Below are 57,671 nucleotides of genomic sequence, written 5' to 3'. Positions count from 1 at the left end.
GCCACCCACCGAGCAGTCCGCCAAGCCGCCTACATCGGCCCCGCCTCCCTCACACCCGGCCCCCCGACCTCCGCCCGCCGCGCCCCCTGGACCCGCGACGCCCGCCAGGCAGCAGCCCTGTGGGAGGCATCGGAACGCCTGACGGGCGTGACGGCCGCGATCTGAGAGGGCGTTCGAACCCGGGCCGCCTCTGCCAATTCAGGCATTCGATCTTCATCCTCCCGGGTGACGTGCGGAGGATGGGGCCGGTTCTTGTCTGAGCGTGGATGTGGAAGGCCGAGATCGACAGGGGATCGTCGCCTGAGCCCTGCAGCGTCGGCTTGTTTGGTGCGGCGGAAGGTCAGGGTCAGATCGATGCCCTCGATCTCGCCGAGCCACTGCTCTTCCCCGCGCGCTTGCGGCGGAGGAGGAGGTCCTTCACTAGATCGGCGAGCCGGGGCAGCATCTTGGGGTTGACAAAGGGCTGCGCACACTGCGCAAGAGCGGGATTCACGATCACCTGACCGACCGAGATCACCAACAGGGTCGCGGCATTGGGCCTAGGCCGGACATGAACCTCAGCTGACCCGCTTCACCCTCTGTACGGGAGGGCCTGCACGGCAAGCTGTGCGGGCCCTCCCGTGTCATCCCTTGCTTTGCGGACGCACTCGCCCTAGGGGGGTGTATCCCGCCTCCCAGGTGGGAGCCAAGTGGGAGATGATCATGGCGTGGTCGTGCCCGGCCGGGCGCCGGCGTCGATCTGGTCCTGCCGCACCCACTTGCGCAGCGTTTCGGTCGTGCCGATGCCCAGCTTCTGGGCGACCGCTTTCATCGCGGTCCACTCGGTGTGGAACTCCGGCCGCACCTCGGCGACCATGCGCACCGCACGACGGCGCAACTCAAGCGGGTACTGGGAAGGACGCGCCATAACTCGATCCTCTCAAACGATCGAATCCCTACCGAACCCGGAACGGTTCACCGCAGCCGCTCCGCCCGTCTTGCACTGTGCAGGAGCGAGACACTCGACAGGGTCCGGGGCGCAATGCGGGCAGGACTGAGGCGGGGCGGGCTGGTTTGACCCGTGGCGCCCGTCGCCACGGTGGTGGGCGCCACCCTGCTGGGGAGCATGGGTGGTACCAGAATGAGCAACAGGACGGCCCTCAACGAATGGTGGAGGTGCCAAGCCTCTGCGAGTCAACTTAACGTGTACTGCGGAAATCCATCAGTGGATGGATGACAAGAGTCAAGGCGACTGAAAAAATCAAGCCAGAGTTTGCACGGATCAAACACTCCTGTCGCCGGGGAACCACAGTGCTCTGGTGGGGGTGAGTCACTGGTCCTTTCGAATGGTTCGTTCCTGCTGAATCGCAGGGTCGATGCCATTTTGCAACAGACCCGGGGGAGTGACTTGCGAATCAACATATTGGGCCCAGTTTCCGTCGTCATGGATGGGCAGATACAGACCATTCGAGCCAACAAGGTGCGAGCCATGCTCGCCACCCTTGCGCTGGAAGCCGGCCGGGCCGTATCCAATGAAGATCTCGTGGACGAACTGTGGTCCGAGCATGCGATCGGCAATACCCGAAACGCACTACAGGCGAACGCGACCCGACTACGTAGGGCGATCGACCCAGCTGCGCGCCGTGGTGGCACCTCTGTACTGCGTGCCGTGAACAACGGCTACCTCCTCGAGGTGCCACGGGAATACCTCGATGGCAATAGGTTCCTCGAACTGGCCGCGCAGGGAGCTGCTCACCTGCAGTCGAGGCCAGAACACTCTTTGGAACTCCTGCAATCGGCCCTGGATCTCTGGCACGGTCCCGCGCTGCTCGACGCCGGCGACGGCCTACGCGTTCGGGGCGCGGCGGCGCTGTTCGACGAACGCCGACTGACCGCCTGTGAGGACCTGGTCAGCGCCCTGCTGTCGGTAGGTGACGAGGCACGTGCGATCGCGGAACTGCGTCAACTCGTCGCTCTCTACCCTTTGCGGGAACGATTCTGCGAACTGCTCATGGTCGCCCTCTACCGAACCGGACGACAGGGGGAGGCGCTTGACCTCTTCCGGTGGGCCAGGCGGCGGCTCGATGAAGAACTGGGGATTCAGCCAGGGGTGCTACTGCAGCGCCTGCACGCCGAGATCCTGGCGCAGGACCCGGCTTTGAGGCTGCCCGCTGCAGTCCTGCCAGGCCAGCGCGAACCTGCAGTCGTCACCAGGTAGCGAACGGCTCAGAACATTCATTCCGAGTCTGTGCCGAGTTGCTCGTCAGATCTCCGAGTTCTCTATGTCCCCCTCCTTTCGGCCTGGGCGAGGCTTCGCCCGGGTACCGGGCCGGATAAACATCTAGGAGTGGCCACATCATGACGTCCGATTCGGAATTCCGTCGTGACGAGCGCGTCTTCCTGAAGGAACCCGTGGCCATCGTGGGCCTCGCTGCGCTTTATCCCGGTGCCTGCGACCCCGGCCAGTACTGGGAGTTGCTGAATCAGGAATGCCCGGACGGAATGACCGAGTCCCGCACCCTGGACGAGCTTGACATCGACGTGGCTCGATTCGGAATTCCGCCGGCCCAGGCCGGAGCAATGGCCAGGATGCAGATCCTCATGCTCGAAGCAGCACGTCAGTGCCTGTCGGACGCGGGACATCCTCGGCGCGCACTGCCCATGGACCGTACCGATGTCATCACCGGCACCTGCTTCGGGCTGGATCGTCAGCATGCCAACGCGCTGCGGATCGAGGCCAGTCGCTACGCCCACGAGGTTGAGCTGGCAGCTGTGGCAGGTGGCGTCGACGAGGCGGCGGCGGGAGCGGCGGCCCAGGAACTGCGGTCGTTGGCGGCCCGTCACGCAGGAGCCTCACCGCATGACCGAGTGGGCGAGATGGCGAGCACCATCCCCGCCCGGATCGCCACCGCGTTCAGGTTTCACGGTCGGACCCTCGCGGTCGAGTCGGCGGACGCGACGTCGTTCGTGGCCATCGACCACGCCGTGCACAACCTCCGTCGCAAGGTGTCCGACGCGGTCATCGTCGTGGCGGGACAGCGGTGGGAGAGCCCGTTCGCCACCAGGGCCCTGAACGCCAAAGGATTCGTGGATGGGCTGCATCCCGGCACCCGTGGGCACGAGGCCGACAGGGTCGGCGAGGGAGTGGGTGCCCTGTTGCTCAAGCGAGTCTCCTCCGCCGTCCGGGACGGTGACCGGATCTACGCTGTGATCCTCGACTCCTCCGTGTGCCACGACTCGCGTCCGGGCGCCTTCCGCTACTCGCGGTCCGTCGAGTTGCGCCGCTCGCTCGCGCAGGCGTCCCTGCGCGCGGCCGGGGTGAGCGCCGAGTCGGTGACGTATGCAGAATGCGTGGGCTCGGCCGTCACCGCGGAGGGCGAGGCGGAACTCGAGGCGCTTGCGGGGCTCCACGGGGGCGCCGCTCCCGCGTCCGTGGCGGTCGGCAGTGTGCGGGACCGGCTCGGGAACACGTTTGCCAACGCGGGCGTTGCCGCCGTCACCAAAGTCGCCCTCGCCCTGCACCATCGACGGATCCCTCCCCAGCATCAGCTGGGCGTCGCAGCTGCGAACGACCTCGTCGGGACGCCGCTCCGGCTGCCGCTCAGGAATGAGGAGTGGTGGGGGAGCAATGACTCAGTGCCGCGTAGGGCTGTGGTGCACGGAGCCTCATTCACCGGGACCGTCTGCCATCTCGTCGTCCAGGAGCACGGAGCGCTCGCGGCCGACGGCGAGCCGAATGGGCGGGCCAGCTGTTTCGACTCGTCCGCGGCGGGCCGTGCCAGGGGAACTGTGCGTCGGACCGCGGTCGCGCCGGTCCCTCTGCCGCATCCCGAACCGATCGCGGTGGTGGGTCTCGCCGGTCGTTTCGCCGGTGCGCCCGACGCCGACAGCTTCTGGCAGGTCGTCAGGTCGGGCGAGACCCGAATTGGCCCAGTTCCGGAGTCCGTGCTCGACCGGGATCTGTACTACGCACCGGGCGCGCTCAGTCTCACCCACAGCTACACCGACCAGGGTGGTCATGTCCCGGTGCCGGAGGAAGCGCCTGACGACGTGCGGATCATCCCGTTGCGCTACGCAACCATGGATGGCACGCAGCGCCTTGCGCTGGCCGTAGCAGCCGAGTTGTTCCAGGACCGGGTGGCCCGCCCGGGCGCACGGGGTGCGGTGGGGCGGCTCACAGGTAGAGGACTGGTCGCGATCGGTACCAACCTGGGCCTTTCGCGGGAGCGCCGTACCAATGTGGAGCTTTCCCTGCAGGCTTGGGACGAGGTGGTCGGACGCCTCGCCGCCCTGGAGGGACTGTCATCCCTGCAGAAGAAGGCTCTGCTGGCATCAGTGAGTGAAAGGACGCCGGGGCCGCTGGACGACGGCATGTCACCGCCCTTGCTCGATGGTTGCCTCGCGAGTGGGGCGGCGGCACTCCTCGCCCATGAATACGGGCTGGACGCCGTCCCACTCGGCGTTGAGGCCGCATGTGCCTCGTCTCTCGCGGCCCTCGACATCTGTGTCGGTTCTCTGCGCGAGGGGACGGCGGACTTCGCTGTGACGGGGGGTGTCGAGTTGGCCTGCAACACCCGGGACATGGTGCTCTGTTCGGCGCTCGGGCTGCTGTCGCACAGCAAGAATGCACCCTTCGACCAGGCTGCTGACGGCTTCAGCCCGGGCGACGGCTGCGGCCTCTTCCTGCTCAAGCGATACAGCGACGCCCTCCGTGACAATGACGAAATCGTCGGCCTCATACGCGGCATCGGCGCGTCCAATGATGCGAAGTCGCTCATAGCCCCGGACGTCGAGGGGCAGCTGCTGGCCATGCAGCGAGCCTTCGCCGAGGTGGACTTCGGGCCGTCTGCAGTCGACTACCTGGAAGCCCACGGCACAGGAACCAAGGTCGGGGACCGTGTTGAGATCGCTGCTGCCGCACGGATGTACGGCAGCGAGCGGCGCGCCCGACCTCTGGAGATCGGGTCGGCGAAGTCGTTCTTCGGCCACACGTTCGCAGCCGCCGGCAGCGCCGGGCTGTTGCGCACACTGCTCGCCATGCGGACCGGGACGATGCCCCCCAACGCCAACCTTCGGACACTGAATCCGGCCCTGGACCTCGCCGCCATACCGGCCGCCGTTTCGACCGTGCCGTCGCCGTGGAGCCGCCTGCCAGGGCAGCCGAGGCGCGCTGCCGTGAGTTCCTTCGGCACCGGAGGCATCAATTACCACGTACTCATCGAAGAGCACATGGACGGAGCACGATGAACTTCGAATTCGACGCGGACACCGAGGAGATGCGTGCCATGGTCGTCGCGTTCGCCCAGCGCGAGCTCGCCGGCCCACCCGACGCGGCGCACGCCGCGTTTGATGCCGGTGGCTTCCGGCGGCGCTGGCGGCTCGCGGGTGAACAGGGGCTGGTGGGCGGTGCCGTGCCTGCCGAATACGGCGGCAGCGGCCTCGACGCGATCACGTCGTCAGCCGTCATGGAGGCACTGGGCTACGGCAGCGAGGACGCCGGTTTCGCATTCTCCGTCGCCGCCCATCTGTTCGCCGCGCTGATGCCTATCGTCGAGTTCGGCACGGAGGAGCAGAAGCGGGAGTGGCTGCCCGCACTGTCCTCGGGGGAGCGGATCGCGGCGCACTGCATCACGGAGCCGGAAGCCGGATCCGACGCACTCAACCTTCGGACCCGTGCAGAGCGCAAAGGCGACGAGTACGTGCTCCAGGGCAGCAAGTGCTTCACGACGAACGCGCCCGTTGCCGACGTCTTCGTCGTTCAGGCGGCGACCAGGGCGGACGCCGGCTTCTTCGGCCTCACGGCGTTCGTCGTCGAGGCCGGCACCCCGGGACTCAGCGTCGGACCGATCTATGGCAAGGTCGGCCTGCGCGGCTCGCCCACAGCCGACGTCCACTTCGACGGATGCGTCGTTCCGGCCCGCCAGGTGCTCGGTTCCGAGGGCGCCGGGGCCAGCGTGTTCTCCGCGTCCATGAAGTGGGAACGTGTCTGTCTGTTCGGCATCTATCTGGGCGCGATGCAGCGCGTTCTGGAGTCCACGATCGGATACGCCGGAGAGCGTGAACAGTTCGGTTCTCCCATCGGGGGTTTCCAGGCGGTCAGTCACCGGCTCGTCGACATGACTTTGCGCCTGGAGTCCGCCCGGCTTCTGCTGTACAAGGCTGCCTGGGGCCTGGCTCGGGGCAGCCAGGACGAGATCGCACCGGCCCTCGCGAAACTTGCGGTGAGCGAGGCCGCGGTGCAACTGGGCCTCGATGCCGTCCAGGTGCGTGGCGGCCTCGGGGTCGTCGAAGGCGAGGCCGAGACGTTCCTGCGCGATGCCCTGCCCTCACGCATCTTCTCCGGCACCAGCGAGATTCAGAAGAACAACGTCGCCCGAGCGCTGGGCCTGGGGCACAACCGCGGCCCGCACCGTCGCCGTTGAGGGCAAGCAGCCCGTCATCGGTGCCCGACTGCCCAACCCCTCCGGAGGTTGATCTTGACAATCATTGTTCACCGTATACAACTGCACGATGGCGTCGAACCGGAGCGCTTCGAGAACTGGGTGCGGGACGTCGACTATGCGACTTGTCCCGAGCTACCCAGCCTTCTGGCCTTCGGCGTTCAGCGGGTGGTGGCGACACCGCTCGAACCGTCGGCATCCGGAGCCGGGCCGGTCGGCGTCGACGGACCCCTTCACTACTTCGAGATCATCGAGGTGACCAGCGTTCAGGAGTTCGAGGGGGATATGGAAAGCCCACAGTTCCAGCGACTTGTCGCGGAGTTCGAGCAAATGGCGAAGGTCGTCGACGAAGTGACGGGAGAGCGGATCGGGGACGGGTACCAGACGTAAAGGTTCATGCGGCAGTAAGGTCGAAGTATGTACTGAATCCCTTTCAGTCTGCCCGTTCCGTGGCGCCTGAACTTTGTCCAATGGCGGAGATGAGCCCCGACTCGTAGGCGACAGCCACTGCCTGAGCGCGCGTGCCAACTCCGAGCTTCCGCAGCAAATGGTGCACGTGGGACCTTACCGTCGCTGTGGAGACGGAGAGTTTCTCCGCTATCTCGGCATTGGACTTCCCTTGGGCAAGCAGCATAATCACCTCGGACTCCCGTGGCGTCAGACTGGACACCAGGCTCGCGGAAGGCACTGAGACGACTTGGTCCGGCAGGTGGTGGAGGCTCGGCCTGGCCTCCTCGGGTATGACCATAGCCCCGCCGGCGCTGACCGTCCGTACTACATGGACCAGTTCATCAGCGGAGGTACCCGGAGCCAAGACGGCCTGTACGCCGACGCGAAGGGCCTCGATGGAACGTACCGCGTTCTCCGCCTTCGCGATGAGGATCACTTTGGTGTCGGCGGACAGGGCGGCAAGCTCCCGCTTGTGCTCCAAGGTCAGCGCAGGCGACACGATCACCAGGACGTCTGGCGCCTCCTTCGCGGCGGCTGCGGCGGACTCGGCGCCCGTCGTGTTGCCGACCACGGTGATGTCTGGTTGCTGGTCGAGCAGTGCCCGCACCCCGGCGCCCTGGATCGCATCCTCGCAGCAAACGAGTACGCGAATGCTCACCGACTGCCTCCCCGTAAAGTGGGACCGAGCGGGCGTGTGGGTCGTTCACCGGTGAAGGGTCGGGGTGGGACGTGGACCATCCGTACCCTCATCGAGCGATGACAGGACAGGTCCGTCCGGGTGGATCGGCTGGTGGCTTTCGCATGCGATCGCTTGTGGCGGTGCAAATTTCGTGCCTCCCCCGAGAGGTCGCCTAAGCGCTCTTCTGACACTCGTTGCTGCGTACGGTCACTGAATTATGTCGATCGATTTTCGACCATGCAATATTTTGTATGAGCAACGTAGTGAGGCTAGCACGTGTTGACGCTGTGTTGCCGGACTTGCGGCGACTCCTCCCACCCGGTGGTTGCCTGGTGTGGATGCCTGTCTGAATACGAAGGCCGGAACCGTGCTGAATGGTTGGCGGGTGCGTCGTCGCTCTCTGCCGAAGCCAGCGGTGAGCCGTCACGCTTTGGGTGGCGGCAGCTTCACCGCACTTCGTCTCGGGTGCCGACAATCAGGCCCCCGGAGAGCGTCATACGAGCCGCAGCGTGCGGGACGCGGCGAGCCGGTGAGACGGTGGGAACTCTGCCGACGCACATCCGAGTCGACTCACGAAGAACGCCCGCCCGGGCAGGCCGAGTCGCTTCTCCAACTCGTCCCGGACGTCGTCGTGCTGGAGGATGACGCTCACGGGATGCAGGACCAGCCCGGCGCGGGTGGCCGCAAGCCAGTAGTCGGCCATTGCGGCTCCGCCGCAGACGATGGACGCGGTGCTCGGCGCCTCGTCCGCGAAGCACAGGGCGACGGCGGCAGGAGAACGTCGCACCATGGCGGCGAGCTGCCGGGCGAGGACCCGGTGGTAGCCCACGTGCCGTAGTAACCGCATGGTCGCGGGTGCCAGCGCGATCCGCATGCCGTACTGACGCGGCGGCGCCAGAGGCCCGAAGAGCTGGGGGAGGGTGAATCCGTCCCCGCGTGCCTCGGCGTCGGCCTCGCTGCGGCGTATGAACGAGTGCGTCTCCTGCCAGGCGAGGCGGTGACTGAAGTCGCGCCCGCCGTGCCGAGAGACGAGGTCCGCGACCTCGGCGCGCTCGGCATCCGCGACCACATGACGGACGGTGACCTTCGGGTCGTGTTCCGGTGCCGCCTCGAACAACGACAGATCCGATCGGGGTGTCAACAGTTCCGCGAGCACGGCAGGGTCGATGCTCTCGGGGCGGTAGGGCCCTCTGTTGGTGTGGCGGGCGCGCACGGTTTCGCGCAGCTCGACGAGGCTCCCCATAGGGGTGTGCGCGTGCCGCAGGCGGACCACGCACAGGGGTGCCCACGCATCCGGCCACCTGTCGCCGAAGATCCGGTTGGCGCTCTCGTCCTCCAGGGCCAGGCCTGCTGGAGGCGGGTTGACGAAGCGAACTCGGTCGGCGCGCCAGCCCTGGGTGGCCAGGGCCCGCAGCAGGATCTCTCCAAACGCGCCGCAGCTGATCAGCATTTCGAGTGCGTGCGAGGGAAGCGAGGTGAGCTGCCGTTCGCGGTCCAGGGCCAGGACCAGGTATTCGTCCTCGTCGGGAGCGGCGTGGCCGTACTCGGTGGGGGGCTGCTCGCCATTCTCCCCGAGGAGTGCCGCCGCGGCGTGTCGGGCAACTGCGCCGATCGCCCAACCAACTGCCCAGGGCTGGCAGTTGTGGGACGACGGACTGTATACAGCGATCCGAGCCGCCACCTGGAGCGCGTCCTCGAAGTCCGCCCCACTGTTCGCAGAAGCAGACTGAAACGGGGATGTCGATGTCACTGCCGCTGAGCTCCTATCGCCACACCAACGCCAGGGAGTAGCCGTCGACTTCGCGCGCCCAGCTGTCGAACCGCGTCCCGTCGCTCTCGGGCGCATGCAGCCTGAGGCCCGGTCCCGCACGCCACGAGAAGCGGCCGTCGGGACGCCAGTCGGTCAACTCGACCTCCTGCGGGTCGACGCGCAGACCGAAACCGAAGTGCTTCAGCACTGCCTCCTTGCACGCCCAGCGCAGTGACAGCGGCATGGCGTCCACGCCGACGGACTCCGCGGTCTTCGCCGTACCTGGTGTTTTGGACAACAGTTCGGAGAGCATCGGGGGTATCTGGCGAACGCGTTCGACGTCGATTCCGACTGCGCGCGGTCCGCAGGCGGCAACAGCGAAATCCTCCGAGTGCGACAGGCCGACCTCGACCGGGAAGTCGACCTGCGGCTTGCCGGCGCGCAGGCCGTCGGTGACGGCGCCGACGAGGACGTCGCGCGTGCTTGCTCGCGTGCCGAAATGACGCTGTTGGTAGGCACACACCCCGTGCTTGAGCGCCAGTCGTCCCGCCAGCCACTCCAAGCGTCGTTTGGGCAGAGGCAGTTGTCGCATCTGCTTCGATTCGACATCGTTGAGGTGCCGGGACTCGAGGGTCGCATGAGCTCGGTCGCCGATCCCTCGAAGCCAGGCGATCGACACAACGGCGAGTGTCAGCGGCCCGCGAACGTGGGTGACGTACAAGGGGCGTGCTGGATCGAGAGCCAGGCATTCGTCGAGCTCGGGCACCGCGACGCGGGGCGGCGTGGTCATGTGGCTCACGTCAGCGGTCCACGGGCGGTGGCAGCAGGAACGGATAGGGGCGGCGCAGTACCTTGAAATGCCAGAAACGGTCGGCCTTGCGCAGCCGCTGGATCAGCTCCCACATCCGGGCGTCACTGCGGTAGTAGGCGGCGACTTCCTCGGCCGTGATCGGTTCGGTCAGCCGCCCGTTGGCCTGGTCCAGGAAGGCCGGGATCAGTGAATCGAGCCGCTCCTTGTGGAGATTGCCGAGGAAGTCCAGGAGGACGCCGCGTGTCCTGTAGAACTTGTCGAAGATCGACTTGCTCGTCGTGAGACGGACAGCGTCGCGCAGCACCCAGGGGAGCGAGGTGAAGAAGAGCCGGACGTCGAGCTGCTCACGCCCCCGGTCGTCGCGTATGAGCGGGGTGGTCACATCTAGGTACACCAACTTCCCCCCGATATCGACCCAGTTGGACGCCTGGGCATCGAGTCCGAGCGATGGGGACACTGTTTGGTCCAGATGGTCGAGGAAGCGGGAGAAGAACTCCTTGGCCCATGTCTCGTCCTCGCTGTGCAGGAGCCGGGAGCACAGCCGCCGCTCGGGCAGCTCGCGCTGTACGCAGTACGCCACGATTCGCCCGGCCGGTTGGTGGGTGTGCCACAGCTCGGTGTCCGCGACGTTCAGCCCGCTGTCGGTGAGGCGCCGTAGGTACTTGTCGAGGCCGTGCCGGTAGCCGTCGAACCGCGCGCGGTCGGGGAACACCGGCAGCCGTTTGCAGGCGTAGGCGCCATGAGCGGTCTGCAGCCGGAGGACGAGGGTGACCTCGCCATGGCCCAGAATGTCCAGGCCGCAGTCGTCGGCGCTGCGCAGCGCGCCTTGAACCTGTTTCTCAAGGCGATCGAGTTCGTCGTGGGGAACAGTGAAGGACATGGGCATGGGGCCTTTACGTTTCGGTGTCTGTCCTGGCGCCGATGGTGACTTGGGAGGACCTGGCCGGTGCACGGCGGTGCATCACGATCAGATAGATGGCGGCGGCGAAAAACGCGGCATCGAGAACGAGGATCTGAGGCACGCTGCTGACTAGGATGATCACGAAACAGATCAGCATCACGAGCTGCCCGTAGAGCGCGGCGAGGACCAGTTCGCGGTTCCGGATCAGCACCAGGCCGCTCACGATCATCGCCGCCGCAACGAAGATCGTGACGCCCGTGGGGTACTTGGCGAGCCAGTCGGTGAAGCCTCCGATCACGGCGATGTCGTGGTTCGCGTCGGCGGCGTCGTTCAGACGCTGCTCCACCGACTCGATCTCCGGGAAGAACTTGCCGACGCCCGCGATGATGTAGAGGACGCCGACGATGCGCTGCAGAATCAGGATTCGTTTGGTCATCTGTCGGATTCTTCCGATGTCGCGGCCAGACGGCCGGGGGTGTTTCCGGACAAGATCTGTCGCCACCGCAGGGGGGGGCGGCTCACGCGGCTGTGAGAACCAGAACAGCGTTCTGGCCGCCGAAACCGAACGAGTTGCTCACCGCCACCTCCACACTGCGTCGGCGGGGGGACCCGGCGACCACGTCCAACTCGATGCCGGGGTCCAGGCGTTGGAGATTGGCCGTGGGAGGAACAGTCCCGCGCTCTATGGCGAGCACCGTCAGCGCGGCCTCGATCGCACCGGCCGCCCCCAGCGTGTGGCCGATGACGCCCTTGGCCGACGTAACGGCGGCACCCTCGCCGAGCACCTTGCGCAACGCCCGTGCCTCCGCCGCGTCATTCAGTGGAGTGGACGTACCGTGGGCGTTGACGTGGTCGACCTCGTCGGGCATGACGTCCGCCGCGGCCAGCGCTGTGCGCAGGGCCTGCACGACGCCGGCGCCCTCGGGGTCCGGGGCGGTCATGTGGTGGGCGTCGGCCGACGCCCCATATCCGGCCATCTTCGCGCGGATACGTGCCCCGCGAGCCCGTGCGTCCGCCTCCCGCTCGAGGACCAGCATGCCGCTGCCCTCGGCGATGACGAACCCGTCGCGATCCGCGTCGAACGGGCGCGAAGCGGCGGAGGGTTCGTCGAGCCGTGTCGACAGTGCCCCCATCTGGGCGAAGCCGGTCACCATGAGAGGGCTCACGCCGGCTTCGCCGCCGCCCGCGATCACTACATCGCAACTGCCGTGGCGCAGAAGTTGCAGTGCCGTACCGATCGCGGTAGCCCCGGAGGCGCAGGCCGTCGCGGTGACGAGGTTGGGGCCTGTGGCACGCAGGTCCATGGCCAGGTGGCCGGCGACCATGTTGGGCACCAGCATCGGAATCAGCAGCGCGGACACTGCTTGGGGCCCCTGGTCCAGCATGCGCCGATGCTGCGTCTCCCACGTCGTCACACCGCCTAGCCCGCAGCCCACGACGACACCGACCCGTGCGCCGTCCCACGTCTTCGGGTCCAGGCCGGAGTCGGCGACTGCCTCGCGTGCCGCGGTGATGGACAGCTGAATGAATCGGTCGTGGGTCAGAGAGCTGCGTCGTCCTACGTGTTCACGCGCGGAGAAGCCCGGCACCGTGCAGGAGATGTCCACGGGGGTGCCGGCCAGCTGCGGGTTCCTGGCGGCGGCCGACCTACCGGTGCAAATGCCCTGCCAGGTGGCGTCGGCACCAATGCCGGCGGGCGTGACAAGACCGATGCCGGTGACGGCTGTGGCGGGTGGTGTGTGTGCGGTCATGACGAGGCCGTGGGGGCGGCATGCCGTTCCAGCAGCTCGGCGACCTTGGTGATCGTGTCGCCGGGTGAGGCGGCGTCGTCGTCGATGTGGACGCCGAACTCCGACTGGATCACCAGGAGCAGTTCCACCAGGAACAGCGAGTCCATGTCGAGGTCCTCGAACGCGGTGTCCGGGCCGATCTCGGCGCGGTCCACCTCGAAACGGTCGACGAGAAGGCCGACCAGCCTGCCGTACATCGCACTCATGGGATGCGCCCTACCTTTCGGGTGGCCCGCCTCACGCTTTGCGGGAGCAGGGGCGAACGCGCATTCGCGTGCCGGGTGTTCGTGGTAGCGAGTCTGGGCTTCGGGGCTGACCGCCCGCTGACGGATGGCTGACGGCTCGCTGACCGCGGCGCGCGCACCGAGACGACGCACCGCGTCAGTCATCGGTCAGTGCGCCGTCAGTCATCGGTAAGGGGCCCGGACAAGACTCGGCTCGGACAGCAGTTCTGGATCCGGATTACGGGGGGCTCACGTGGTGGCACGTCATACGGACAGGCCGAAGCCAGCCACCGTCGAAGACCGTGTCCCTCAGGGTGGCTTCCGGTGAACCGGGCCGCGGTCGTGGCAGGCGTCGGCAGTTGTCTGCCGACTCGGGCCGTGTCCAACGACGAGCTGGCCACGCGGCTGGACACCTCCGATGCGTGGATACGATCGCGAACCGGCATCGGGCGGCGCTATTTTGCGGCTCCGGGCACGGCGACGTCGGACCTCGCCGTCGGTGCCGGCGCCAAGGCCCTGAAGTGCTCGGGCCTGGCCAACGTCGATGCCGTGATCGTGGCCACGACCACGCCGGACCGCCCCTGTCCGGCGACCGCTCCGGTCGTGGCCGCACGCCTGGGAATGACGGGGACGGCCGCCTATGACGTGTCCGCCGTCTGTACGGGCTTCGTGTACGGGTTGGCGACCGCGGCCGGCCTGATCCTCGCGGACGTGGCCGACCGAGTTCTGGTGATCGGCGCGGAGACCTTCTCGACTTTGCTCGATCCGGACGACCGGTCCACGTCCGTGATCTTCGGAGACGGAGCCGGTGCAGTGGTCCTGCGCTCCGGCAGCCGCACCGAACCCGGCGCACTCGGGCCGTTCGACCTGGGGAGCGACGGCGAGGGAGAGGCCCTCATCACGGTGCCCGCGGGCGGTTCGCGTCAGCGGCTTTCCGGGGCGGGGCCGCGTCCCGGTGATGAGTACTTCGCCATGTCGGGCAAGGAGGTGTTCCGGCATGCGGTACTTCGCATGACCGGGTCAGCGAAGGCGGTGCTTGCCCGAGCGGGCTGGCAGGCCGGGGATGTCGACCATCTGGTCAGCCACCAGGCCAACCTCCGGATCACCCACCACGTCGCGGAGGGGATCGGGCTTCCCAGGGAGCGCTGCTTCAACAACATCGCCGAGGTGGGAAACACGGCGGCCGCGTCGATACCCCTTGCGCTGGACCAGGCGCACACCGTTGGGGTGATCCAACCGTCGCAGCGGGTGCTGCTCACAGCGTTCGGCGGCGGGCTGACATGGGGGTCAACCGTGTTGACCTGGCCGCAGCTGGATCGGCCATGACCGGCTGAATCCGCCGCGCGACCGAGAACGAGAGAGCAGGAGCTCAGTCAATGAGTGCGATGTACGGCAGGCTGGTCGGCCTTCTCGTCGACCGTTTCGAGGTGGACCGCGCCGAGATCGGCCCGGACACCACGTTCGAGGACCTCGACATGGACTCGCTGTTCCTGGTGGAACTGCTCCTGGTGATCCAGTCGGAGTTCGGCGTCCACATCGACGACGACGCCGCCTCACCCGGCGACACGATCACCAAGGTCGCCGAGCTGCTGGAACGGCATGCCGCCTCCACGGCCTCGTCATGACCGCACACACACCACCCGCCACACCCACGGCCGTCGACCCGTAGCAACCCGGGAAAGCGCCGCTGGACACACAGCCGAGGACGACCATGAGCACCCAGCAGTCAATCATCGACCACATCGCCGAGGTCTGGCTCGACGGGGACGCCGACGGGCTCGACGCGCACGTCCCCCTCGCCGAACTCAACATCATCGACTCCGCGGAGATCTTCGCCCTCGTGCACTACCTGCAGGACCGCTTCCGGATCACCGTTCCGCTGCAGGAGGTCTCCCCAGCGAACTTCCGGACCGTCGACACGATTACGTCACTCGTCGAACGGCTCCAATCGGAAAGGGAGAGTGTCCGATGACGAACGCCACGGGGGACCGGCAGCGTGGGGGAGACGTCCACGGACAGATCGTGGACATCATCGCCTCGCGCACGCTGTACGACGAGTCCTACCTCCTGCCCGACAGCCACTTCGAGGCGGATCTCGGGATCGACTCGGTGATCCTCGAATCCATCCTGGTGTCGGTCAACGAGCACTTCGCCCTGCGTACACCACTGGCCCCCGGACCCGCGACGATCCGTGAGCTCGTCGACGCGGTCGACGAGGCAATGGCCGGCGGGAGCCGTCCGGCGGAGTTCCACGCCGACGGACCCGAGTACGGGGACACGGTGCTGGAGACGGTCATCTCAGCGGCCCAGCGGCACACCCAGTACCAGCGACATCAGCTGGCCCTCGACGCCGATTTCGAGAGCGAGCTCGGCATCGACTCCGTCGTCCTGGCGTCGATCGTCGCCGATGCCGCGCGCGAACTCGGCCTCAGTGACGGCTTGTCGGATTCGGTCGCCGCGACGTCCCTGCGGGTTCTGGCCGCCGAGCTGAGCTCCGCCCGGACGGGCACGGGGTCTGCCGACCGGGTTCTGCCCGTTGCCTCGTCCTCGTCCTTCAGGCCGGAGGTTGGCGCCGGGCTCGGCGAGGACGACGCGGAGTGGGACGACCGTTCCATGAAGGACTTCGTGGAGGAGCGCAGCGGCGACCTGTTCGCCAAGGCTCGCAGCTTCGGAAAATACCTGCGGCGGCGCGAGGCCGAACAGCTCTACTGGTACGGAATGCCCCTGCAGTCCCAGTGCGGCAACCGGGCCGTCATCTTCGACGAACTGGTCGGCCGCGAACGGGAATTCCTCATGTTCGCCTCCAACAACTACCTCGGTCTGGCCAACCACCCCAAGGTGATCGACGCGGTCTGCGACGCCACCCGCACATACGGAGCGACCCACACCGGCTCCCGCTTCATCGGTGGCACCAACGTTCTCCACAAAGAGCTTGAACGCCGGCTCGCGGCCTTCAAGCAGCGCCCGGCCTGCATCGTCTATCCCGGTGGCTACGCCGCGAACCTGGGTGCGATCTCCGCGCTCGTCAAGGGCTACGACACCCTCGTGGTCGACCGGCTCAACCACATGAGCATTGTCGACGGTGCCCGCCTCTCGGGAGGCATCCGCAAGATCTACCAGCACAACGACATGGCGGACCTGGAGCGGATCCTCAAGCGCGCCGACGACCGGTCGTCCGGGGGGCGGCTGATCGTAGCCGACGGCGTGTTCAGCATGCACGGCGACATCTGTGACCTGCCCGAGATCGTCCGTCTGGCCAAGGAGTACGACGCCAGGATCATGATCGACGACGCCCACGCCACCGGCGTCCTGGGTGAGCGAGGCTCCGGCACGACCGAGCACTTCGGCCTCAAGGGCGAGGTCGATCTCGAACTCGGCACGATGAGCAAGGCACTGGCGGGTATGGGCGGCTTCGTCGTCGGCGAGGAGGAGGTCGTCGAGTACCTCCGCTTCTACTCGAACTCGTATGTGTTCGCCGCAAACATCCCGGCCGGGGTGGCCGCAGGGCTGATCGCGTCGATCGACGTCATCGAGTCGGAGCCCGAGCGGATCACGCGTCTGTGGTCCAACATCCGTTTGCTGCATGGCCAGTTGGCAGACGCGGGATTCGAGCTGGAGAACACGCAGAGCGCCATCCTGCCCATCGTCATAGGCGATGAGCGCAAGGCCATGGAGATGGGACGCGCGGTGCGCGCCCGCGGGCTCTACTGCCAGACCGTGGTCTTCCCCGGAGTACCGCTCGGCGACGCCCGGCTACGCGTCAGCGTCACCTCGGAGCACACGCGGGAGGACCTGGAGAACGCGGCGGGGATCTTCGTGGAGGCGGCCCGCGAAGTCGGTGTGCTGCCCTCGGCGGCGTGAGGCAACGGTGACGGGAGCAGGCATGACGCAGACGATGAGCGAATCCGACGTGGCACTGATCCGGTTGCCGCAGTCCCTCACCGCGGAGCAGGCGGCCCGTCCGGCCCTCGTGGGACTGCGGACCGTGACCTACGGCGAGCTGGAGGCGAGCGTCGCCTCCGTGGCCTCCGGCCTGCTCGGCATCGGCGCAGTGGTCGGAGACCGCGTGGCGATCTGGATGGACAAGCAGCCGCGCTACGCCGAGGCCATCCTCGGCACCCTGCAGGCGGGATGCGCCTACGTTCCCCTCGACGGCGGCCAGCCGGCGAGCCGGGTCCACGCCGTCCTCGCCGACTGCGAACCGGTGGCCCTCTTCACCGACAGCCACCATCTGGAGCTGTTGGCCGGCCTGGAACTGCCCAGCTCGATCAGGACGATCGTGGTCTCCGACGGAACAGCCCACGAACCACGGCGGACCTTCCCCACGGCGGGCCCCGGCCGGGCCCCCGTGGAGGGCTGGGAAGGGTTCGCGGCCGGCGCGGCGCGGCACATCGTGTTCCTCCCCGCGCTGGACCGCGACGACCTTGCCTCGATCCTCTACACCTCGGGATCGACGGGCACGCCCAAGGGCGTCCGCATCACCTACCGGAACCTGGCGAACTTCATCCGGTGGGCCCGTACCGAGCTGCTCGTGGGCCCGGACGACGTCTTCGCCAACCACGCCTCGTTCAACTTCGACCTGTCCACCTTCGACCTCTTCACCGCGCTCTCGGTCGGCGCTCGGGTCTGGATCGTCGCCGACGACCGGACGCGAGATGCCGGCGCGCTCGCCGAGGGCATCCGCGTGCACGGTGTCACCGTGTGGTACTCCGTGCCGTCGGTGTTGCACCTGCTCACCGCGTCCGGAGCGCTCACTCCAGAGAACGCACGCAACCTGCGCTACGTCCTGTTCGCCGGCGAGGTGTTCCCGATCAAGCAGCTCAGAGGGCTGGCGGCGCTGCTGCCAACAGGGACGGAGCTCTACAACCTGTATGGCCCCACGGAGACCAACGTCTGCACCTACCACCGTGTCCGCCCCGAGGATCTGACACGCGACGAGCCTGTGCCGATCGGCCGGCCGGTCACGGGCGCCACGTTGTTCGTTGTCGACGAGGACGAGCGGGAACTCACCGGGCCGGACGCGTTCGGCGAGTTGGTCGTCGAGGGCGACTGCGTCACTCCCGGCTACTGGCGGCGGGATGCAGAGCCTGCGTCCGTCGGCCACTGCAAGGGGCGCCACGCCACCGGTGACCTCGTCAGTTACGAACACGACGAGCTCGTCTACCGGGGCCGTAAGGACCGCATGGTCAAAATCTCCGGCTATCGCGTCGAACTGGGAGAGATCGAGGCCGCTGTGCTCCGGCACCCCGACATCGGCTCCGCTGCCGTCGTCGTCGACACGCAGCGCACCGATCGGCGAATCTCCCTCTACTACACGCTCCGAAGCGGCGGAAGCGGCCCAGGCCTCATCGAGATCAAGCGGCACTGCGCGCGGTATCTGCCCCGCTACATGGTCCCGCAGGCGGCGATCCGGCTCGACGAGTTGCCGCGTAACGCCAACGGCAAGACGGACTACCGCCGGCTGTGCGGAACGGCCGGGACTGCGCGGGCCATGCCCGGAAAGTGACGGAGACGCTCATGAAGCATGGCCCAACTGGCACTCTCTGGCGGGGCGAGGAACCGAGGACGGTTGCCGGGCTCCTGCGACACCACTGCGAACAGCGCCCGGACGCCCTCGCGTACCGGTTCCTCACCAGCACCAGCACCAGCACCAGCAGGGACTGTGAGTCAGTCACCTACCGTGAACTCGACCTGCGTGTCAGGGCGGTGGCCGTCGTCCTGCAGCGCGAGAACCTGGCCGGCAAGCCGGTCCTGCTGCTCCACCCGCCGGGACTCGACTACATCGCCGGGTTCCTGGGCTGTCTGTACGCGGGCGCCATCGCCGTACCGGCGTACCCCCCGGACACCCGGCGCTTCGGCCAGACCATGCCCCGCCTCGCTGCGATCGCCCGGGATGCGCGGGCCACGCATGCGCTGACGACCGAGGAGATCTCCCGCTTCGTCGCCGACCGTCACGACGAGCTCGCCGCGCTCGGTCTGGGCGGCCTGCGCTGGCTGGTGACCGGCGGACTTCACACCGCCGACGCCGACCAGTGGCGTGAGCCGGGTCCGTCGGGTGAGGCTCCGGCCTTCCTCCAGTACACCTCGGGCTCGACGTCGTCGCCCAAGGGCGTCATGGTCGGCGACGACAACCTGATGCACAACCTCCGTGCGATCCACCGGCGCCTCGAGCACGATGCCGACTCGGCGATGGTTTCCTGGCTGCCGCCGTACCACGACATGGGTCTCATCGGAGGCATCCTGACTCCGCTCTACGGGGGCTTCCCCGCGCATTTGATGGCGCCCATGTCCTTCGTGCGGGAGCCGCTGCTGTGGCTGGAGACGCTGTCGCACACACGCGCCTCCACCAGCGTCGCGCCCAACTTCGGTTTCGAGCAGTGCGTCCGCAGGATCACGGACGAGCAGTGCGAGGGTCTGGACCTGAGCCACTGGCGTCTGGCACTGAACGGGGCCGAGCCGGTGCGCGCCGACACACTGCGGCACTTCACCGAACGCTTCGCTTCCCGCGGCTTTCGGGAAAGCGCCCTCCTGCCGTGCTACGGCCTTGCCGAGGCCACTCTGATGGTGACCGGTGTGCGGGCCGAGGTGGCGCCCACAGTTGGTACGTTCGCCTCTCGGACCCTCGGCGACGGCACGGTCCAGCCCGCCGCCGAGACGAACGACCGCCGGGTGACAGACGTCGTCGGATGCGGCCCGGCTGTCGACGGCGTCGACGTCGCGATCGTCGACCCGGCCACGCGACGACGGATCACCACGGGGGACCGGATCGGGGAGATCTGGATCGCGGGCGGCAGTGTGGCCCACGGCTACTGGCGTCGGCCCGACGCCACCCGGGAGGTGTTCCAGGCCCGCATCGAGGGGGAGGACGAGACTCCCCATCTGCGCAGCGGAGACCTCGGGTTCCAGCGCGACGGCGAGTTGTACGTCGTCGGCCGTACCAAGGACGTCGTCATCGTGCAGGGCCGCAACCACTACCCGCACGACATCGAGCGCACCGCCGAGCAGACCGACGACTGCCTCCGTACGGGCAGCGGTGCCGCGTTCTCGGTGGACGTGAACGGGGCCGAGGAGCTGGTCGTCGCCTATGAGGTCGAGGGTCGGCGCATAGAGGACGCACCAGCGCTGCTGGCCCGGCTGCGCACCGCCATTGCCGAGGCACACGACGTCACACCACACGCGGTCGTCCTGCTCAGGCGCTCAACGGTGCACAAGACGACCAGCGGCAAGATCCAACGGCAGGCGTGCAAGCGGGACTTCCTCGGTCTGGGGCTCACGGCGGTCGCGGCCAGCGTCACCCGGGACGCCGGTGCCCCGGCCCCCGGCGGGGCGGTCACAGGACTGCCCGCCGACCGGCGCCGACGGCTGGTGATCGACGCGGTCACCGAGGCGCTGACCGGAGTGGCCCCGGCGGACGACGCCCCGGACATCACCGACTGGACGTTCGCCGAGCTGGACCTCGACTACCCGACGCTCCTGACCGCCGTGCACGATCTGGAGCAGCGGCTCGGCACCGCGATCCTGATGGGCGAGCTGCTCGTACGTCCACGAGTCGACACGCTGACCGCGCTCCTCCTGGGCGAGCAGCCCGGAACAGACCCTGCGGCCGCCGATGTCGCACCGGGAACCGAGCCGCAAAGGCCGGAGGCTGTCGAGGCATGGCTGGTCCAGAGGATCGCGGCTCGTCTGGGACTGTCGGCGGCGGCGATCGACACCACCAAGCCGCTGGCGTCCCTGGGACTGGATTCGAAGCAGGCCGTGGAGATCCTGGCCGAACTCGGCTCGGTGACGGGGCGTGAGGTAACGACCGGCGCGGCCTTCGACCATCCCACCATCCGCGCCGTCGCCCAACACTTCGGGGCCGGCAGCGCGCCCACCGCGGTACGCACCGGGAGCCCCGCGGAAGCCATGGTCAAGGACCACTTCCCTGCCGGGACAGGGCAACCGGTAGCGCCGCTGGCCGTGGCCGAGCGCACGGCGGAGCCGGTGGCGATCGTCGGTCTCGGCTGCCGCCTCCCCGGAGCGCCCGACGCGGACAGCTACTGGCGGCTCCTCGTCGACGGCCGCGAGGCGATCACCGAGGTGCCGCGCGGCCGCTGGAATCCGGACCTGGTGAACGCCCCTGCACACGGCGGGTTCCTCGACCGCGTCGACGAGTTCGACGCCCTCTTCTTCGGCATCTCGGGCAGGGAGGCCACCCGCACGGACCCACAGCAGCGGCTGCTCCTGGAAGTTGCCTGGCAGACCGTGGAGGACGCGGGCCTCGACCCGAGCCGGCTCGCGGGCAGCGCCACGGGAGTCTTCGTCGGCATCAGCAGCCACGACTATTCCGAGCTGCAGATGGGCCGACTGGAAACCATCGACGTCCATGGGGCCACCGGCAACGCGCACTCGATCGCAGCGAACAGGCTGTCGTACACGCTTGATCTGCACGGACCGAGCCTCGCCATCGACACTGCGTGCTCGTCGTCCCTGCTGGCCGTCCACCTCGCCTGTGAGAGCCTGCGCCGCGGCGAGTGCTCCGCGGCACTCGCCGGCGGCGTGAATCTGATGATCACACCCGGCCTCTCCGTGGCGTTCGCCGCAGGCAACATGCTGTCGGCAGACGGCCGTTGCCGTACCTTCGACGACTCCGCCAATGGCTATGTGCGCGGCGAGGGCGCGGGCCTGGTGCTGCTGAAGCCTCTCTCCGCGGCACTGGCCGACGGCGACAGGATCCACGCCGTGATCAGGGGCTCGGCGACGGGACACGGCGGCCGGAGCAACGGCCTGACGGCTCCCAAGGGGGCGGCGCAACGAGCCGTCTGCGAACGAGCCCTGGACCAGGCCGGCCTGGCCCCCGCAGAGATCCACTACGTCGAGGCCCACGGCACCGGGACCCCGCTCGGCGACCCTGTCGAGTGGGAAGCACTGGCCGCCGTCTACGGCCGGGACCGCGCACAGGGCGGACCATGCCTCGTCGGCTCGGTCAAGACCAACATCGGTCACCTGGAAGCGGCTGCGGGCATCGCAGGCCTGATCAAGGCGGCGCTCGTCGTGCGCCACGGCCAGGTGCCCCCGACCCTGCACCTGCGCACGGCGAACCGTCATCTGGTGCGGGACACGGCGCTCCATGTACCCACGCGGCTCACGAGCCTTCCGGGAGGTGCCGTGCCACGGGCCGCTGTCAGCTCCTTCGGGTTCGGCGGCGCCAACGCGCACCTGGTCCTGGAAGCGGCCCCGGAGCCGGCGCCGGGCGAGACGGCTCCACCGAAGCGCCCGGTGCACGCCCTGTGCCTTTCGGCGCACACACCGACGGCACTCACCGCTTTGGCCCAACGGTGGCGCACCCATCTGGCTGCACATCCGGGCGCGGACATCGCCGACCTGTGCCATGCGGCGAACACCGGCCGTCCTCGGCTCGGCAACCGGGCGGTCGTCACCGGCGGCTCCGCCGAGGCACTGGACACCGCGCTCGACGCCCTGGCTCGAGGCGAGGCGTCGACCGCCGTGGTCCAGGACAGGGCCCGGCCCGGCGCGGCGCCGAAGGTGGCCTTCCTCTTCAGCGGCCAGGGCACGCAGTACACCGGCATGGGCAAGGGGCTCTACGACAGCCACGGCCTCTTCGCCGGGATCATCGACCGCGCGGACGGCGTACTTCGTCCCCACCTCGGCGTGCCGCTGCAGGACCTGCTCTTCACCAAGGGCGGCGGCGACCGGCTGCGCGACACCCGCAACTGCCAGCCCGCGCTGGTCGCGTTGGAGGTGGCACTCGCCCAGGTCTGGATGTCGCGCGGCGTGCGGCCGACCGCGCTGCTCGGCCACAGCATCGGGGCGTACGCCGCCGCGTGCGTGGCCGGCGTGATGTCGCTGGAGGACGCGCTGACGCTGGCAGCGGTACGCGGCCGGCTCATGGACGAGCAGCCCGGTGACGGCGCCATGATCGCCTGCGCCGGAACCGCGGACGTGATCCGCGCCGTTGCCGACACGTTCGCCTCCGTCTCGGTGGCCGCCGTCAACGCTCCCGGCCACCTGGTCCTGTCCGGGGCCAGGGAGGAGATCGAAGAGATCCGCGCACTGCTCCAGGATCGCTCCGTCGTCATCCGGCCGCTGGCCGTCTCGCACGCCTTCCACTCCCCACTGATGACCGGTGCGGCGGCGCCGCTGCGCGAGGCGGCCCGGGCCGTGCGATTCGCGGCACCGACGATTCCGTGGATCTTCGACGCCACCGGTGAGCAGGTCACCGGACGCATCGGCGCCGACGACCTGGCCGAGCACATGCTCGGCACGGTCCGCTTCGCCGACGGATTCGCGACACTGCGCCGCCTGGGCTGTGATGCGTTCGTCGAGATCGGCCCGCACCCCACCCTGCTCAATCTCGCACGCACCACGACACCCCCGGACAGCGAGAACCCGATGCTGTGGCTCCCCTCGCTGCGGCGGGGCGGGCCGGTGGGCACCGGCGACTGGGAGACGCTCCTTCAGTCGCTCGGCCGCCTCCACTGCGCCGGCGGCGAGGTGGACTGGGCAGCGCTCGACGAGGGACACCGGCGGCCGCGCGTGTCTGTACCGCACACGGTCTTCGAGCGGCAGTCGTACTGGTTCACGTCGCCCCAGCAGGAGGCATCGGCCGTGACGCAGAATCCCGCCCCCGACGCTGTCGCGCGGCAAGAGGCCGCCGAGCAATCGCTGCCGCGTCCGGCCACCGGGGACGACCATGAAGCCGTCGACGCGTCCGCGCATCCCCACGTGGCGCTCGCCCTCGCGTCCGCAGACGACCGGGACGCGCCCCGGGTGATCCTCGAGCATGTCGCACAGGTGTGCTCATTCCCCGTCGACCAGATCTCCCTCGACGCACACCTTGGCAGGGACCTCGGCTTCGACTCGCTCATGCGCACCGAACTGGAGCGGGCGCTCGCCGGCCAGTTCCCCGGGTGCCTGGAAAAGCACCGCGAGCGCCTGTCGGACGACCCCAGCGTCCGGGAACTGGCAGACCTGCTCGGCATGGAGGCGGCCCCTGGCACCGCGAGCGGTGATCCCTCGCCCGAACCGTTTCGGCAGCTTGCGGCTGCGCCGGCCCGGCTCAGCCACCCTCCGCTCGAGGTTCGTCAGGAGCGGGAGTTCGAGGAGTGGGCCGAGTACGCGGAGCTGCAGGGCCGGCTGCGCCAGGCCAGGTCGAGCGGCGCCAATCCCTATGGCCGCATCCACGAGGGACACAACGCCGGCCACGCCTCCGTCAATGGCCGTACCGTCCTCAACTTCGCGTCCTTCAACTACCTAGCGCTGTCCCACCACCCCCGCGTCCGCAGGGCGGCGCAGGAGGCCATCGACCGCTACGGCACCTCCAGTTCGGCGACTCCCCTGCTGTTCGGGGAGACGCCTCTGCACCACGAACTGGACGCCGAGATCGCCTCCTTCCTCGGCACCGAGGACGCGATCGTGTTCGCCGGGGGCCATGCCACCAACGTGGCGACGATCGGCCACATCCTCGGCCCCGAGGACCTGGTCGTGCACGACGAGTGGATTCACGACAGCGCCGTACGCGGCTGCATCCTGTCCGGGGCGCGGCGCAGGCCCTTCCCGCACAACGACTGGCGGGCCCTCGACCGGATGTTGGGCTCACTGCGCGCACAGCACCGCCGTGCGCTGGTGCTCATCGAGGGCGCCTACAGCCAGGACGGTGACATCCCCGACCTGCTCCGGTTCATCGACGTCAAGAAGCGCCACGGCGCGATGCTGATGATCGACGAGGCCCACTCCATCGGTGTGCTGGGCCGCACGGGCCGGGGCATCGGTGAGTACTTCGGCGTCGACCGCGGCGACGTCGACCTGTGGATGGGTACGTTGAGCAAGGCCCTCGGCAGTCTCGGCGGCTACATCGCGGCCCGCGGCCCGCTTATCGAGTACCTCAGGTTCACCGCCCCCCTGCACATCTTCAGCACGGGCATCTCACCGGCGAACACGGCCGCGGCCCTGGAGGCGATCCGTGTTGTCAAGGACGACCCGCAGCGGGTGGCCAGGGTACGGCGCCTGGCCGAGCACTTCCGCGATGCCGCTCGCGCCAGGGGCCTGGATGTCGGCGTCTCCCGCGCGTCCGCGGTGATTCCGGTCATCATCGGCGACTGGGAGAAGACGATGGCGCTGTCGAACATCCTGCTGGAGCGGGGTGTGAACGTGATGCCCATCGGCTATCCGGCCGTCGCCCGCGACGAGTGCCGCCTGCGCTTCTTCATCAACGCCGACCACAGCGAAGAAGACCTGGAACATTCCCTCGACGTCTTGGGACATGCCATGGCAGACCACACGAACGCGACACCCCCCGCGGAGTCCACGGCCTCGGAGGGGACCGCACTCGGCGCAACCGCATCCGAAACCGTGCCGGAGACCGCTCCACATCCCCCGGCCATCCCACTGCGCGACTCGGGGGCGGACGTCCTGGTCGCCGGCGCGAGTGGCTTCATCGGCGGACACCTGACCCGGCGCCTGGCCGAACACGGCCACCGTGTACGGGTACTGGTCCGCGACGGCAGCGACCGCTCCGCCTTCGACGGCGTCGACGTCGAGATCACCACCGGTGACCTCGGCGACCGGGACAGCCTGCGCCGTGCCACGGCGGGCGTCCGGCACGTCTACAACTGCACAGGTATGTCGGCCGACTGGGGTCCCTGGGAGGAGTTCCGGCGCATCAACGTCGACGGCAGCCAGAACCTCGTCGAGGCAGCGCACCACGCGGGCACCGTCGAACGATTCCTGCACGTGAGCACCACCGACGTCTACGGCTATCCGGTCACGCCCTGCGACGAGTCCGCGGAACTACGGGACATCGGGCTGCCGTACAACCGCAGCAAGGTGCTCGGAGAGCAAGCCGTACGGGAGGCGGCCGAACGGGCAGGGCTGCCGCTGACCGTCGTACGACCGGTCTCCGTCTACGGGCCGCGCAGCAAGGACTTCGTGATCGAGATCGCGACCCTCCTGCTGAGCAAGCAGATGGTCTACATCCGCCGGGGCGACGTGCCGGCCGGACTCGTCTACGTCGGGAATCTCGTCGACGGCATGATCGCCGCCTGCACGTCCGAGATCGCGGCAGGCAGGGCGTACAACCTGCGCGACGCCGATCTGACGACCTGGCGCGAATACGTCGAGGCGCTGGCGCGTGGTCTGGGCGTCAAGCCGCCCGCCTTCAGCCTGCCGACGCCACTGGCGCGCGGTGTGGCCACGGCGTCCGAGAAGCTCTACGGCGCACTGGGAGTCAAGTCCCGCCCAGTGCTTACTCGGCACGCCGTCCATCTCTTCGACCGCGACCAGTCCTATGCCATTGACCGCGCCAGGGACGACTTCGGCTTCAAGAGCGAGGTCGGCTTCCAGGAAGCCATGGATCTCACCCTGGCCTGGCTGAACTCGCCCGAGGGTCGCAAGTACGTCCCCCGCTGAATCCGAACGTGACGACACCGGCATCCACGAAGAGCGACAACCAGGACTGTGAGGATCCACGTGCCCATCACCGAGCGGCCGCCGGGGCCCGCCACGGCCTCGCGGCCACCCGCCGCTGACTTTTTCCCGGGCCTGCCGCCCAGAAGCGAAGGTGGTTCCGTCCCGCTGCGACTGATCTGTTTCCCGTACGCGGGCGGTACCCCCTCCGTGTATCGCGGTTGGGACGCCCGGCTGGGTGAGGGCGTACAGGTCATTCCGGTCCTGCTTCCCGGACGCGGACTGCGCATGCGGGAGGTGCCCTACACCGCGATGCGGCCGCTGGCCCGCGACATTGCGGAGGCCCTCGTCGAGCGTGAACTCGCGCATGACTATGCCCTGTTCGGCCACAGCATGGGTGCGCTGCTCGCCTACGAGGTGGCCTGCGAGCTGCGCGAGCGTGGACACGGCGAACCCGTGCACCTGTTCGTGTCCGGGAGCAGGGCGCCCCATCTCTACGGCGACCGCGACGATCGGACGCTGTCCGATGCGGACCTGCGGCAGCTGGTCCGAGCTCTCGGAGGCCTCGGCGACGACCGCAGCATTGGCAGCGTCTACCTGGATCGGCGTCTGCCCGTTTTGCGCGCCGACCTGACGGTCTGCGAGGAGTATCGCTGGATTCCACGGCCCCCGCTGGGCTGTCCCATGACCGCGTTCTCGGCCACCCGTGACCCCATCGCGGCGCAATCCGCCGTGGAGGCATGGCGGTCGTACACCAGCGGCTCCCTCCTGCATCACCACGTGGAGGGCGACCACTTCTTCCTCAACGGACCCGCGCGGCCGTCACTACTACGTGAGATACGGAGCGACCTCGCCAGGCTCACCGACGTGCCCGGTGATGCGGCCCCGGGTACGCCCGACCGACTGCCCACTCCGAACAGGGAACCCTCATGGACCTGCTGAGCCTGGCCAAGAACGTCAAACACCGGGTGGAGGAACCACTCACGGACGCGCTGACCGTGGCGAAGATCGTCGCGGACCCCCGCAACCCGGTGCTGCTGACACTGTCGACCGTGCTGGTCAACCCGCTGTACCGGGGGGCGTTCCTCGCCTCCGCCGCGGGTTCGGGCGTCCTGCGGTGTCTGGCCGTGCGCCCGTGCGACCTGGAGAGCCTCGCGGAGTACCTGGACATTCCCGGGGACGACCGCGCCCAGTTGCAGGCCTGGCTCGAAACCGGCGTCCGGCTCGGCGAGTTGGGCAAGCGCGAGGGCTGCTACCGGCTCAAGAGCCCCACGGCCAGGCTCCTGGCCCAGCCCGGGAACGACGCCGTCGCCGCCGCACTCGAGGAGATCCTGCGCTTCCATGTGCCCGTGCTGCTCGACGCGCCGCGCATGCTCTCCGGCGGCCGACGCTTCTCCTTGGAGGACCAGGACGGAACCGTCATCGCCCGCTCGTCACTGGCGCTGCGCGGGCTGGTCCAAGCGGCCATCGACCGGACACTGGACCGTGACGGCCCGGTACGACTGCTGGAGATCGGCTGCGGGACGGGCACCTATGTGCGGTATGCCGCCGAGTCGAACCCCCGGCTGACCGCCGTCGCGGTCGACCTGCAGGAGGAGGTCGCCGCACAGGCAGCCGACAACATGGCCGCATGGGGCCTCACCGAGCGTGTGGAGACCCGCCAGGGCGACCTGCGCACCCTGGACCTGCAGCCACAGTTCGACCTGGTCACCCTGCACAACAACATCTACTACTTCCCCGAGGCCGAGCGCGTCGAGGTACTCGAACGGGCCCGTTCCTTCCTCGCCCCCGGAGGCCGGGTGCTGCTCACCTCATCGTGCCAGGGGGGCGGCAACCTCGGTCTCGACGTACTCAACCTCTGGTTCGCATACGCCGACTTCGGTGGCCCCCTGCCGCGGGCGGACGAGCTGGTCTCCCAGATGGAGAAGGCGGGGTTCACCGACGTGCAGGCCACGCGAGTCGTCCCCGGGCAGCCGTTCCGCGCCTTCGCCGGCACCAACTCTCCCGCCCCGAGCGCCTGACAGGCCAGGAGACCTCATCGTGGAAACGCAAACCGACAGCACCCCGGCCCCCGCACAAGCTACGACGGTCTCGCGAGCGCCGCACGCGGACCTCGTGATCGCTCTCGGCCGGGTCGGGGCCACAATCGAGACCGCCGGAGGCAAGGGCGCCCGGCTGGGCGAGATGATCGAAGCCGGCCTTCCGGTCCCACCCGCCTTCTGCCTGAGCACCGGTCTGTTCGACCTCTTCCTGCGCGAGACCGGTCTTGGGGCGGAGATCCGTGCGGCTGAGGCCCGCGGTGCCGACAGCCTGGCGATCCGCGAACTCATCCTCGCCCGGGAGATCCCCGAGCCCATTGCCCAAACCGTACTCGCCGCCTTTGAGGACCTGGGGCGCCCGCGGGTCGCCGTTCGGTCCTCCGCCTGCAAGGAGGACTCCGCCGGTCAGTCGTTTGCCGGACAGCACGACACCGTCCTGGACGTCTCGGGCGACCAGGCACTGCTGGAGGCGGTGAAGACGTGCTGGGCCTCGCTCTGGTCCGACCGTGCCGCCGCCTACCGGGACAGCGGCTCTGCCGGTTCCATCGCCGTCGTCGTGCAGGAGATGGTGCATGCCGACGTCAGCGGTGTGCTGTTCACCGTTGACCCGGTCGGCGGAGAACCCAACCGGCTTGTCGTGGAGGCCTGTTGCGGTCTCGGGGAGGGCCTGGTGTCCGGGCGCGTCTCAAGCGACTTCTTCGCCGTGGACGACCGCACGCTGGAAGTGGTCGAAGAGCGCGTCCGCTACAAGGTGACCAAGTGCGCCTCCGTGACCCCTGGAACCATCGGCATGACCAAGGTCGATGCCGCCGACCGCAACGCTCCGTGCCTGACCCGCGATCAGCTCATCGCGCTCGCCCGCATCGCGCTCGACGTCCGCGCCCACTACGGGGCCGAGCAGGACATCGAGTGGGCCATGCGGGACGGCACGTTGTATCTGCTGCAGACCCGACCGATCACCACCGGTCCCCGGGAACAAGCGGCCGAGCTGAGGCAGCACAGCCCCTACGTCGTGACGCAGCCGGACGCGGTGCAGCAGGGCACCCTGTGGTCCCGGATGGACATCGGCGAGATCTTCGTGGGCCTGATGTCCCCGCTGGGCCTGAGCTTCGCCCGGTACTACCAGGAGCACGTGCACCGCGACTGCGCGGCCGCCCTCGGCGTCCGGGACACCGGCGACGTGGCCCTGCACATGGGCTACCTCCAGGGCCATGTCTACCTGAACATCTCGTACACGTCCTACCTGTTGGGGCAGTGCCTGCCCACCCGAGACCAGCGCCACTTCACCAGCCGCTTCGTCAGCGAGGAAGCCGACCTCTCAACGTACAAGAACCCCTTCGGCACATTTCCCGGCGGCATCGAAGATCTACTGTCCACCCTTCATTGGGTGCAGGCCACGGCCACCGAGATGGTGACCATGAAGCAGCGCGCCGAGGAGATGGTCGGCACCCGGCTGTACGAGTTCGACCGAGCCCGGCGCCTGGACCTCACCCGAATGAGCCGCCGCGAGCTCAACGCCGAACTCGCCCGCTACCTCGACTTCTTCCATGACGCCCACGTGGGCTACATGCCCTACTACATCAACGCATTCGGGTTCTACGGAGTCCTGACGGAACTCTGCCGAAAGTGGCTCGGGGTCGATGGCGACAATCTGCAGAACCGTCTCAAGACTGACATGTCCAGCCTGCGGACCGTGGCATCCGCCCAGGAGGTCTGGAAGGTCGCTCAGGCTGCCAAGAGCCGGCCGCGGGTCATGGAGATCATCGACGAGGCGCCGCTGGAGCAGATCGCGCAGCGACTGCGCGACGACGACGAGGGCCGCGCCTTCTGGAACACCGAGATGGAACCGTTCCTGCGGGCTAACGGCACTCGCAGTCGGCAGGAGATGGAGCTCACTCATCCGCGCTGGATCGACGACCCCTCGTACATCTTCCAGATGATCCGCCGCTACGCCGCCGACGGATTCTCCGTCGACGACATCATGGGGCGCAGCCGGGCCCGGTCGGAGGGCGACGCCTGGTCTGCCCTGCAGAAGTTGCCCCTGCCGCAGCGCAAGACCCTCGAGACGGTCATCGCGATGTACACCCTGTGCAGCGAACTGCGCGAGACCACGCGTATGTCGATGGTCACGTCGATCTGGCTGGTCAGGAACGTGGTGTACGAGGTTGGTCGCAGGCTCGTGGCGGAGGGCGTCCTGCATTCCCTGGACGAGGTCGCCCACCTCGATTTCGAGGATGTCCGCGCCTATCTGTGCGGTGTGCGCGCGGGGCGCGAGGCGTTCTCTCGCACGCAACTGGACGAGCGCCGGCGCGTCCACGAGTACCACAGCCGACTGCCCGAGCCTCCCCTGACGTTCATCGGCATGCACGACCCGACCCAGTCAGTGCGGCCTGCAGTGGGCGGGTCACGACTGGAGGGGCTGGGCTCCAGCCCGGGGCGGATCGTCGGCCGGGCCCGCATCGTGGAGGACCTGGTCTGGCAGGCCGACGAGTTCCTCCCCGGGGAGATCCTCGTCACCCGCTACACCGACGCCTCCTGGACACCACTCTTCGCCATCGCCGGCGGCGTGGTCACCGACATCGGATCAATGCTCTCTCACAGCTCGATCGTGTCCCGGGAGTTCAACGTGCCCTCGGTGGTCAACACCAAGTACGCCACACAGCGCATCAACACGGGCGACATGGTCATGGTCGACGGCGACACCGGTGTCGTCGAGGTCGTCGAAGGCTGAGCCCATGCCGCCCATCCGCAAGTACACCGCGCCCAGTTCGCCATGGTGCGGGTGACGAGAGGAAGACAGCCGGATGATCCCCAACCAGTGGTACCCGATCCTGCAGACCGGTGACATCAAGCGTGACAAGCCCACGGGGGTGCGCCGCATGGGCGAGGAACTCGTCCTGTGGCGCGACCTCGATGGCAACCTCGTGTGTCAGACAGCACGTTGTCCACACAAAGGCGCCAACATCGCCGACGGTCGCCTCAAGGGCAACACCGTCGAGTGCCCGTACCACGGATTCCGTTTCGACGCCGAGGGCACCTGCAAGGTGGTGCCCGCTCTGGGGTCCGACGCTCGCATCCCCGCCTCGCTCAAGCTGCGGAAGTACCCGGTGCGTGAGGAGCACGGGCTCGTCTGGATGTGGTGGGGGGACCAGCGGGAGCAACTGCCGGCGATCGAATTGCCGACCGAACTCGTGAGCAACCCCAGGCCTTACGAGACCATTTCGTGGACTCGGCCCATCCACTACACGCGCTACATCGAAAGCCTCCTTGAGTTCTACCACGTGACCTTCGTGCACAGGGATCACTGGACGAACAACATCGACTACACGTTCATGTACGGCACCGCGCGCAACCTCTGGACCGACGGCCGTGAGCGATACCTCGCAGCCAACAAGATCGTGAACCAGAAGGTCGAGGTCGAGGGGACCACCATCCGCTCCACGTTCGACCAGTGTGAGGAGGGCAACCCGCAGAACAGCTCCCACTTCAACCTCATCTACCAGGCTCCGGGGCTGACACACGTCAAGACCGGGCTCCTGGAGATCACCACCTGGCTCACCCCCATCGACGACGAGAACACCCTGGCGATCATGCGGCTGTATGAGTACCCGAGGCTGCGAAGCATGGTGCCGATCAAGCAGTTGCGGCCCTGGGTGCTTCGGGCATCGCTGCTGATGGAGCGGCTTGTCCAGGACCCGCAGGACGTAGGCATCATGCTCCGGCAGGAGCCCCGAGTCAGCGAACGGGGCGTGAACAAGTTCATCGCGCTCGACGAGATGGACGCCAAGTTCCTGCAGCTGCGGGACCGCCTCAAGGCGGAAGCCGCGGCGCACGCGGAGGACCCGGTGAGCGAGCCCGATGACAGCCAGGCCGCGGTCGGCGGCAACGGCGCGAAGCGGACGAACGGCGCCCGCGGAAAGCGCACCGCCGAGTCGAGGAGCCGTTCCGGCAGCATGGCCAAGGCCCGGTCCTGACTGCCCTGCTGCCGTTCGGCCCACCGTTCCCGAGACCCTCCACCCCCCCACCCCCACCGGAAAGAGAGCGTGAGAGATGTACGGCGGGTACGACACCTCCATCGGCCCGAAAGTACTGGTGACGACGTGCAACGTCGCGGCCGTGGCGGCAGCCACCTGGTTCCTCTTCGGCGGCACGGGCACCGTGGCCGGCTGGTTCGGCACCGACCTGGACCATGCTGAACTGCTCCGCCGTGGTCTCCTCGTTGCGCTTTCGGCGATCTACCTGCTCCGGTTCGTCGCCACGACCTTCGTCATGCTCAAGCGCAGCATGGAATGGTCCGAGGCCGCGACCGTGGGTGTCTGGGTCGTCGTCATCCACGGCACGATGGCCTACACGGGCGGTACCAACGCCGCCTCGGTGGGCGGGTTCACATGGCTCGGCGTCGTGCTCTACCTCGTGGGCTCGTACCTCAATACCGGCTCGGAGTACCAGCGCAAGCTGTGGAAGCAGGTGCCGGAGCACAAGGGCAAGCTCTACACGGAGGGCCTGTTCAAGTACTCCATGCACATCAACTACTTCGGTGACGTGGTGCTCTTCACCGGCTTCGCGCTGGTGACGGGCGGCCCCTGGGCCTTCGTCATCCCGGCGATCATGGCATGCATGTTCGCCTTCCTGAACATCCCCATGCTCGACAAGTACCTGGCCGAACGGTACGGCGACGCCTTCGAGGAGTACTCCAAGAAGACGGCCAAACTGGTGCCGTTCGTGTACTGAGCGTGTCCGCGGTGCGGTTCCCGGAGCTGGCGGACCGCACTGCGGACGCAGCTTCGGGCGCACCGCGAAGCACGCTCCGCGGGCCTCTGGGACAGACAGATCCGCAACAGGAGGAGAGGCGCATGGACGAGGCAGGCCAACGAGACGGACAACCTTCGCAGGTGCGGATAAGCCCGCGGGACCTCATTATGGACGCGGTCGCCCAGGGGATGCTCGCTCTGGCCCGGGGGCGCGACGTCCTCGACCGCTGTCTCAACGACGAGCAGAGTGTCGACGACTTCGGGTTCGATCCCGAACTCACCGACGACATCCTCCTGGCGCCGCTTCGGCAGCTTTACGAGAAGTACTTCCGGGTCGACGTGCAGGGCCTGGACAACGTACCGGCCGAGGGCGGCGCCCTGATCGTCGCGAACCACTCCGGGGCCCTGCCGCTGGACGCACTCATGCTGCAGGTGGCTCTGCGCGACCATCATCCCGCGCACCGGGCATTGCGCCTGCTCGCCGCCGACCTGGTTTTCCAACTGCCGGTGCTGCGGACACTCGCCCGCAAAGCCGGCCACACGGTCGCGTGCATGGACAGCGCGCAACGGCTCCTGGAACGGGGTGAACTGGTCGGTGTGATGCCCGAGGGCTACAAGGGGCTCGGCAAGCCGTTCGCCGAGAGGTACCGGCTGCGTCCCTTCGGCCGGGGTGGCTTCGCGGCCGTGGCGCTGCGGACCGGGACTCCCCTGGTGCCCTGCTCCATCGTCGGTGCCGAGGAGATCTACCCGATGATCGCAGACGCCCGCCCCCTGGCCCGAAGCCTCGGCCTGCCGTATTTCCCGGTCACTCCTACATTTCCTCTGCTCGGCCCGTTGGGTGCTGTCCCGCTGCCAACCAAATGGGTGATCCGGTTCAGCGAGCCGGTCCGGACCGACAACTACTCCACTGAGACGCTGGAAGACCCCATGTTCGTCCACAAGCTCTCGGACGAGATCAGGGACACCATCCAGGAGACGCTGACCGCGATGGTCCGCGAACGGAGTTCGGTCTTCGGTGAGAACGCCGCCGCAGGGCCGGCAGGCCAGAGGTCCGGTTGCCCAGGGCGGCTGCGGCATGTCCGTCCGCCCCAAGCGTGAACGCGGGGCGCACCGTCCGCCTGGCAACAGGTGTGATGGACATTGCCTGCGCAGCGATGGGGGCCGATTGCCGGCATACGGCGAGGACTAGACATAGGCCAAGACGAGCACCTTGCGGCCGAACGAAACCAGCAGCGCTGCCGGTCGGTTGCGGACCTTAAGAACGGTGTGACCAGGCACCAGATCCATGTGTGGACCTCACGTTGGAGGGTGCGCTTGTTCGCGGTGATGGGGCTGGGGTGCATCCTCAAGCCGCACGAACGGAGTGGCCTCTCCGACTTTCCGGTAATCGGCTTCGCTGTCGTCCGTGGAGAAGCCCATGAGTGAGGACAGGCGACGGGCGGCTCGCGGGTGCCGACGGGCGTAGTCGGCCATGATGTCGGCTCCTTCTTCTGGTGAGAGGAAGTGAGCGGTGACGGTGAAGCGTCGCCTGCCGAACTGGATGGTGGCCTGCGGTCGATGGCGCAGATTCTGATACCAGTCGGACTTCGGCCCGAAGCCCGAGGCGACAGTCCAGGTGCCAGCGTGCTTGTCGTAGGACACCACTTCGATGACCGCTTGGCGCTCTCGGCCGGACTTACGACCGGTGTGGTGCAACAGGAGGAAACGCTTGCCGAGCAGCGGTCCCAGCCTGGCGCGATACAGGCGGATGGGAAGGCGAAACGCTAACCGTCGCCATCCGGTGGGGGGTTGAGGGCGATGGGAAGTGCTCTCGTGTTGCGTCATCGTCGCCTTCCTGGCTTCGTGGCGTGCGGCCTGTGTCCCGGTCGGTATCGGGGCGCTGGAGAGTTCTTCGGCTAGGCAATCTTTGCACAGTCTAAATGACATCGGCGTGGCAGCGGAAGTGGCGTACTTGCCAAGAAACGAGAAGCGATTCCCCGTGGCAAGTCGCAGGCTCGTAGGCGAAATCCTGCGTCAATGTCTGGGCAGCGTCGTCGTGGGGACGGCCGGATCCCGCGAGTAGTTTGGTCATCCGGCGGGCCAACGGCCCCTCCGGCGTCCTGCCGCCGACTGGCTTCAGAGGCCGCTTTCGGGTGGGGGCCGGCTCGGTGGACGGTGAGGACTGGCGGAAAGGTGGCGGGGGCAGCGTCGTGCAAGATCGCATGGCAGGGGGTCTGCCGGCGGCCGGTGTATCGCCCTGACCCGCGATTCCGTGCCGTCACTCCTGGGGCTGAGCGACTCCCGACCGCCGACGACTCCACCAGTGCACGTTTTGAATAATGCAAAATCTGGCGCCAGCACCTCGGAGTGATTCTTCGGCTCGCGCCTGTCGCCGCCAAAGCTCGCTGGCGCTCGAGTCTCGCCGTGTCTATCGTCACGGCGACAGAGAGCCGGGGGCGACGCCCAGGCGTACGAAGGGAATGGCCTTGCCGGCCTCCCGGAACCCGGCGTCAGTTCCGTTCGGCGGAAGGCCCGTGAACTTACACAGGCGCCGGGCGGTCCGTGGCTGACGCCGGGCGGAGCGGGCCATGATGTCGGCGCCGTCGTCCGGGGTGAGGAAGTGGGCCGTGACGGCATGGCGGCGGTTGCCAACTTCGATGAGGGTTTTGGATCCGCGCGCAGATTGCGGTACCAGGCCGCCCGCGGACCGAAGCCGGAGGCGACGATCCCGCTGCCGGCGGCGGGCTCGTACTCCACCACCTTCAGGACGGCGCGGCGGTCGAGCCCGGTGACACGGCCCGTGTGGTGCAGCAGGAGCAGCCGGCTACCGAAGACCTATCCCAGTCCGCAGCGGAAGAGGAGTATCGGCAGGCGGGCGAGGAACCGACGCCATCCGGTGGGCAAGGGCCCAAGCCTTATCGGGTGGACTTCGCGCCCGGCGAACAACTCCTGCTGTACACCGACGGGGTCACCGAAACCCGGGACGTTGACGGCTCGTTCTACCCTCTCGGCGACCGTGCGGCGCTGCTCAAGGAGCGCGACGCCGAACAGGCTCTGGAGGCACTGCGCGAGGACCTGGTGCGCCACGCCGGGGGGCCGCTCCATGACGACGCGGCAATGCTGCTGCGCTACCACGGTCACGGGGAAGGAAAATCTGTTCCCATCGGGTGAGGGGGCACCATCTTCGGCAAGGTAGAAATAGGTATGCCGGAGCGTAAGAACCCTGCGGGGACTATGGACGACGTCGACGCGGTCACCCGGGCGGTGCTGACCGCCTCCCGCCTGCTGGTGGCGGTCTCCGCCCGATCGCTCGGCGAGGTCGAGGAACGGGTGACCCTCCCGCAGTTCCGGATGCTCGTCGTGCTGGCCACCCGGGGCGCCACGAAGCTCGTCACGCTCGCCGACCTGCTCCAGGTGGCGCCCTCGACGGCGATGCGGATGGTCGACCGGCTCATCGCCGCCGGACTCGCCGACCGCCAGACCAACCCCGACAACCGTCGCGAGACGCTGCTGCAGCTCACCGACGAAGGCCGGCGCACCGTCGAGGACGTCACTGCCCGGCGGCGTTCGGAGATCGCCACGATTGTCGCTCGGCTCGGCCCCACTCAGCGGCTGGCACTCATCGAGGCCCTCAACGCCTTCAACCGGGCAGGGAGCGAGCCCCCGGTGGCCCCCGCCGCCGACAACCCGGAACCGCATCCGCTCGGCTGGCTCGTGGACGAGGCGATGGTGCACGACATGTGAGCGTTGTCGGGCCGGTGTTCAGGGTCGGCTGAACGGCTGTTCCGGGTCGGCCGAACGGCGCTGGTTTCCGGGCTCCCTATCTCGGGGCCTCGCACGTTTTGCATAATGCAAGGGAATTGTGAACGTGGGCTCCACCGCCCCGCTCCGGTGATCAGGAGCCGCAACGCGTGTGCCCGGCCGATGACCGGATGCTCGCGTGGCCTCCTCACCGGCGCTGGCCGACGGACAAGGGAAGGAAGCAGGGGATGGCACTTGTGCGCCGCAGACGCCGGTCGTCGTTTCCTGCCGAGCCGCGCCTCATGGCCCATCTGCGGGCCAAAGTGTGGGGGCCTGCGGAGTTCGTCGGGCTGCCGCCCTGGTGGCTGGTCGGGGAGGGGATTCTCGCGGGAGTCCTGGGTGCCGGGGCGATCCTCGGTGCGACGTTCTTCGGCGCCTGGACGGGTAGGCTCTCGCTCGCCGACGGCGAGGCGGCTCTGGCGTGCGTGGCGGCCCTTGCGTTGTATCTCGCCTTGGTGGGAGCGGGACGCGCGCTGATCGGCGTGGCCGCGCTGCTCGGCGTCTGCCTGGCGTTGCAGACTCCACAGGCCGCGGCCGGTGTGGTGCTGGCGGAACGGGGGCGGGTGCAGTCCGTGGTGGTGACGTCGGTCGAGGACGGTCGGGCGGCAGACGGCAGGCGTACCCGGTACCTGTGCTCGGTGGCGGACGCCGACGGCGTCCCACTCAAGGTGCGCATCTGGCGGGGCTGCGGACGTGCGACCCGGCCCGGGGACGCGCTGGCCGTCGTGTACGACCCCAAGGGCGCGGTCCCGCCGCGCGGTACGCAGAAGGAAGTCGGCGGGGCGGGACCGGTGGGCGCCCTGGCTCCGTGGGCCGCAGCGCTCGTCGTCGTATGCCTGGTCGCCGTCGTCCGCTCCTATCGGCTGTCCGCTTCCCCGGCGGTTCCGAAGTCTTCCGGTCGAGGAAGCAGCCCGCACTGGTGATCACTCGGCGGTCACCAAGGTATTGCTGCCGCGGCCGATGGGTGTCTTCTTCGCAGCGGGCACATGCGCCGCGAACTGGGAGCGGTACTCCACCCCGGCGGGGGAGCGAAAGACGGTGTCCTTGTGGAAGGTGCGGGCGTGGTTCGGGTCCTTGTTCATGACGAGCATGGCGCCACCTGCGCGGGTTACGTCGCCATCGAGGACCTCATACCGGGCGGTCCCGCCGGCGATGAGGATCTTGCCGTCCGGCAGCTGGGTGTGGCCGCCGCAGAAAAGGTCCGCCGGAGTGTCGATCTTCTTGAAGGCGTCGGCCGCCGGGTCCCACAGGGTGCTCTTGAAGACGCCGCCGTTGACCTGCTTGACGTTGTTGCCGCTACCGGCGATCAACAGGACCTTCCCGGTATGGAGCAGGATCGCGTGGCGCTGCCGGTACCCGCGCAGCGCCATGTCCGCCGCGATCGCCAGCATGCTCGCCCCGGCGGCGACCATGCTGGCCCAGCCCAGCGCCTCCAGCCAGACCGGGGCTGGTGGTGCGGCTCCATGGCCGTCACCTCTCGTGCAGAGGCGCCGCCGCGACCCGCCCCGGCCGCATGATGCGTATCTGGCGGCTCTCGCAGGCGGGGCGCGGGGCGACTGCAGCGGCGAGGGTACACGCCTGTCACCGCGGTGATGGATAGCGGTGATCTGCACGTGCTCGTCCACAGCCACATCGATGTCGAACGTGTCCTCCCAGCCGTGCCCGCAGCCGAGGCACACGAACGCATACGATCGCTGCACGTGCTCGGTGTGCATGACCCACCTCCTTGGGGCTACTCGTCATCGGGATTCCGGCTACCCGTTTTTGCACAGTGCAAAATAGGAGTCGTTCAGGATTCGAGTCGCCCCCCGAGGGGGCCTCAGGGGGCTGTGTGCACCGCGCGCAGTGCGCTCTGGTGGCTCAGCCAGCCGATTGGCTTGCCGTGCTCCGAGTCGAGGACCGGTACTCCGGTTCCGGCGGCCGACAGCAGGGTGTGCAGGGCCTGGGCGAGGGGCTGGTCGGCAAGGATGGGCGCCGGCGTCTCGGTGAGCTGCCCGACCAGCGTCGGTGCGTCCTCTGGCTGTTCCGCGAGAGCCTCCGCCACCGCTTGCGCGGTGACGACACCGACGTAGTCCCCGGTGTCGCTGACCACGGGGAGTGCGCCGTGGCCCGACAGGCTCAGCAGGTCGGCGGCGTCGGCGAGGGTGGTGGGCGCGGCCAGAGGTGAGGGCAGGGGTTCCATGACGGCGCTGACGTGCTGGGTGCCGATCGTGGCGCCGGGGGCGGGTCCTTCGAGGTCGATGCCGCGGCGGCGCAGCTTGAGGGTGTAGATCGTGTCGCGGGTCATCAGGCGGCTGGTGGCGGTGGCCAGCACGATGGCAAGCATCAGCGGCAGGATGATCGAGTACTCGCCGGTGAGCTCGAAAAGGATGACCACGGCGGTGATCGGCGCCCGCGCCGCACCGGCGAACACCGCCCCCATGCCGACCAGCGCGTACGCGCCCACCGCACCGGCCGACGCGGGCAACAGGTGGTGGACGCCGATGCCGTAGGCCGAGCCGAGCATCGCCCCGATGAACAGGCTGGGCGCGAACACCCCGCCCGAGCCGCCGATTCCTATGGTCAAGCTGGTCGCCAGCATCTTTCCCACCAGCAGCAGGAGCAGGAAGCCGACCGTGTAGCCGCTCTCGGTCGCCTTCTGCAGCACCGGGTAACCCACGCCGTACATCTCCGGCAGCGCAAGCAGCAGCAGGCCGAGCGCCAGCCCGCCGACCGCCGGGCGCAGCCATTCCGGGCCGCGCCACAACCAGTCGCAGGCGTCCTCGACCAGGTACAGGAACCGGGAGAAGCCCACCCCGACCACGGCGGCGCCGATGCCGAGCGCGGCGAACAGGCCGTACTGGGCGAGGTGGTCCACGTGGAAGTCGGGCAGGCTCAGGAAGGCGTTGTTGCCGAAGGCGGCGCGTCCGATCACGCTCGCGGTGACGCTGGCCAGCACGAGGGTGCCGAACGCTTCCGCGCTGAAGGTGCCGAGGATGAGTTCCATGGCGAAGAACACGCCGGCCAGCGGGGCGTTGAAGGTGGCCGCGATGCCGCCCGCCGCACCGCACGCGACCAGCAGCTTCAGCCGGCCCTCGGTCACTTTCGTCACCCGGCCGAGGGTGGAGCCGAGCGCCGATCCGATCTGCACGATCGGGCCCTCGCGGCCGACCGATCCGCCCGAGCCGATGCACAGGGCGGAGGCGAGCGTCTTAACCACGGCGACCTTCGGGCTGATCCGACCGCCGCGCTGAGCCACGGCCAGCATCACCTCGGGCACCCCGTGCCCGCGCGCCTCCTTGGCGAACCGGTTCACCAGCGGCCCGTACAGCAGGCCACCTATCACCGGGGTGAGGAGTACGAAGAACGGGCCGAGCCACGGCACGTGCGGATTGTCCGCGCCCGGGGAGGCGGCGTAGTCCGCGTGACCGGAGAAGAGACGTGTGAAGGTCTTGATGCACCAGCGGAAGACGATCGAACCGGCCCCGGCCCCTGCGCCGACCACGACGGCCAGCGCCATCAGACCCCACGGGGCGGTACGCAGTCCCGCCAGCCTCGGTGGGGCTGTGAATCCACTCGTTGTTGCACTGCTGGGCACGTGCTTCCCGTCCGTCGCTGCCGGTATGGCGCTCATCGCCTCCCCTTCCTTACCTTTGCATTATGCAAAATCAGTCAAGGGGGCGCGTCACGGGACCTCGTCCTCCCAGGGGGGGGCGAAGGGCCCCTTGGCCTGCGAACGCACTCGCACGAAGGTCGGAAGCCGTACGAGTCACGGAGGTGAACAGGGGGCAGTCAAACTTCCCCGCCGGTGATCGTGGTGGGCATCGACGGGTCCGAGGCGAGCCGGGCGGCGCTGCGCTGGGCCGCCCGTCAGGCCGCACTTACTGATGCGCAACTGTGCCCCGTGCAGGCGTGGCGGCTACCGCCCACCTTCGGCATGCCGGTGGACTACTCGGACGCCGACTTCGAGAAGCAGGCCCGCGAGAGCCTGCGGCGTGCTGTCGAGGAGACCCTGGGGGAGCAGCCTGGCGTGCCCGTTGACCCGCAGGTCGTCGAAGGCCATCCGGCGGTGGTGCTGACCGAGGCGGCCAGAAACGCGGATCTGATGGTGGTCGGCAGCCACGGGCGCCTTCACAGGGATTGCTTGGTTCGGGCAGCCATCACTGCGTGCACCATGCCAACTGCCCGGTCCTCGTCGTCCGCGCCGACAAGGGCTGACTCGTCTGCTGGTGTCAGTCCGCTGCGGCGCGGGCTTCGATGTCCTCGATGCCGCTGGGGCGTCCGGCCCGTGTCCAGCGGATGTAGAGGCCGACGGCGATGAGCAGGGTCGCGACCAGGGACAGCATGGGCCAGCCGCGGAGCAGATTCACCACCAGGGTGAAGGCGACCGCGGCGGCCGCAGGCCGTTGACCCAGGCCAGGGCGGTCTTGCTCTCCCGGCGGGCGAAGCGAGCCATGGCGACGAGGCCGACGAGGAAGCTGACGAAGACCGCGACTGCGTAGAAGAGCACGAGCTCTGCGCTCGGTGGCCCGGCTGCCCGCGGACCGGCCGGGGCTGCGCGAGCGGATCCTGGTGCCCGTCGTGGGCGGGCCGAGTGGCAGCGGTCTGTCCGAGCCGGAGGGGCTGCAGAAGCTGGCCGCCCGGCTCGGCATCTCCGACGTCGTCCTGTTCCAGCCGCCTCGGATTTGCTTATGTGGACATGCGTTCGTGACCAATGCGACCTCGGGCCGCGCTCCTGGTCGCGGCTCTCGTCGCACCGGGGATCCTGCGTCAAGGCTGTGCGCGGCCCTGTGACCTCCATGGAGGGGGTTGGTGAGCTCAATGCGGGTAGCCTCACGTTGGCGCGGCCATCACGACCTTGCCACCGAGCACTCCGAGCCGTGGCCCGATCGACTCGGCGAGGCCGGTGCCCCGGTCTGGCCGCGGCTGCCAGGAAGGGCTCGGCAATCTCCGTCGAAATGCGGCGAGTTCGATGAATCCGTACCCGAAGGCGTTCACATCGACTCGTAGGTGCGGGAAGTCCTCCACCGCGTCGCTGCAATCTGTATGCCCCGGCAGAGCTGCCGTGGCGCCCCGGGCCGCGTGGCATCCGCCGCTGCCCCACAACGACCACCGGGGCAGCATCTTCGCGCTCCTACTGTCCCCCGGGCATCGAGCGCTGTGCCTTCATAACGTGCTCCGCACCATCGCTGGAGCGCTGTACTGCTCGCCGTAACTATCAGCACGAGCGATCAGGTCGGCGGCGGCAACGAAGACCGCTGCGAGCGCTGCCACGCACACCGGACGCGCCTCCGGCGGGAGCATGGGCGCCCGGAGCCACTGGTACCGGTCTCCGGACATGGGAACAGGACCGGGCGCGACAACGAAGGAGTTCTCGCTGAGGTACTCGTAGGGCGGCGGTGTGTCGGTTTCCCGGGAGAGGGCTGCTGCGAATTGTTCGCCCCGGCATGTGTCGAGGAAGAAACCCACTCGTTGCGATTCGTGATCCATCATGACGGGACCGATCGGCGCCTCTCGACGCGCCAGTTGATCGAAGGCCTCCAGGCCGATACGCCAACTGATCATCACCACGTCGAAGAGGCGCCCTGTCGGCAGCAGGTAGAGTCGGCGCGGATTGTCGGCCCACGTCGCGCGGCACGTCTCAGGGTCGTCGGCAGCAGCGGACAGCCACTCGATTCCCCTCCTGGTCATCCACTCCATGTCAGTCACCTCGGTCAGCGCGGTTCGGTGGCCCCTCCGGCTTCCGCACCAACAGACTCGTGCCGCAACCTCTGACTGGGCAGTTGGCGAGAGACGCCTGGCCTCCGGGGAATTCGGCCTCCCAGGGTCGGGGGTGAGATCCCGGGAAGGCCGACCGGCCGCCTCCCTGACGGGGGGGGGGGGGGGGGGGGGGGGGGGGGGGGGGGGGGGGGGGGGGGGGATGAGCCTGGGGGCGACCGAACGAACAAAACCATATGGCGCCCAAGACGATCTTCTGAGCAATCAGTCAACTGATGGGCCGGATGGGCAGACTAGATGTCCCCCCGGGGCATGACCGCAAACAACCGCCGTCTGCGTACAGAACACCGAGCTCACAGGTGGCTGGGCCTTGACGGGCGTTGCCTCTTGATCGTGGACACCCTGATCATTGGATCGTGAGGATCCATAGGACAGGGGTTCCCGTTGGGGACGTCGAAGTACTCGCCTGAGTTTCGGGCCGATGCCGTCGCGCTGTACCACGCCGGTCCGGGTGAGACGTACGCCTCGGTGGCCAAGGACGTGGGCATCAACCACGAGACACTGCGGATTTGAGTGCGGGACGCCGAGGCGGCCGAACGGCCCGGAGCGGTCGAGGCCACCGCGATGGAGAAGGAGAACCGGCTGCGGGCGCGGGTGAAGGAACTCGAGCTCGAACGGGAGATCCTGCGGAGGGCCGCGAAGTATTCTGCGGCCGAGACCAGCTGGTGAGCAGCCGCTTCCAGTTCGTCGACGATCACCGTGGCGCCTTCGGCGTCAAGCGGCTGTGTCGGATGCTGCAGGTCTCGCGTTCCGGCTTCTACCGGTGGCTGGCCGCCGCGGACACGCGGGCAGCTCGGGGCCGGGCGGACGCCGAGCTCGCCGAACGCATAGCCGAATCCATCGGGAATCGGACGGTACCAACGGGGTTCCGCGCGTCACCGCCGAGTTGAAGGACGCCGGCCAACTGGTCAACCACAAGCGCGTTGAGCGCGTCATGCGCACGTTCGACATCGTCGGGCTGCGCCTGCGCAAGAAGGTCCGCACCACCATTCCCGAACCGGCGACGACACCGGTCCCGGACCTGCTGCAGCGTGACTTCACGGCCTCGCAGCCGAACACCAAGTACGTCGGCGACATAACCTATCTCCCGATCGGAGCGGGCAAATTCCTTTACCTGGCAACGGTGTTGGACCTGTGCTCGAAACGTCTGGCGGGCTGGTCGATCGCCGACCACATGCGCACGGAGCTGGTCACCGACGCGCTCAGGGGCCGCGGCGGCTGCCCGCGGTGCCGGCGGCCTGCGCGGGGCGATCTTCCACAGCGACAACGGAGCGCAAGGTGGATTCAACTGGTCGTCGCAACACTTTGATCTCGGAGGTGTGCGACGTGGCCACGGCGGACTGGAGTTTGAAGACCAGCGATGTTCCGGAGGGTCGGCGTCGGCAGTGGCGCGCTGATCGTGCGTTGCGGCCGGCGATGCGTTCGCCGGGGCGGCCTGATCCGTCTCGAGTCGTGCAGCGCCAGTTCTGGCGGCTGATCGCCACAGGGGTCACGACGGTGGAGGCGTCGTTGGCGGTCGGCGTGTCGTGGCCGGTGGGTGCGAGGTGGTTTCGTCACGCTGGCGGCATGCCTCCGATCTCGTTGGCCGAGCCCACGGGCCGGTACCTCGCGTTCGAGGAGCGCGAGGAGATCGCGATCCTCAGGGCGATGAACAAGCGCGTGCGCGAGATCGCCCGCGCCCTGGGGCGTGACCCCGGAACGATCTCTCGCGAACTGCGCCGCAACGCCGCCACGCGCAGCGGCAAGCAGGAGTACCGCGCGACGGTCGCCCAGTGGAAAGCACAGCAGGCCGCCAAGCGCCCGAAGACCGCGAAGCTCACAGGCAACGACAGGTTGCGTGAGTACGTGCAGGACCGGCTCGCCGGCAGCGTCCGCCGCCCCGACGGCACGATCGTCATCGGGCCCAAGACGCCCGCGTGGAAAGGGCTGAACAAGCCGCACCGGCAGGACAGAAGATGGGCGACGGCATGGAGCCCGGAGCAGATCTCGCACCGGCTCCATGCCGACTTCCCCGATGATGAGTCCATGCGCATCAGCCACGAAGCGATCTACCAGGCGCTGTTCATCGAGGGCCGTGGCGCGCTCAAGCGGGAACTGGTCACGTGCCTGCGCACCGGCCGGGCGCTGCGGACTCCCCGTGCACGGTCGCAGAACAAGCCGCAGGGGCATGTCACCGCGGACGTCGTCCTCAGCGAACGCCCCGCCGAGGCTGGGGACCGCGCGGTCCCCGGACACTGGGAAGGTGATTTGATCATCGGGACGGGTCGCTCCGCGATTGGCACGCTGGTCGAGCGCAGCAGCCGCTCCATGCTCCTGGTGCACCTGCCCCGGCTCGAGGGCTGGGGCGAGAGTCCGCCCGTGAAGAACGGCACCTCACTCGGGGGCTATGGCGCGATCGCGATGAACGCGGCGCTCACGACGTCGATGACCCGGCTGCCCGGGCAGCTACGCAAGACCCTCACCTGGGACCGCGGGAAGGAACTCTCCGGCCACGCCCAGTTCGCCATCGATACCGGGACGAAGGTGTTCTTCGCCGATCCCCACTCGCCCTGGCAACGACCGACGAACGAGAACACGAACGGGCTGCTGCGTCAGTACTTCCCGAAGGGCACCGATCTGTCCCGGTGGTCCTCCACGGACCTCGAAGCCGTAGCCATGGCGATCAACAACCGGCCCCGCAAGACCCTCGGCTGGCGGACACCCGCCGAGGTCTTCGAAGAGCAGCTACGCTCGCTGCAACAGCCCGGTGTTGCAACGACTGGTTGAACTCGCCCAATACGTGTCGAAGGAGTTCGCCTAAGCTTGGCGTTCATCGTCCGTGGTCGAACATAGCCTCGAACTTGCTGACGTTCTCGGCTGAGCGCCTGACGTGAGAGCGGCCTTCGCCTGATCCTGTGCTCCGTCACAGAGGCACTTGACCAGCACGAAGGCCGTAGCAACGAGTCTGCTGCAGCGGGATGTCCCGCGGGATGGGTTTGCCGAACTGTCATGCTTCCGGAGGGAGTTGTGTGCCTGCCTGACCCAGCGGCCCGACGCCTTGTTCGAGTTGAGTGACGCCTTGCTGTGTGCGGACGGCCCGGTGAAGACGTTGGTCGGGCTGTCCTTGGCGCCTGAGCACCAGCGTGGGCATGGTGCGTTGTACGGGGGGCTGAACCGTGGGCGTCTGGATCTGTCCCGGCTGCGCAGGGCGCTGGCGGGGCTGCCGCTGCCCCGGACGGCGGAGGGGCGGCTGGTCCTGGCGATCGACGTCAGCAACTGGCTGCGGCCAGATGCGAATACCAGCCCGGACCGGCTGTTCTGTCACATGTACGGTCGGGACATGGTCCCAGCCGGGACCGCTCTACCGTCCTAACCTGCGGCGATGACTCTACGAGCCCCACAGCACAGAACCGCAGGTCAGACATGTCGTCCGGATGGAGCGGACCCAACTTGGCCAACACGGCAGGGGTTGGAGAAGCTGAGACAGCGGACAAGGGAACCCTCTTGATCACTTGGCTTAGACACCTGAATGATCACGGATCCCGGGTCCGCTCTGTCATCCACCCCAACCAGCGACACCCTCACGCCAGTTGGGCGATCCCGGGAACTTGCGCAAGCCCTGTGGCGGTGGCGGAGCCGAGGCCGCCAATCATATGAGCCCGGCACGGATGGCGTACGACACCGCCTGCACCCGGTTACGCACGCCGAGGCGGATCATGACAGCGGACACGATGTTCTTGATGGTGCGCTCGGCGTAGCTCAGCTTGACGGCGATCTCGGACAGGGTCATTCCCTCCGAGACCAGACGCAGGACGTCGATCTCCCGGCAGCTGAGCCCGGAGGCGGTCAGACCCTTGGGGCTGAGGACCTCGCGCTGGACGTATTCGAGCTGATCCAGCAGTCGGCCCTGGATTACTGGGGGCAGACACGCCTGCCCGACCGCCACGGCGCGCACCGTCTGTACCAGCGCTGTGCCATCCGTCTCGGCTCGCCACAGCACCGCCCGCACCCGATGCTCTGCCACAGCGGTCGGGTCGACGTACCAGCCGCCGTCCGCGACCAGCACGAAACGGGCCTGCGCTGGTGCGGGCAGAACCCGCAGCAGATCCAGCGCCGAGGCGTCGACCGAGCTGACCGCGACCACCACGGCCTCGGCCTCCTCCACGGCCGTTAAGGTGACCTGCCGACCGCTCCCCAAGCACGCCGCCAGACCGGCCTTGGTGACCGGATCCGCCGCTTGCACCGCCGCACACACCGACTTCACGGCTCCTCCAACCGGGTTCGTCATGGAAAGTATTAAGTCGCAATATGAACGGCTCACCCGCATCAGCTACGCCGGGCCCGCCGGTCTGACCGGTCTGCGGAAGCACTGCGGGCCGGACCCACAGGGCGGCGGTCACCTGGCCGGGGGGCGGTCCCGCAGGGCCGCCGTGTACCCGTCCGCCGTCGCCGCGGCGGTGGTGTCCCAGCCGAAGCGGTGGGCCTGCCGGGCCGCGGCCGTGCCCATCCGGGCGGAGCGTGCCGGGTCGTCGGCGAAGGCGGACAGTGCACGTGCGTAGTCCGCGGGGTCGTGCCCCGGTACGACGACGCCGCTGACGCCGTCGCGCACCGCCACCGGCAGTCCGCCGACCTCTGCGGCGATCACCGGTGTGCCACAGGCCTGGGCCTCGACGGCGACCAGGCCGAAGGACTCGCTGTGGGACGGCATCTCGAACTCAAGGGTGTCGACGAAGAACACGACTGCGGCTCCTCCATCAGTGCGGTGTACCCCAGGGGGTATTCGGTGCCTACTCTAACAGAGATACCCTGGGGGGTATCCCAGTACGGACGCCGCGCGGTACCAGTCGGCGAGCCGGTCCTGGCCGACCGGCCGCCGCATCCGCGGCCTCGGCCCCCGCCAGAAGGCCCAGCTCCTCACCGGAGCGACCGGAAACGGCAGGGCCGCGCAGGCCGGTGACCTGCGCGGCTCCGGGCCCGTCGCTCGCTACCGATCCGACCGGTTCTCGTCGGCGATGCGCTCCTTGGGGCGGGCGATCGCCAGGTAGACGAAGCCGATGAGGGCGACGATGCCGACCGACAGCGGGACCAGCCAGCGGTCGAAGAAGGAGTCGCCGTTGGCGGGGGTCTTGACGGACAGGACAACGATCGCGGTCACCCCGTAGATCAGTGCGGCGATGTTCACGGCCCAGCCCCAGCGTCCGAGCCGGAAGGTGCCGGCAGGCTTCCAACCCCGGGCGCGGCCGATGGCCGAGGCCAGCACGACGGACTGGAAGCCCATGTAGATGCCCACCACCGAGAAGGTGATGATCCGGGTGACCGTCGCGGAGGGGAGGAAGGCAAGGCCGGCCGGGATGACCGCGGTGACGGCGGTTGCGGCCGGCGGCATGTGAAAGGTGGGGTGCAGCTTGGACAACCGCTTGGCGCCGACGATGACCCCGTCACGGGCGTAGGAGTAGACCAGCCGGGTCGCCGCGGCCTGGATCGCCAGGGTGCAGGACACGAAGCCGACGACGATCAGAGCCAGCGCGAACTTACTGCCGACGGTGCCCAGCGAGTCGGCCAGCACCTCACCGAGCGGGTCGGCGGACTTGCCGCTGATGACCGCGCCGAAGTCCGGCACCGCCAGGATGAGGCCCAGGGTGAGGATCACGGTCGCGACGGCGCCCACGCCCAGGGTCATGCCCATCGCACGCGGCACTTTGCGCGAGGGGTCCTTGACCTCCTCTGCGATGTCACCGCAGGCCTCGAAGCCGTAGAAGATCCAGACCGCGAAGAGGCATGAGGCCAGGAAGGCCCCCAGATAGCCGCCGTTGGCACCCGCGCCGGACGTGTGCAGCACCACGGTCACGTCCTGCTTGTGGTGGAAGACCAGCAGGTAGACGCCCAGCACCACGGTGCCCAGGACTTCGGCCACCACGCCGATGTTGGCGACGAAGGCCAGCCGCCGTACGCCGAGCAGGTTCACCGCGGCGCACAGCAGGATGACCACGACCGTGGTCGCGATGGTGCTGGCACCGGTGACCGCGTAGCCGAAGAGCGGGCCCGCGTACTTGGCGATCGGGTACGCCACCGATGTGATGGTCACCAGGAGCGCCCATGTGTACATCCACCCGGACATCCAGGCGTACTTGGGGCCGACCAATCGCTTGGCCCACTGATAGATGCCGCCCGCGATCGGATACTGCGAGGCGACCTCGGCGAAGATCAGCAGCACCAGGCCCTGGCCGATCAGGACGAGCGGGATGGTCCAGAAGAACGAGGGGCCGCCAGTGGCCAGCCCGTAGTCGAAGACCGAGTACACACCCACCAACGGAGAGAGGTAGGTGAATCCCACCGCGAAGTTCGACCACAGGCCGAGCGCGCGGGTCAGCTTCTGGCTGTAGCCGAGTGAGGCCAGTTGGGCGGCATCTGCCGCGTCCTGGGCGTCCGGGGCGGGCTGGGCTTTGGGTGGGGAGAGTGACATCGGGGGGCCTCTCGCAGGGCACAGGGGGAGTGTGCGCGGGTGGCGTAAAGATATGAATCCATAGGTCATATGGCAATGCTTGGCGACCTATGAAATCGTTCTGTGATGAGATGAGGTCAGCGGCACCCATCGGAAGGACGGCAGAACAGACGTGAACCCACTCTCCAGTGCTGCCCGCCGTGGGATCTTCGCCCCCCTGGATACGGAAGCCAGGGTCGAGGCCGTCGTTCGACGTCTCGGCGACGCCATCACCCTGGGGTTGCTGACGGACGGCGAGCAGTTGCCCGGTGAGAGTGACCTCTCCGAGCGGCTTGGTGTCTCCACTGTGAGTCTGCGCGAGGCTTTGATGGCCCTGCGGCAGCAGGGCCTCGTCATCACACGGCGTGGTCGGGGTGGAGGGACGTTCGTCCGCGCCCCTGCCGGGAATCTGCACGACCGCCTGCGGCAGCGGCTGCAAGCCCACACCACGGAGGAACTGCGCGACCTCAGTGACCACTATGCCGCCGTCGCCGGAGCCACCGCCCGGCTCGCCGCCGACCGTGCGGACAAGCACGACCTGGAAGCCCCCAACCGTTCGCTGCGGGACTTCGCCGACGCCGTCGACGCCGGCGCACGCGGCCGCATCGACGGCCGCTTCCATGTGGAGATCGCCGCCGCTGCCCAGTCCTCCCGGCTGACCCGCGAGGAGATCCGTTTCCAGACCGAGATCGGTCCACTACTGTGTCTGCCGTTCACCCAGGCGGAAATCCACCGGACCGCCGACGCGCAGCACCGGGCCCTTTTCGACGCCATCATGGCCGGTGACGGACTTCAGGCGCGTCTCCTGGCCGAGGAGCACGTTCGCGACGCGGTGCGGCACCTCATAGAACTGCGACTGGACGAGACATGGCAAGAACACTGAGCCCCGACGGCGACACCGTCGCCGAGGCGGCCGCCCGGGTCAGCGGCATGCTGGAGAGTGTCTTCACCACCGTCCAGCAGACCTGCGAACAGACCGCCGTCCTGCTCGGGCGCATCAGCGGGCGGGGGCTGCGCCCCACCTCGGCCGACCTGGCCCAGCTCCAGCCGCTGCTACGCGATCAGCTTGTCCACGAGGCCAAGCTGATCTCCGGCACCGGCTTCATCGCCGAACCGGGCCTGCTCAGCGACGTACCCGCCTGGCTGGAATGGTGGCAGACCCGGGCCGATGGCGGGGTCCAGCCCATGCTGCTGGATCTGGACCCGGACACGTCCGCGTTCTCGGACTACACCGCTTGGGACTGGTTCGCCCTGCCCCGGGCCACCGGGCAGCGCGCAGTGTCCGGGCCGTACGTCGACTATCTGTGCTCCGACGAGTACAGCCTCACCCTCTCGACGCCGGTGGTCGTGGACGGCGCGTTCGCAGGCGTGGCCGCCGCCGACGTGTACCTGCGCCACTTCGAAGCCGCTGTCGGCCCCGCGCTGCGCCGCATCGAGGGACCCGCCTTCCTGGTCAATCCGCGCGGCCGGGTCGCCGCGTCCAATACCGCGGCTCAGCTGGCGGGTTCCCTGGTCAGGGACCTCGACGCTGCCGCCGCGCGCGGCGAGGTGGTACTGCACCCCTGCGAGGCGATCCCGCTGGTGCTGGTAACGGCGGGGCGCACTTCACGCGTCCAGTGACGTCATGACGTGCTTGATGCGGGTGTAGTCCTCGAAGCCGTACGCGGACAGATCCTTGCCGTAACCGGATTTCTTGAAACCGCCGTGCGGCATCTCGGCGACCAGCGGGATATGGGTGTTGATCCACACGCAGCCGAAGTCCAGCTTCTTGGACATGCGCATCGCGCGTGCGTGGTCCTTCGTCCACACCGAGGAGGCCAGGGCGTAGTCGACGCCGTTGGCGTATGCCAGGGCCTGCGCCTCGTCGCGGAAGGACTGGACGGTGATGACCGGGCCGAATACCTCGTTCTGGATGATCTCGTCGTCCTGCCTGAGGCCGGAGACGACGGTGGGGGCGTAGAAGTAGCCCTTGTCGCCGACGCGGCTGCCGCCTGCCTCGATCCTGGCATGCGCGGGCAGCCGCTCGATGAAGCCGGAGACCTGCTTGAGCTGGTTGGCGTTGTTGAGCGGTCCGTACAGCACGCGCGGGTCGTCGGGCCGACCGGTCCTCGTGTCGGCGGCGGCCCGCGCCAACGCCGCCACCAACTCGTCGTGGACCGACTCCTCCACGAGAACGCGGGTCGCGGCCGTACAGTCCTGGCCGGCGTTGAAGAAGCCGGCCACAGAGATGCCCTCGACGGCCCGGACGATGTCGGCGTCGGCGAAGACGACGGCGGGTGCCTTGCCGCCCAACTCCAGGTGCACGCGCTTGACGTCCTTGGCCGCGGACTCGGCGACCTGCTTGCCGGCCCTTACGGAGCCGGTGATGGAGGCCATCGCCGGTGTGGGGTGTTCGACCATCAGGCGGCCGGTGTCGCGGTCGCCGCAGACGACGTTGAAGACGCCCCTGGGCAGGATGGACCCGATGATCGAGGCCATCAGCAGGGCGGAGGCCGGCGTGGTTTCGGAAGGCTTCAGGACCACGGTGTTGCCCGCGGCCAGTGCCGGGGCGAACTTCCAGGCTGCCATCAGCATCGGGTAGTTCCACGGTGCGACCTGCGCGCAGATCCCGACGGGCTCACGCCGGACGATGGAGGTCATGCCCTCCATGTACTCACCGGCCGAGCGGCCCTCCAGCAGCCGGGCGGCACCCGCGAAGAAGCGGATCTGGTCCACCATCGGCGGCACCTCCTCGCTCGCCGTCAGCCCCAGCGGCTTGCCGGTGTTCTCGGACTCGACGGCGACGAGTTCCCCGGCCCGTGCCTCGAAGGTGTCCGCGATCTTCAGCAGCAGGCGCTGTCGTTCGGCCGGAGTGGTGTCGCGCCACGCCGGGAAAGCGGCTGCGGCGGCGCCCATGGCGGCGTCGACGTCCGCCTGGCCGGACAGCGGCGAGGTCGCGTAGATCTCACCGGTCACCGGGTTGACGATCTCGATGGTCCGACCGTCGGCGGCGTCCAGGGATTCCCCGTGGATGTGGTTCCGCAGCGTGCGCAGAGTGGTTGTCACTGGATCTCCAGTTGGCACATGGGTGGTTCCTTGATCGCTTCAGATCCTGCTGCCGGAGGCCGTGTCGGACGACAGCCGCTGGGCCAGGTAGACGGGGATGACGGAGAGCAGCACCAGCACGGCGGCGACGACATTGACCACCGGGGCCTGCTGCGGCCGGGCCATGTTGGAAAAAATCCAGACCGGGAGGGTCTGGACACCGGGCCCGGCGGTGAACGTGGTGACCACGATCTCGTCGAAGGAGAGCGCGAAGGCGAGCAGGCCGCCCGCCACCAGGGCTGAGCGCACCAGGGGGAAGGTGATGTCGCGGAACGTCTGGAAGGTGTCCGCGCCCAGGTCGGCGGCGGCTTCCTCGTACGAGCCGGACATCCGGCGCAGCCGCGCGACGACGTTGTTGAAGACCACGACGACGCAGAAGGTGGCGTGACCGACGATGACGGTGAAGAGGCCGAGGCCGACGCCGAGCGGTTCGAGGACCGCGCGGAAGGCGGTGTTGAGGGCGACGCCGGTGACGATGCCGGGCAGTGCGATCGGCAGCACCACCAGGAAGGAGACACTCTCCCGGCCGAAGAACCTGTAACGCTGCACGGCGAACGCGATCAGCGTGCCCAGCACCAGCGCGATCGCGGTGGCGCCGAGGCCGGCCTTGACCGAGGTCCACAGGGCGTCCCGTGCGCCGGAGCTGTGCCAGGCGTTGCCCCACCAGTGCAGGGTGAAGCCGGAGGGCGGCCAGCCGAAGGTCTTGTCGATGTTGAACGAGTTGACCAGGACCAGCAGCAACGGGACGTAGATGATCGCGAAGCCGATGGCCGCGGTCGCACGCAGGACTGTGCGTGCGGGACGGGAGAGTTGCATGCTTTCCTCAGAGTCCTCACAGCGCGGCCAGTGCGCCGCTGCGGCGCACTGCGAGCAGGTAGAGCACGATGACGACCACGGGTACGGTGCCGAGCGCGGCGGCCAGCGGCAGGTCGAGCGTGATGTTGGAGTAGACCAGGTTGCCGATGAGCTGGGTCTTGCCACCGACGATCTGCACGGCGATGTAGTCGCCGAGGCTGAGCGAGAAGGTGAACACGGACCCTGCGGCGATCGACGGGAACACCATGGGGACCACCACCGACCGGAAGGTCCGCCAGGTGCGGGCACCCAGGTCCGCCGAGGCGTCCAGGAGGTTCGCGGGAAGCTGCTCCAGCCCGGCATGGATCGGCAGGATCATGTAGGGCAGCCAGAGGTAGGACAGCACCATGATGACCGCGGGCAGCCCGTATCCCGGCCCGGCGGCGCCGAAGTGCCCCAGCGCCCAGTCCAGTAGGCCCCCCTCGGACAGGATGATCCGCCAGGCGTACGCCTTGACCAGGTAGCTCGCCCACAGTGGGGTGAGCACCGCGACCACCAGCAGGGGGCGGTACCTGGGCTTGGCGACCCGGGCGGTGTAGAAGGCGATGGGGAAGGCGATCAGGACGTCGATGACGGTGACCGCGAGGGCCACGCCGATGCTGCGCAGCACTACGTTGCGGTAGACATCGGCGGTGAACAGGGCCTTGAAGTTGTCGGGCGTCCAGGTCCTGACCACGTCGGAGGTGAACGGGTCGGTGGTCCAGAAGGCGGACATGAACAGGGCTGCCAGTGATCCCAGGTAGGCGACGACGAGCCAGGTCATCGGGGCGGTCAGCAGCAGGGACAGTCGCAGCCGCGGGTGGCGGTGCAGGGACCCGGCGAGCCGCCGGCCCGGGCCGGGTGTGATGCCGTGCTCCGGAGCGGCTGCGCGAGCGGTGTCGGTCATGGGATCTTTCAGCCCTTGATCTCGGTCCACGCCTGGGCCCACTTGGCGTAGGGCACGCACTTGACGTCTGTGCGGCCGTCGAGGCACTGCTGGATCGGGGTGGTCCAGAAGTGGACCTGCTTCCAGTACGTCTCGTCCGCGGCGTGGTACGTGGTGCAGAAGCTCGGGTCCGAGGTCAGGGCGCAGGACTTGGAGTTGGCGGGAGCCTCGCCGAACCACTCGGCGACCTGGGCGTTGACCTTGGGGGAGACGATCCAGTTCATCCACTGGTAGGCGCAGTCGGGGTGCTTGGCCTTGGCGGAGATCATCCAGGTGTCGGACCAGCCGGTCGAGCCCTCGCTCGGCAGGATGGCCTTGACCTTGGCCTTCTCGGCCTGGGCAAGGTTGGCGATGACCTGCCAGCTGGTGCCGACCACCGAGTCGCCGCTCTTGAAGGCGGAGATCTCCTTGAGATAGTCGCTCCAGTACTCGCTGACGTTGGCGTTCTGCTCCTTCAGCAGGGCCACGGCTGCGTCGAACTGCTTCTGGTCGAGCGCGTACGGGTTCTTGATCCCCAGCGAGGGCTTGGTCCTGCTCAGGTACAGGGCGGCGTCGGCGATGTAGATCGCCGAGTCGTACGCGGTGACATGGCCCTTGTATGCGGAGGACTTGTCGAACACGGCGGACCAGGAGGTGGGGGCCGGGGACACCTTGTCGGTGCGGTACATCAGCAGGTTGGCGCCCCGGCCGTGCGGGATGCCGTAGGCGACTCCGCCCACGGAATTCCACTTCTGCAACTTCAGGCCGGCGAAGACGTTCTTGTAGTTGGGGACGAGCTTGGTGTTGACCGGGGCGGCGTCGCCTGAGGCGATCAGGCGCAGCGAGGCGTCGCCGGAGGCGGAGACGGCGTCGTACTGGCCGGTCTTCATCAGGCTGACCATCTCGTCGGAGGTTCCGGCGGTCTTGGTGTTGACCTTGCAGCCGGTCTCCTTCTCGAACGGGTGGACCCAGTCGACGGACTTGTCGTTGGATCCGTCCTCGGCGTAGCCGGCCCAGGCGATCAGGTTGACCTCGCCCTCGCCCTTGCCGAGGGTCTTCTGGGCGGTCAGCTTGGGCGGCGTGAAGGTGCCGTCGCTGCTGGTGGACGTCGAGGAGCCGCCGCAGGCGGTGGCCAGGGTGAGGACGCCGAGGGCGGCGGTACAGCCGAGGGTGTGTATCAGTCGCACGATGTCTCCGTGGTGGGCGCGGGAACGAGGGAAGGCGGACAGAAGTGCGGGGGCCGGTGGTTCACCGCGGGTCCGCGACGCGGAAGTTGTGACGCTCGTGCCACTGCAGGCGGACCCGGGTGCCTCGGTAGGCGGCGACCTCGTCGGACGAGGTCTCCGTGTTCTGCTGCAGGGCGGTGAGCCGGCCGCCGGCGTCGAGGTCGACGATGAAGCGGGTCGCGTCGCCGAGATAGACAACCCCGGCGACGGTGCCGACGGCGCTGGTGTGCGTCGCCTCGGCCTTGCCGAGGGCGTCCGGGCTGTCCAGGAGGTGGATCTTCTCGGGGCGGACGCTGTAGGTACCGGCCGCGCCGACCACCTTCCGCGCCGCCTCGCCGGTCAGAAGGTTCGACGTGCCGACAAAGCCCGCGACGAAGGCGGTGGCGGGGCGTTCGTACACTTCGGCAGGGGTGCCGACCTGCTCGATCCGGCCCTGGTTGAACACCGCGATCCGGTCGCTCATGGTCAGCGCCTCGTCCTGGTCGTGGGTGACGAAGACGAAGGTGATGCCGACCTCGCGCTGCAAGGCCTTCAGCTCGACCTGCATCTCCTCGCGGAGTTTGAGGTCCAGGGCGCCCAGCGGCTCGTCGAGCAGCAGCACCTTGGGGCGGTTGACCAGGGCGCGGGCGAGCGCGACGCGCTGCCGCTGGCCGCCTGACAGCTGGGCAGGGCGGCGCTTGCCGAAGCCTTCGAGGCGTACGTTCGCCAGTGCTTCACGGGCGCGTTCCAGGCGTTGCGCCTTGGGCACCTTGCGGATCTTGAGTCCGTACGCGACGTTCTGTTCCAGCGTCATGTGCGGGAAGAGGGCATAGTCCTGGAAGACGGTGTTGACATCCCGCTCGAACGGCGCGAGGCGGGTGACATCCTTGCCCGCCAGCTCGACGGTTCCGCTGGTGCTGGGCTCGAATCCGGCGATCATCCGCAGGACGGTGGTCTTGCCGGAGCCCGAGGGGCCCAGCATGGAGAAGAACTCTCCGTCGCGGATCTCCAAATCCACCCCGGAGACCGCTTCCACCTGACCGAACGACTTGCGCAAGCTCTGCAGCCGGATGGCTGTTCCTTCCCCGGGCATGGGCGGAACCCTTCTGGTTATACGGGCGCTGGACGTTGCCCGGAAAACATATGAACTTATACTTCAATGGTCAAGGGGGTTGGACGAAGACTTGCCCAAGTGCAGGAACCCTGAAGGACCCACCCCGACACCCGCGCCTGAGCTCGTGTTTTTACCTCCCTCACGTGGTGTTCGAGCCGGAATGGCTCTCCGGTGTTGCTCCGTGCTGGTGGCCTTCGCCTACGGCGGGACGGGCGGCACGGGTGGTGTTCGGGTGGCCTGGCGGTCGTCCGGGGCCTGCTGTGCCGGGTTTCTGCACTCCGGTCGGGTTGGGCAGGCAGGTAGGGGTGGATGTGGCGAACGGGCGTTGCCCCAAGGCCGGGTAGTTAGCGTTTTCGCAGGTCACGCAAGTGGGGCTGGGGACCACGCTGTTGCGGCGTAGAGGCCGGGGCCGAGTTTGTGGGATGAGGGTGGCGTCCCGCCTGGTGGTGTAGCCGATCAAGTCGCCGGAATCCGCAGGCCGGCGACGGTAGTTCGCGCAACCGGGCGCTCAACTCACCCCGGCAGGGCGCCTCGTAGACGGCCAGCTCGGCGCAGATCGCCTGGAGCTTCGTACCGGAACGCGTAAGGCTTGATCCCCTGCTCCACGTCGCGGGACGCGACCTGGATGAGGCCGCCGGCGGCCCATCGGTTCAGTTGTCTGTACATGGTTTCCAGGGTGGCATCGCCGAAGTGGGCGGCGATCTCACGGGGTTGCCACAGACGCGTGGGGTCTTTCTGGAGCAGGGCCAGGATGCGGTGTCGGCGCCGTACGGAAGGGCTGGCGTGTCGGTCGTCCCGGGAGGCCGTGGGCAGCGCGGGTTGATCCACGGGTTCGATGACGGTGACGTCTAGTCGGGTGACGGTGTCGCTTGTGCCGGGCCGGCCGTCGGCGTGGCGCTCGCTGTAGCGGGACATCGGTGACTTGACCTTGCGGGTGCTGACCCGTTGCCGGCGGGGAGGGAGCAGACCGGTCAGGATCCGACGGCCGATCATCCCGAGGAGCGTGTCCCGGTCGGTGTCCGCGGGGCTGATGCCGTTGGCCTGGATCACCTGGTCGCGGGCAACACGTACAGCCGCGCCCCGGACAGGGTGACCGCTTCGAAGAAGTCGCATGCCAGCAGGGCGTCGGCCTGAGAGCGCAGAAAGTCCGTCCAGGTGCTGGAACCCCGCTCGGGTGCCGGGTCGATCCCCGCCTCCTTCAGGATCTCCCACACCGTGGAGACGGCCACCTGCACGCCCTGAACCAGCAGCTCGCCGTGGATGCGCCGGTAGCCCCAGCCGGGATTCTCCCGCG

The 57,671-nt window shown here is 68.2% G+C and carries 43 protein-coding genes and 9 pseudogenes (2 of these 52 running past the window's edge); 27 read left to right on the top strand and 25 right to left on the bottom strand.

Annotated features, from left to right (window positions below; genetic code table 11):
- Window positions 1-165: the end of an oxidoreductase gene (locus ACYUED_RS06310; RefSeq protein WP_491291327.1), read on the top strand. Its footprint begins 753 nt before the window's first position; only the last 165 of its 918 coding nucleotides appear in the window; the start codon falls outside the window, past its left edge; its stop codon occupies window positions 163-165.
- Window positions 166-706: 541 nt separating this feature from the next.
- On the opposite strand, the pseudogene ACYUED_RS06305 reads toward ACYUED_RS06310, so the two are convergent.
- Window positions 707-907: pseudogene (locus tag ACYUED_RS06305) on the bottom strand (transposase); the annotation flags it as partial.
- 561 nt (window positions 908-1,468) lie between these two features.
- Between ACYUED_RS06305 and ACYUED_RS06300 the strand changes: the two are divergent.
- The 4 genes from ACYUED_RS06300 to ACYUED_RS06285 all read left to right on the top strand — a co-directional run bounded on the left by ACYUED_RS06300 (window position 1,469) and on the right by ACYUED_RS06285 (window position 6,809).
- On the top strand, window positions 1,469-2,197 hold the full coding sequence (locus ACYUED_RS06300) for an AfsR/SARP family transcriptional regulator (protein WP_491291326.1): 729 nt from the start codon (window positions 1,469-1,471) through the stop codon (window positions 2,195-2,197).
- Between the two features lie 140 nt (window positions 2,198-2,337).
- The gene (locus tag ACYUED_RS06295; RefSeq protein WP_491291325.1) at window positions 2,338-5,226 is read left to right on the top strand and encodes a beta-ketoacyl [acyl carrier protein] synthase domain-containing protein; all 2,889 of its coding nucleotides are present in this window, start codon (window positions 2,338-2,340) and stop codon (window positions 5,224-5,226) included.
- On the top strand, window positions 5,223-6,401 hold the full coding sequence (redW, locus tag ACYUED_RS06290; RefSeq protein ID WP_491291324.1) for an L-prolyl-[peptidyl-carrier protein] dehydrogenase: 1,179 nt from the start codon (window positions 5,223-5,225) through the stop codon (window positions 6,399-6,401). Before ACYUED_RS06295 ends, redW begins: the two co-directional genes overlap by 4 nt.
- Window positions 6,402-6,455: 54 nt before the next feature.
- Window positions 6,456-6,809, top strand: a complete 354-nt coding sequence (locus ACYUED_RS06285) for a RedY protein (protein WP_491291323.1) — start codon at window positions 6,456-6,458, stop codon at window positions 6,807-6,809.
- Window positions 6,810-6,852: 43 nt separating this feature from the next.
- Here ACYUED_RS06285 and ACYUED_RS06280 read toward each other — a convergent pair whose 3' ends face one another.
- The 7 genes from ACYUED_RS06280 to ACYUED_RS06250 form a co-directional block, all read right to left on the bottom strand.
- Entirely contained in the window at window positions 6,853-7,527 is a 675-nt protein-coding gene (locus ACYUED_RS06280; RefSeq protein WP_491291322.1) for a helix-turn-helix transcriptional regulator, read from the bottom strand.
- Window positions 7,528-8,041: 514 nt separating this feature from the next.
- A complete protein-coding gene (locus ACYUED_RS06275) occupies window positions 8,042-9,229 on the bottom strand; it encodes a RedV protein (protein WP_491291321.1) in 1,188 nt (395 codons plus the stop codon).
- Between the two features lie 82 nt (window positions 9,230-9,311).
- Window positions 9,312-10,088: a 4'-phosphopantetheinyl transferase family protein gene (locus tag ACYUED_RS06270; protein WP_491291320.1), complete on the bottom strand. Its 777-nt coding sequence runs from the start codon at window positions 10,086-10,088 to the stop codon at window positions 9,312-9,314.
- Between the two features lie 10 nt (window positions 10,089-10,098).
- Complete coding sequence (locus ACYUED_RS06265; protein WP_491291319.1) at window positions 10,099-10,989, bottom strand: DUF6206 family protein; 891 nt, start codon at window positions 10,987-10,989, stop codon at window positions 10,099-10,101.
- Window positions 10,990-11,002: 13 nt separating this feature from the next.
- Window positions 11,003-11,446, bottom strand: a complete 444-nt coding sequence (locus ACYUED_RS06260) for a DUF6041 domain-containing protein (RefSeq protein ID WP_491291318.1) — start codon at window positions 11,444-11,446, stop codon at window positions 11,003-11,005.
- Between the two features lie 82 nt (window positions 11,447-11,528).
- Window positions 11,529-12,761, bottom strand: a complete 1,233-nt coding sequence (locus ACYUED_RS06255) for a beta-ketoacyl-[acyl-carrier-protein] synthase family protein (protein ID WP_491291317.1) — start codon at window positions 12,759-12,761, stop codon at window positions 11,529-11,531.
- Complete coding sequence (locus tag ACYUED_RS06250; RefSeq protein WP_491291316.1) at window positions 12,758-13,006, bottom strand: acyl carrier protein; 249 nt, start codon at window positions 13,004-13,006, stop codon at window positions 12,758-12,760. Before ACYUED_RS06250 ends, ACYUED_RS06255 begins: the two co-directional genes overlap by 4 nt.
- Before the next feature lie 342 nt (window positions 13,007-13,348).
- On the opposite strand from ACYUED_RS06250, the gene ACYUED_RS06245 reads away from it, so the two are divergent.
- From ACYUED_RS06245 to ACYUED_RS06190, 12 genes are all read left to right on the top strand, one after another.
- Complete coding sequence (locus tag ACYUED_RS06245; RefSeq protein ID WP_491291315.1) at window positions 13,349-14,350, top strand: beta-ketoacyl-ACP synthase III; 1,002 nt, start codon at window positions 13,349-13,351, stop codon at window positions 14,348-14,350.
- A gap of 50 nt (window positions 14,351-14,400) precedes the next feature.
- On the top strand, window positions 14,401-14,649 hold the full coding sequence (locus ACYUED_RS06240) for an acyl carrier protein (protein WP_491291314.1): 249 nt from the start codon (window positions 14,401-14,403) through the stop codon (window positions 14,647-14,649).
- 86 nt (window positions 14,650-14,735) lie between these two features.
- Window positions 14,736-14,996, top strand: a complete 261-nt coding sequence (locus tag ACYUED_RS06235) for an acyl carrier protein (protein WP_491291313.1) — start codon at window positions 14,736-14,738, stop codon at window positions 14,994-14,996.
- Window positions 14,993-16,885: an aminotransferase class I/II-fold pyridoxal phosphate-dependent enzyme gene (locus tag ACYUED_RS06230; protein WP_491291312.1), complete on the top strand. Its 1,893-nt coding sequence runs from the start codon at window positions 14,993-14,995 to the stop codon at window positions 16,883-16,885. Before ACYUED_RS06235 ends, ACYUED_RS06230 begins: the two co-directional genes overlap by 4 nt.
- 22 nt (window positions 16,886-16,907) lie before the next feature.
- Window positions 16,908-18,530 (top strand): D-alanine--poly(phosphoribitol) ligase, encoded by a 1,623-nt coding sequence (locus ACYUED_RS06225; protein WP_491291311.1) that lies wholly within the window; start codon window positions 16,908-16,910, stop codon window positions 18,528-18,530.
- An 11-nt stretch (window positions 18,531-18,541) separates the two neighbouring features.
- A complete protein-coding gene (locus ACYUED_RS06220; protein ID WP_491291310.1) occupies window positions 18,542-26,431 on the top strand; it encodes an aminotransferase class I/II-fold pyridoxal phosphate-dependent enzyme in 7,890 nt (2,629 codons plus the stop codon).
- 207 nt (window positions 26,432-26,638) lie between these two features.
- Window positions 26,639-27,370, top strand: a complete 732-nt coding sequence (locus ACYUED_RS06215; RefSeq protein ID WP_491291309.1) for a thioesterase II family protein — start codon at window positions 26,639-26,641, stop codon at window positions 27,368-27,370.
- Window positions 27,358-28,449: an SAM-dependent methyltransferase gene (locus ACYUED_RS06210; RefSeq protein WP_491291308.1), complete on the top strand. Its 1,092-nt coding sequence runs from the start codon at window positions 27,358-27,360 to the stop codon at window positions 28,447-28,449. Before ACYUED_RS06215 ends, ACYUED_RS06210 begins: the two co-directional genes overlap by 13 nt.
- A gap of 19 nt (window positions 28,450-28,468) precedes the next feature.
- Window positions 28,469-31,198, top strand: coding sequence for an undecylprodigiosin ligase RedH (redH, locus tag ACYUED_RS06205; protein ID WP_491291307.1), 2,730 nt, complete (start codon window positions 28,469-28,471; stop codon window positions 31,196-31,198).
- 73 nt (window positions 31,199-31,271) lie between these two features.
- Entirely contained in the window at window positions 31,272-32,441 is a 1,170-nt protein-coding gene (locus ACYUED_RS06200; RefSeq protein ID WP_491291306.1) for a Rieske 2Fe-2S domain-containing protein, read from the top strand.
- Between the two features lie 76 nt (window positions 32,442-32,517).
- Window positions 32,518-33,198 carry a DUF1295 domain-containing protein gene (locus ACYUED_RS06195; protein ID WP_491291305.1) on the top strand — a complete coding sequence of 227 codons (681 nt, stop codon included), beginning with the start codon at window positions 32,518-32,520 and terminating at the stop codon, window positions 33,196-33,198.
- A 122-nt stretch (window positions 33,199-33,320) separates the two neighbouring features.
- Entirely contained in the window at window positions 33,321-34,316 is a 996-nt protein-coding gene (locus tag ACYUED_RS06190; RefSeq protein WP_491291304.1) for a lysophospholipid acyltransferase family protein, read from the top strand.
- 198 nt (window positions 34,317-34,514) lie between these two features.
- On the opposite strand, the gene ACYUED_RS06185 is transcribed toward ACYUED_RS06190, so the two are convergent.
- Together ACYUED_RS06185 and ACYUED_RS06180 are read right to left on the bottom strand one after the other, a co-directional pair.
- Complete coding sequence (locus tag ACYUED_RS06185) at window positions 34,515-35,042, bottom strand: nitroreductase family deazaflavin-dependent oxidoreductase (protein WP_491291303.1); 528 nt, start codon at window positions 35,040-35,042, stop codon at window positions 34,515-34,517.
- Window positions 35,043-35,631: 589 nt separating this feature from the next.
- Window positions 35,632-36,017, bottom strand: a pseudogene (locus tag ACYUED_RS06180) (nitroreductase family deazaflavin-dependent oxidoreductase).
- Between the two features lie 75 nt (window positions 36,018-36,092).
- Here ACYUED_RS06180 and ACYUED_RS06175 point away from each other — a divergent pair.
- The 3 genes and pseudogenes from ACYUED_RS06175 to ACYUED_RS06165 all read left to right on the top strand — a co-directional run.
- Window positions 36,093-36,368 (top strand): annotated as a pseudogene (locus tag ACYUED_RS06175) (SpoIIE family protein phosphatase); the annotation flags it as partial.
- Between the two features lie 33 nt (window positions 36,369-36,401).
- Window positions 36,402-36,941 (top strand): MarR family winged helix-turn-helix transcriptional regulator, encoded by a 540-nt coding sequence (locus ACYUED_RS06170; RefSeq protein WP_491291302.1) that lies wholly within the window; start codon window positions 36,402-36,404, stop codon window positions 36,939-36,941.
- Between the two features lie 245 nt (window positions 36,942-37,186).
- Window positions 37,187-37,921 (top strand): hypothetical protein, encoded by a 735-nt coding sequence (locus ACYUED_RS06165; RefSeq protein WP_491291301.1) that lies wholly within the window; start codon window positions 37,187-37,189, stop codon window positions 37,919-37,921.
- On the opposite strand, the gene ACYUED_RS06160 is transcribed toward ACYUED_RS06165, so the two are convergent.
- Both ACYUED_RS06160 and ACYUED_RS06155 read right to left on the bottom strand, forming a co-directional pair.
- Complete coding sequence (locus ACYUED_RS06160) at window positions 37,922-38,713, bottom strand: hypothetical protein (protein ID WP_491291300.1); 792 nt, start codon at window positions 38,711-38,713, stop codon at window positions 37,922-37,924.
- A gap of 104 nt (window positions 38,714-38,817) precedes the next feature.
- A complete protein-coding gene (locus ACYUED_RS06155; RefSeq protein WP_491294152.1) occupies window positions 38,818-40,497 on the bottom strand; it encodes a chloride channel protein in 1,680 nt (559 codons plus the stop codon).
- Between the two features lie 288 nt (window positions 40,498-40,785).
- Between ACYUED_RS06155 and ACYUED_RS06150 the strand changes: the two are divergent.
- Window positions 40,786-41,195: pseudogene (locus ACYUED_RS06150) on the top strand (universal stress protein).
- A gap of 14 nt (window positions 41,196-41,209) precedes the next feature.
- Here the strand turns inward: ACYUED_RS06150 and ACYUED_RS06145 are convergent.
- Both ACYUED_RS06145 and ACYUED_RS06140 read right to left on the bottom strand, forming a co-directional pair.
- Window positions 41,210-41,350 carry a hypothetical protein gene (locus ACYUED_RS06145; RefSeq protein WP_491291299.1) on the bottom strand — a complete coding sequence of 47 codons (141 nt, stop codon included), beginning with the start codon at window positions 41,348-41,350 and terminating at the stop codon, window positions 41,210-41,212.
- A complete protein-coding gene (locus ACYUED_RS06140) occupies window positions 41,344-41,487 on the bottom strand; it encodes a hypothetical protein (protein WP_491291298.1) in 144 nt (47 codons plus the stop codon). Before ACYUED_RS06140 ends, ACYUED_RS06145 begins: the two co-directional genes overlap by 7 nt.
- Before the next feature lie 5 nt (window positions 41,488-41,492).
- Here ACYUED_RS06140 and ACYUED_RS06135 point away from each other — a divergent pair.
- Window positions 41,493-41,657, top strand: a pseudogene (locus ACYUED_RS06135) (D-inositol-3-phosphate glycosyltransferase); the annotation flags it as partial.
- A gap of 486 nt (window positions 41,658-42,143) precedes the next feature.
- Here ACYUED_RS06135 and ACYUED_RS06130 read toward each other — a convergent pair.
- Window positions 42,144-42,677 (bottom strand): bifunctional DNA primase/polymerase, encoded by a 534-nt coding sequence (locus ACYUED_RS06130; protein ID WP_491291297.1) that lies wholly within the window; start codon window positions 42,675-42,677, stop codon window positions 42,144-42,146.
- Window positions 42,678-43,139: 462 nt separating this feature from the next.
- Here ACYUED_RS06130 and ACYUED_RS06125 point away from each other — a divergent pair.
- The 3 genes and pseudogenes from ACYUED_RS06125 to ACYUED_RS06115 all read left to right on the top strand — a co-directional run.
- A pseudogene (locus tag ACYUED_RS06125) lies at window positions 43,140-44,149 on the top strand (IS3 family transposase); the annotation flags it as partial.
- On the top strand, window positions 44,103-45,521 hold the full coding sequence (locus ACYUED_RS06120; protein WP_491294150.1) for an IS30 family transposase: 1,419 nt from the start codon (window positions 44,103-44,105) through the stop codon (window positions 45,519-45,521). The pseudogene ACYUED_RS06125 and the gene ACYUED_RS06120, both read left to right, overlap by 47 nt.
- 178 nt (window positions 45,522-45,699) lie before the next feature.
- Window positions 45,700-46,071: pseudogene (locus ACYUED_RS06115) on the top strand (transposase); the annotation flags it as partial.
- A gap of 312 nt (window positions 46,072-46,383) precedes the next feature.
- On the opposite strand, the gene ACYUED_RS06110 reads toward ACYUED_RS06115, so the two are convergent.
- The 3 genes and pseudogenes from ACYUED_RS06110 to ACYUED_RS06100 all read right to left on the bottom strand — a co-directional run bounded on the left by ACYUED_RS06110 (window position 46,384) and on the right by ACYUED_RS06100 (window position 49,197).
- Window positions 46,384-47,022 carry a helix-turn-helix transcriptional regulator gene (locus ACYUED_RS06110; protein WP_491291296.1) on the bottom strand — a complete coding sequence of 213 codons (639 nt, stop codon included), beginning with the start codon at window positions 47,020-47,022 and terminating at the stop codon, window positions 46,384-46,386.
- A gap of 108 nt (window positions 47,023-47,130) precedes the next feature.
- Window positions 47,131-47,445: pseudogene (locus ACYUED_RS06105) on the bottom strand (glycosyltransferase); the annotation flags it as partial.
- A gap of 273 nt (window positions 47,446-47,718) precedes the next feature.
- Window positions 47,719-49,197, bottom strand: a complete 1,479-nt coding sequence (locus ACYUED_RS06100) for an amino acid permease (protein WP_491291295.1) — start codon at window positions 49,195-49,197, stop codon at window positions 47,719-47,721.
- 151 nt (window positions 49,198-49,348) lie between these two features.
- On the opposite strand from ACYUED_RS06100, the gene ACYUED_RS06095 reads away from it, so the two are divergent.
- A complete protein-coding gene (locus ACYUED_RS06095; protein WP_491291294.1) occupies window positions 49,349-50,098 on the top strand; it encodes a FadR/GntR family transcriptional regulator in 750 nt (249 codons plus the stop codon).
- A complete protein-coding gene (locus tag ACYUED_RS06090; protein WP_491291293.1) occupies window positions 50,083-50,835 on the top strand; it encodes a cache domain-containing protein in 753 nt (250 codons plus the stop codon). The genes ACYUED_RS06095 and ACYUED_RS06090 overlap by 16 nt, the downstream gene beginning before the upstream one ends.
- Here the strand turns inward: ACYUED_RS06090 and ACYUED_RS06085 are convergent.
- From ACYUED_RS06085 to ACYUED_RS06055, 7 genes and pseudogenes are all read right to left on the bottom strand, one after another.
- Window positions 50,821-52,260 (bottom strand): gamma-aminobutyraldehyde dehydrogenase, encoded by a 1,440-nt coding sequence (locus ACYUED_RS06085; protein ID WP_491291292.1) that lies wholly within the window; start codon window positions 52,258-52,260, stop codon window positions 50,821-50,823. The genes ACYUED_RS06090 and ACYUED_RS06085 overlap by 15 nt on opposite strands.
- A 39-nt stretch (window positions 52,261-52,299) precedes the next feature.
- On the bottom strand, window positions 52,300-53,115 hold the full coding sequence (locus tag ACYUED_RS06080; RefSeq protein WP_491291291.1) for an ABC transporter permease: 816 nt from the start codon (window positions 53,113-53,115) through the stop codon (window positions 52,300-52,302).
- A 16-nt stretch (window positions 53,116-53,131) separates the two neighbouring features.
- Window positions 53,132-54,040: an ABC transporter permease gene (locus tag ACYUED_RS06075; protein ID WP_491291290.1), complete on the bottom strand. Its 909-nt coding sequence runs from the start codon at window positions 54,038-54,040 to the stop codon at window positions 53,132-53,134.
- 8 nt (window positions 54,041-54,048) lie between these two features.
- Entirely contained in the window at window positions 54,049-55,245 is a 1,197-nt protein-coding gene (locus ACYUED_RS06070; protein WP_491291289.1) for an ABC transporter substrate-binding protein, read from the bottom strand.
- Window positions 55,246-55,306: 61 nt separating this feature from the next.
- Complete coding sequence (locus ACYUED_RS06065) at window positions 55,307-56,356, bottom strand: ABC transporter ATP-binding protein (protein WP_491291288.1); 1,050 nt, start codon at window positions 56,354-56,356, stop codon at window positions 55,307-55,309.
- A gap of 534 nt (window positions 56,357-56,890) precedes the next feature.
- A complete protein-coding gene (locus ACYUED_RS06060; protein WP_491291287.1) occupies window positions 56,891-57,427 on the bottom strand; it encodes a hypothetical protein in 537 nt (178 codons plus the stop codon).
- An 11-nt stretch (window positions 57,428-57,438) separates the two neighbouring features.
- Window positions 57,439-57,671: pseudogene (locus tag ACYUED_RS06055) on the bottom strand (hypothetical protein) (its annotated part continues 46 nt past the right edge of the window); the annotation flags it as partial.

It is taken from the genome of Streptomyces sp. DF42, assembly GCF_058267695.1.
This window is presented reverse-complemented; position numbering and strand designations above follow the sequence as displayed.

What these genes read in the sequence shown, in the direction of transcription:
- ACYUED_RS06300 (WP_491291326.1), top strand. Translation starts at nt 1,469, where the DNA reads ATGCTCGCCACCCTTGCGCTGGAAGCCGGCCGGGCCGTATCCAATGAA.
- ACYUED_RS06295 (WP_491291325.1), top strand. Translation starts at nt 2,338, where the DNA reads ATGACGTCCGATTCGGAATTCCGTCGTGACGAGCGCGTCTTCCTGAAG.
- redW (WP_491291324.1), top strand. Translation starts at nt 5,223, where the DNA reads ATGAACTTCGAATTCGACGCGGACACCGAGGAGATGCGTGCCATGGTC.
- ACYUED_RS06270 (WP_491291320.1), bottom strand. Translation starts at nt 10,088, where the DNA reads ATGACCACGCCGCCCCGCGTCGCGGTGCCCGAGCTCGACGAATGCCTG.
- ACYUED_RS06265 (WP_491291319.1), bottom strand. Translation starts at nt 10,989, where the DNA reads ATGTCCTTCACTGTTCCCCACGACGAACTCGATCGCCTTGAGAAACAG.
- ACYUED_RS06260 (WP_491291318.1), bottom strand. Translation starts at nt 11,446, where the DNA reads ATGACCAAACGAATCCTGATTCTGCAGCGCATCGTCGGCGTCCTCTAC.
- ACYUED_RS06255 (WP_491291317.1), bottom strand. Translation starts at nt 12,761, where the DNA reads ATGACCGCACACACACCACCCGCCACAGCCGTCACCGGCATCGGTCTT.
- ACYUED_RS06250 (WP_491291316.1), bottom strand. Translation starts at nt 13,006, where the DNA reads ATGAGTGCGATGTACGGCAGGCTGGTCGGCCTTCTCGTCGACCGTTTC.
- ACYUED_RS06240 (WP_491291314.1), top strand. Translation starts at nt 14,401, where the DNA reads ATGAGTGCGATGTACGGCAGGCTGGTCGGCCTTCTCGTCGACCGTTTC.
- ACYUED_RS06235 (WP_491291313.1), top strand. Translation starts at nt 14,736, where the DNA reads ATGAGCACCCAGCAGTCAATCATCGACCACATCGCCGAGGTCTGGCTC.
- ACYUED_RS06230 (WP_491291312.1), top strand. Translation starts at nt 14,993, where the DNA reads ATGACGAACGCCACGGGGGACCGGCAGCGTGGGGGAGACGTCCACGGA.
- ACYUED_RS06225 (WP_491291311.1), top strand. Translation starts at nt 16,908, where the DNA reads ATGACGCAGACGATGAGCGAATCCGACGTGGCACTGATCCGGTTGCCG.
- ACYUED_RS06220 (WP_491291310.1), top strand. Translation starts at nt 18,542, where the DNA reads ATGAAGCATGGCCCAACTGGCACTCTCTGGCGGGGCGAGGAACCGAGG.
- ACYUED_RS06210 (WP_491291308.1), top strand. Translation starts at nt 27,358, where the DNA reads ATGGACCTGCTGAGCCTGGCCAAGAACGTCAAACACCGGGTGGAGGAA.
- ACYUED_RS06200 (WP_491291306.1), top strand. Translation starts at nt 31,272, where the DNA reads ATGATCCCCAACCAGTGGTACCCGATCCTGCAGACCGGTGACATCAAG.
- ACYUED_RS06195 (WP_491291305.1), top strand. Translation starts at nt 32,518, where the DNA reads ATGTACGGCGGGTACGACACCTCCATCGGCCCGAAAGTACTGGTGACG.
- ACYUED_RS06190 (WP_491291304.1), top strand. Translation starts at nt 33,321, where the DNA reads ATGGACGAGGCAGGCCAACGAGACGGACAACCTTCGCAGGTGCGGATA.
- ACYUED_RS06185 (WP_491291303.1), bottom strand. Translation starts at nt 35,042, where the DNA reads ATGACGCAACACGAGAGCACTTCCCATCGCCCTCAACCCCCCACCGGA.
- ACYUED_RS06170 (WP_491291302.1), top strand. Translation starts at nt 36,402, where the DNA reads ATGCCGGAGCGTAAGAACCCTGCGGGGACTATGGACGACGTCGACGCG.
- ACYUED_RS06165 (WP_491291301.1), top strand. Translation starts at nt 37,187, where the DNA reads ATGGCACTTGTGCGCCGCAGACGCCGGTCGTCGTTTCCTGCCGAGCCG.
- ACYUED_RS06160 (WP_491291300.1), bottom strand. Translation starts at nt 38,713, where the DNA reads ATGCACACCGAGCACGTGCAGCGATCGTATGCGTTCGTGTGCCTCGGC.
- ACYUED_RS06155 (WP_491294152.1), bottom strand. Translation starts at nt 40,497, where the DNA reads ATGGCGCTGGCCGTCGTGGTCGGCGCAGGGGCCGGGGCCGGTTCGATC.
- ACYUED_RS06130 (WP_491291297.1), bottom strand. Translation starts at nt 42,677, where the DNA reads ATGGAGTGGATGACCAGGAGGGGAATCGAGTGGCTGTCCGCTGCTGCC.
- ACYUED_RS06110 (WP_491291296.1), bottom strand. Translation starts at nt 47,022, where the DNA reads ATGACGAACCCGGTTGGAGGAGCCGTGAAGTCGGTGTGTGCGGCGGTG.
- ACYUED_RS06100 (WP_491291295.1), bottom strand. Translation starts at nt 49,197, where the DNA reads ATGTCACTCTCCCCACCCAAAGCCCAGCCCGCCCCGGACGCCCAGGAC.
- ACYUED_RS06090 (WP_491291293.1), top strand. Translation starts at nt 50,083, where the DNA reads ATGGCAAGAACACTGAGCCCCGACGGCGACACCGTCGCCGAGGCGGCC.
- ACYUED_RS06080 (WP_491291291.1), bottom strand. Translation starts at nt 53,115, where the DNA reads ATGCAACTCTCCCGTCCCGCACGCACAGTCCTGCGTGCGACCGCGGCC.
- ACYUED_RS06075 (WP_491291290.1), bottom strand. Translation starts at nt 54,040, where the DNA reads ATGACCGACACCGCTCGCGCAGCCGCTCCGGAGCACGGCATCACACCC.
- ACYUED_RS06065 (WP_491291288.1), bottom strand. Translation starts at nt 56,356, where the DNA reads ATGCCCGGGGAAGGAACAGCCATCCGGCTGCAGAGCTTGCGCAAGTCG.